Here is a 57671-nt window from a genome sequence, read left to right on the forward strand (position 1 = left end):
CGTGGCGTCGCACTCCGGGCGCGCCGTCCCGGCGTTGCGGTGACCGACTCTTCCTCCCCCATCGAGCCTGCACGCGACCTCTTCACAGATGCCGGAATTCCGACCGGCGCCCGCACGGCGACCACGTATCGTCAAAGCCACACCCGCACCGAGGAAGGGAGCACCGTGTCCGCGGACACCCTCACGATCATCGTCAGCGCGATCGGCGTCGTGCTCACCCTCGGCGCGAGTCTGTTCGCGGCAGGGGCGTGGATGATCCGTCGCATCGACGAGCGTCTCGGCGCCGTCGACCACCGGCTCTCCACAGGCATCGGCTCCGTCGAAGAGAAGCTCGGCGCACGCATCGGCTCCGTCGAAGAGAAGCTCGGCGCACGCATCGACTCCGTCGAAGAGAAGCTCGGCGCACGCATCGACTCCGTCGAAGAGAAGCTCGGCGCACGCATCGACACCGTTGAAGAGAAGCTCGGCGCCCGCATCGATGCGGTGGCGGCGGACGTCACGGACCTGAAGATCGCCGTCGCCCGGCTCGAAGGGCCCCCGCGACACCTGCTCGTGTCAGGGAGCTGACACTCACGTCAGCGCAGGACGAGGGCGGCGGCGCCGATCAGCGGCCCCTCGTCGCCCAGGCCCGAGCGGACGACGAGGGTGCGACGGGAGTACTCGTGCACGGCGCTGGCGGTGAGAGCCTGCTGGACGAGGTCGATGTAGTCCGCCGACACCCGCGAGAAGCCGCCGCCGATGGCGACGACGTCGAGGTCGACGAGGGTGGCGGCATCGGCCAGTGCCTCCCCGACGGCGCGGGCCGAGCGCTCGATCGCCGCGCGGGCGACGGCGACACCGGCCTCGGCGTCCCGGGCCAGGTCCTCCCCGGTCGCGCCGGACCAGCCCTGCTCCCGCGCCCAGGCGGCACTGGCAGGTCCGGAGGCGATCTCCTCGAGAGTGAGCCCGCCCTCGCGGCGCACCTGCCCGAGGTGCCCGGCGTTGCCGCTCGCCCCGGGCACATACGCACCGCCCACGACGAAACCGCCGCCGACGCCGGTGGACACGACGATCGACAACGAGGCTCCCGCCTGCTGCGTCGCCCCCAGCCACGACTCCGCGAGCGCGAGCGCGCCGCCGTCGTGACCCAGGACCGCCGGGACGTCCCGTCCGAGTGCGGCCGAGGCCGCACGGGCGACCGCGTCGACGAGGCCGAACCCCCGCGCGAGGGGCATGTTCACCGGCAGGATCTCACCGCGGGTCCGATCCACGGGACCCGCGCTGCCGATCCCGGCGCCGACGAGCTCCGCGTCGGCAGGGAGGGCGGCGAGCGCATGCCGCACGATCGCGTCGACCGCCGCCGTCAGCGACGCCGACGTCGCCTCCCGACCGGTGGGCTGCCGGCTGCGGCTGCCGGGGACGAGCGTGCCGTCGTCGGCGACGAGGGCGGCCTCCATCTTCGTGCCGCCCACGTCGACGGCCAGCGCATAGCGGCTCACTGCGGGTCGAGTCCGAGATCGTCGAGGTCGAAGGCCGCGCGCCACTCCAGGCCCTCGGCCTCGATGGCGGCCTGCGCGCCGGTCTTGCGGTCGACGATCACCGCGACCGCGACGACCTCCGCACCTTCCTTGCGCAGCGCCTCGACCGCCTTGAGCGCGGACTGCCCGGTGGTCGAGGTGTCCTCCAGCACGACCACGCGCTTGCCCTTCACGTCGGCGCCCTCGATCTGGCGACCGCGTCCGTGGTCCTTCGGCTCCTTCCGCACGACGAACGCGTCGAGCGGACGGTCAGTGCCGACCGAGGCATGCAGGACGGCGTTCGCGATCGGGTCGGCGCCGAGCGTCAGACCGCCGACGGCGACGACGTCGAGATCGGCGATCAGGTCGAGCATGATGCGGCCGATGGCCGGGGCGGCGCGGTGGTCGAGGGTGAGCTTGCGCATGTCGACGTAGTACGTCGCCTTCTTGCCGCTGGAGAGGGTGAAATCGCCGTGGAACACCGCCTCGTCCGTGATGAGGGCGAGGAGGGTCTGGCGGTCTGCGTCGAGTGCGGTCACGGCATCCAGTGTAGGAGGCACACCCTAGGCTGGACGCATGCGCTTGGCCACCTGGAACGTCAACTCCATCCGCACCCGCGTCACCCGCACCGTCGAGTTCGCCGTCCGTGAAGACATCGACGTGCTCGCGATGCAGGAGGTGAAGTGCAAGCCGGAGCAGTTCCCATATGCGCCCTTCGAGGAGGCCGGCTACCACGTCGAGGTGCACGGCCTGAATCAGTGGAACGGCGTCGCCATCGCCAGCCGGCTGCCGATCACCGACGTCCGCACCGCCTTCGACGGCATGCCCGGGTTCGCGAAGGGCCACGAGGGCCCCGACGCCCCGCAGGAGGCGCGTGCCCTGGGCGTCATGGTCGACGGCGTGCGCGTCTGGAGCCTGTACGTGCCCAACGGCCGCTCGCTCGACGACCCGCACTACGTCTACAAGCTGCACTGGCTCGAGCAGCTCAAGCAGTCCACGGCGGACGAGCTGTCGGCGAATCCCGACCTTCCGCTCGCCCTCGTCGGCGACTTCAACATCATCCCGTTCGACCACGACAACGGCGATCCCGACATCGTGGTCGGCCGCTCCACCCACGTCTCCCCCGCCGAGCGCGACGCGTTCTTCGCGCTGACCGACGCGGGCGTGACCGACGTCGTGCGCCCGCTGCTCCCCGAGGGTTACACCTACTGGGACTACCAGCGGTTGAAGTTCCCGCGCAACGAGGGCATCCGGATCGACTTCATCCTCGGCTCGAAGACGTTCGCCGATGCCGTCACCGGGGCGTCGATCCACCGCAACGAGCGCAAGGGCGAGCAGCCCAGCGACCACGTGCCCGTGGTGGTCGATCTGGACTTCGGCGGCGACGACGCCGACGACGACCTGCCGATGATCTTCTCCTGACCCTTCGACAGGCTCAGGGACCTACCCCGTGCGGCTGATCGCGACCGACCTCGACGGCACCCTGATCGACAGCTCGTCCGCGGTGTCGCCGCGCACCCGTGCCGCGCTCGATGCCGCGCGGGACGCGGGCGTCGCGGTGGTGCCCGTCACTGCCCGCCAGCCGATCGGCCTGCGCGTGATCGCCGCCGACGCCGGCTTCGACGGGTGGGCGCTGTGCGGCAACGGCGCGTACGCGACACATCTCACCGAGGGCCGCATGCTGTTCGCCGAGGAGCTGCCGCCCGCGACGCTGCGCACTCTCGCCGACGCGCTGCGCGCCAGCGTCCCCGGCCTCCTCTTCGCGAGCGTGCGGGAGGGCGGCGAGACATTCGTCGCACAGCACGGCTATGCGGCGATCGCGCAGCTGTCCGACCACAAACGCGACCCCGCGACGATGGGCGGCGTGCCGCTGGACGAGGTGCTCGCGGCGCCGACGCTCAAGCTCGTGATCCGGCACCCCGAGCTCGCGCCCGCCGCACTCTTCGAGACCCTGCGATCCCTCGAGCTCACTGGCTTCGAGGCCACGCTGTCCGGCGCCCCGTTCGTCGAGGTCATGGCGCAGGGCGTCACGAAGGCCACGGGACTCGCGCGCCTCTGCACGCACCTCGGCATCGATCGCTCCGACGTCGTGGCGTTCGGAGACGCCCTCAACGACGTCGAGATGCTCCGCTGGGCCGGTCACGGCGTGGCCATGGCACACGCGGAACCCGTCGTGCAGGAGGCCGCGCACGAGACCACCGCGACCAACGACGACGACGGCGTGGCCCGCGTGATCGAGCGCCTGCTCGGCCCCTGAACCGGGCCGCCGCGGTCAGGCGGCCCCACTCGGACGGGCGTCGGCACGCGGCGGTCGGAGACCGAGGAGAGCCAGGGCGCCCGCTCCCGCCGTGAGCGCCGCGATGACGCCGATCCCGACCGCCGGTACCGTCGCCGTCGCCACAGCCCCCGCGACGAGCGGACCGCCCGCGTCGCCCAGCTCCCGGCCCAGCTCCGCGCTCCCCATCGTGCGCCCCATGCGCTCCGCGGGCGTCGATGCCGCGAGGTGCGAGAACGCCACCGGCGTGGCCAGCCCCACCCCGGCACCGACCAGCACACCCGTGAGGCACAACACGACCGGGGTCACCCAGAGGGCCGAGAGGCCTATGCCCACGCCGATGAGAAGCAGCCCGCCGACCGCCCCGAGGCGGACCGAGAGCCGGCCACGGTCGTGCGCCGCCCCGACCAGCGGCTGCACGATGCTCGACACGACCGCCAGTACCGTGACGATCGCCATGCTGCCCACGGTGCCGAGTCCGGCCTCCCGGCCGAGCAGGGGGAGGAAGCCGACGGCCACGGCGAGCGCGCCGGTCGTCGCCGCCAGCACCAGCGTCGGGACGAGGAATCCCGGGGCGAGGAGCTCCCAGCCGAGGTCCACGAGGGTCACCCGTTTCCGGGGCAGCACGGGCACGACCGGGACGGCGACCAGCACCCATCCCGCCGCGGCCAGCCCGAGCACGGCCAGGGCCCAGAACAGCGCCGGGATGCCGCCCGCCACCACGAGCAGCGCACCGAGCAGGGGGCCGAGCGCATATCCGAGACTCTTCCAGGAGCCGTAGCGGCCGAAGTACCGGCCACGCGACGCCTCGTCCGTCAACCGCGCCACCGCAGCGGAGGAGGCCGGCGAGAACGCCGAGGCCGCCGCCCCCTGGCCGAAGCGTGCGATCACGAGGCCGATCATTCCCGGGGCCATCGCTCCGACCACCGAGAACGCGGCGAAGGCCAGCAGCCCCCCGAGGATCACGGGACGCACCCCGACCCGGTCGCTGAGCGCCCCGAAGAGCGGCTTGAGCAGCACCTCCGCAAGGTCGTACAGCGCGAGCGTGAAGCCGAACGCCAGCAGCGTCCAGCCGATGTCCTCGGTCTCGGCGCCCAGGGCGGCTGCGATGCCGTGCGCGCCGAACGCGGTGGTGAAGCCGGCGAGGTAGAGCGGTGCCAGGCGCGGGCGCGTCGAGGAGGTCACACCTGATCCTGGCAGACGTACCGCTCGTCTCCGTCGCGCGGGGGATGCCGCGCGACGACCCCCGCCCTACGGTGGAGGGATGGCCTTCACCCGGACGCCGACCCTGCGAGACCAGCGCGGCGACCTCCTCCTCGCGCTCGTCCTCTTCGTCGGCGCGATCCTCAGCGCGGCGCTCTCCTCCATCGCCCAGGTCTACGGCGACGAACAGGCTCCGCTATGGACCGCCCTCGTCTACGCCGTCGTGGTGGCGGCGCCGCTCGGTTTCCGCCGGCGCTGGCCCGGCACCGTGGCCGTCGTGGTGTCGCTGGCCTACTTCACCGCGGTGACGATCCGAGTACCGGAGATCTACGTCGGCAACATCGCGATGTTCATCGCGCTCTACACGGTCGGCGCCTGGATGAACGACCGCCGGAAGGCCCTGATCGTCCGTGTCGCGATCATCGTCGGCATGTTCGTGTGGCTCCTCATCACCATGTACCGCGACGCCATCAGCGAGGCGGACAAGGCGGACGTCGTCGCCGGTGCCATGTCGCCCTATGTGGCCTTCATGCTCATCCAGATCCTCCTCAACGTCCTGTACTTCGGCGGCGCCTACTACTTCGGCGAGCGCTCCTGGGCGGCGGCGGAGCAGCGCACCGTGCTGGAGGAGCGCACCCGAGAGCTGGAGCGCGAGCGCGAGGTCACCGCAGCGCAGGCGGTGGCCCTCGACCGGGTGCGGATCGCCCGAGAGCTGCACGACGTCGTCGCCCACCATGTATCGGTGATGGGCGTGCAGGCGGGTGCCGCGCGCCTCGTGCTCGAGAGCGATCCGGCGCAGTCGGCGCGCATCCTCTCCGGGATCGAGTCCTCCGCGCGGGACGCGATCCAGGAGCTGCGCCAGCTGCTGGAGACGCTGCGCACTCCCGGCGGCGACACGACCGAGCCGGCATCGACCGTCTCCCTCGACGACATCGCCGCCCTCGCGGAGGCATCGACCGAGGCCGGCCTCCCCACCGCGTACGCCGTGATCGGCGATCCGGTGCCGGTGCCCTCGCTCGTCGCCGTGAACCTCTACCGCATCGCGCAGGAGTCGCTGACCAACGCCCGTCGGCACGCCGGGCCCGGGGCGACTGCGGACGTGCGCGTGCGCTACGACGAGGACGGCGTAGAGGTCGAGGTCGTGAACACCGGTCGTGCCATCGCCCAGCTGCGTCCCGGCCTCGGCCAGCTCGGGATGCGGGAGCGCGCGGCGGCCTCCGGCGGCACGTTCGAGATCGCTCCGCGCGCGCCCGGCGGGGTGCGGGTGCGAGCGCGGGTGCCGCTTGCCGCACCCGTGACGGAGGCCGCACGGTGACCGCGCCGATCCGGGTGCTCCTCGTCGACGACCACGCCCTCCTCCGCGCCGGCTTCCGCACGATCCTCGACACCCAGCCCGACATCACCGTCGTCGGCGAGGCCTCGACCGGGGCGGAGGCCATCGCGCAGGCCGCCGACCTGCGCCCTGACGTGATCACGATGGACGTGCAGATGCCGGACATGGACGGGATCGAGGCGACGCGCTGCCTCGTGGCCGACCCCTCGGTGAGTGCCGCGATCGCGATCGTGACGACGTTCGATCGCGACGACTACCTCTATCAGGCGCTCGAAGCCGGCGCGAGCGGATTCCTCCTCAAGAACGCGGGTGCCGAGGATCTCATCTCCGCGGTGCGCGCTCTCGCGGCCGGGGACGGCATGCCGGCACCCGAGGTGACGCGCCGCGTCCTCACCCGCTTCGCCGGAGCGACTCCGGAGACCGGCGCCGCTCCCGCCCGCGCGGTGACGAAGACGTCCACGACCCCCGTCCTCGCGGAACCGCTGACCGAACGGGAGGCCGAGGTGCTGACCCTGCTCGCCGATGCCCGCAGCAACGCCGAGATCGCCCGCGCCCTGTTCATCGGGGAGGCCACCGTGAAGACCCACGTCTCCCGCATCCTGCAGAAGCTCGGCGCCAGGGACCGCGTGCAGGCCGTCGTGCTCGCGCATCGGATGGGGCTGGCCTGACCGGCGGCGCTCCGCTCCCCCGCGATACTCTCGGAGCCATGCCCGCCGCCGCCCCCGTGTCCCGTCCGATCGTCGCCGGGATCGTCACGGCGCTCGTGGGGTTCACGAGCTCGTTCGCGGTGGTGCTCACGGGTCTCGATGCCGTCGGCGCGTCGGCGGCGCAGGCGGCCAGCGGACTCCTCGCCGTGAGCCTCGCGATGGGGCTCGCCTGCATCGTGCTGGCCTGGCGCTACCGGATGCCGATCACGGCCGCGTGGTCCACTCCCGGTGCCGCCCTGCTCGTGGCGACCGGCAGCGTCGAGGGCGGCTGGCCGGCCGCGGTCGGGGCCTTCCTCGTGACCGCGGCCGTCATCCTCCTCACGGCGCTCTGGCCCGCGCTCGGAGCCCTGATCGCGCGGATCCCTCCGTCGATCGCGCAGGCCATGCTGGCGGGGGTGCTGCTGCCGCTCTGCCTCGCGCCGATCACGGGGGTCGTCGCGAACCCCTGGGGCGTGGTCCCGGTGGTGCTGACCTGGCTGGTCTTCGCCCGACTGGCTCCCCGGTGGGCCGTGCCGCTGGCGTTCGTCGCCGCGGCCGCGGTCGTCGCCGTGTCGCTGGTCTCCGCGGGGACCCGGGTCGACCCGGCCGTCCTCCTGCCACGGTTCGAGCTGACGATGCCGGCCTTCACGGTCGGGGCCCTGGTCGGCATCGCCCTGCCGCTGTTCATCGTGACCATGGCGTCGCAGAACGTGCCGGGTATCGCGATCATGCGCAGCTTCGGTTACGAGGTCCCGTGGCGTCCGGCGATGCTCGTGACCGGTCTGGGCACGGCCCTCGGCGCTCCGGCCGGCGGGCACGCGATCAACCTCGCCGCCATCAGTGCGGCCCTCGCCGCGTCCCCCGACGCCGATCCCGACCCCGACCGGCGCTGGCTCGCCGGGGTCTCCACGGGGGCGTCCTATCTCGTGCTGGGGGCGTTCTCCGCCGCCTTCGCGACCCTCGTCGTGCTCGCCCCGACGGCGGTCATCCCGGCGGTCGCGGGACTCGCGCTGTTCGGCGCCTTCGGCGCGGCCGTCCAGCAGGCGATCGACGACCCCGGCGAGCGCCTCCCCGCGGTCGTCACGTTCCTCGTCGCCGCCTCCGGCATCGCCGTGCTCGGGGTGAGCGCGGCATTCTGGGCACTGGTCGCCGGCCTGCTCGTGCGCACGGTGCTGCACGCCGGCCGTCCGCCCCGCGGCTGATCCGTGGCAGTCCCCCCTGCGGGGGATGCCCCGCCCCGCCCGTGCTCAATAGCGTGAAGGTCATGCGGATCACCTTCGGACGGAGCACCACGACATGACCACCGGACTGCTGGAACTCTCCGGCATCACCAAGAGCTACGGCAGCCGCCGGGTGCTGGACGACGTGTCGTTCACGGTCGCGCCGGGCCGGCTCACCGGCTTCGTCGGCGGCAACGGCGCCGGCAAGACCACGACCATGCGCATCATCCTCGGGCTGCTCTCCTCGGACGGCGGACGAGTCGACCTCGACGGGGCGCCCCTCACCACCGCCGACCGCCGTCGCTTCGGCTACATGCCCGAGGAGCGCGGCCTGTACCCGAAGATGAAGGTCCTGGAGCAGATCGTCTACCTCGCGCGCCTCCACGGGTTCAGCAAGCCGGACGCGACGGAGCGGGCGACCGCGCTGCTCACGGAGCTCGGACTCGGCGAGCGCCTCGACGACACGATCGAGTCGCTGTCGCTGGGCAACCAGCAGCGGGCGCAGATCGCCGCGTCGCTCGTGCACGACCCCGAGGTGCTGATCCTCGACGAGCCCTTCTCCGGCCTGGACCCCCTCGCGGTGGACGTCGTCGCCGGCGTGCTGCAGGCCAGCGCAGCCCGCGGCGCCTCGATCCTCTTCTCCTCCCACCAGCTCGACGTGGTCGAGCGCCTCTGCGACGACCTCGTCATCCTCGCCGGGGGCACCATCCGTGCCGCCGGGTCCCGGGACGGGCTCCGCGCCGAGCACGCCCGCGACCGGTACGAGCTCATCTCCGCGGGCGACGCCGGGTGGCTGCGCACCGAACCCGGGGTCACGGTCATCGACTTCGAGGGCGGCTACGCGCTCTTCGATGCGGACGGCCCCGACACCGCCCAGCGCGTGCTGCAGTCGGCGGTCGCGCGCGGCGACGTCGCGAGCTTCGCGCCCAAGCACCCCTCCCTCGCCCAGATCTTCAAGGAGGTCATCCAGTGAACGCCTCGACCCCCGCGCGGAACGGGATCTGGCTGGTCGCCGAGCGGGAGATCGGCTCCAAGCTCCGCAGCAAGGCGTTCCTGATCTCGACCGGCATCCTGCTCGTCCTCGCCCTCGCCGGCGTGCTGTTCGGCGGCTTCGCGAGTCAGAACACCGACGCCATGCCCGTCGCGGTGACCGCGGAGACCACAGGCGCCGTGTCCGCGCTGCCCGACGTCGAGGTGACCGAGGTCGCCTCCCGCGCCGAGGCCGAGGAGCTGGTCCGCGACGGCGACGTCGACGCGGCGGTGCTCCCGGGCGACAACCCCGCCGGATACACGATCGTCGCCCTGGAGGATGCGCCCTCATCGCTCGTGTCCGCGCTGTCGCTCTCGCCCGAGGTCGTGATCCTCGAACCTGTCACCACCAACCCGCTGCTGCGCTACTTCATCGCGATCGCCTTCGGGCTCGTCTTCATGATGGCCGCAGCGACCTTCGGCGGCACCATCGCGCAGAGCGTGGTCGAGGAGAAGCAGACCAGGGTCGTGGAGGTGCTGCTGTCGGCGATCCCGGCACGCACGCTGCTCGCCGGCAAGGTGATCGGCAACACGGTGCTCGCGATGGGACAGATCCTCGCCCTCGCGGCCGTCGCCACGATCGGCCTCATCGTGACGGGTCAGCGGGAGGTGCTGACCACCCTCGGCGCCCCCATCATCTGGTTCGCGGTGTTCTTCCTGTTCGGGTTCATCCTGCTCGCGGCGATGTTCGCGGCGGCGGCCTCCATGGTGTCCCGCCAGGAGGACATCGGCTCGACGACGACCCCCATCACGATGCTCATCATGGCGCCGTACGTGCTGGTGATCGTGTTCAACGACAACCCGCTGGTGCTGACGATCATGTCGTACGTGCCGTTCTCGGCTCCGGTCGGCATGCCCATGCGCTTGTTCGTCGGCGAGGCGCAGTGGTGGGAGCCGCTCCTGAGCCTCGCGATCCTCCTGGCGAGCTGCGTCGCGGCGATCGTCGTCGGCGCGAAGATCTACGAGAACTCCCTGCTCCGGATGGGCTCGCGCGTGAAGCTCGCCGAGGCTCTGCGCGGCTGATCCCGAGACCCCGCTTTCGCGCCGAGACCCCCTGCTGCACGCGCGTGCAGCAGGGGGTCTCGGCGTGTACCCGGGGTCTCGGCGTCAGAGGAGGCCGTCGGAGAGGGTGGTGGGGTTGCCGAAGCGGTGGTTGGTGATCGACACGGCCTGCTCGTGCAGGAACGGGAGCATCTCGACCCGGCCCGCTCCGGTCACGGCGTGCGACCATACCGCGACGTCGGGGCTGCCGTCGAGGGCCGTGTGCAGCGCGGCGGCATCGCCACCGACGAGCCGCACCCGCTGCCACGACCGGGCGCCCTTCGCGTAGCGCTTGGTCCACGCGGCATCCGACTCGGTCTTCACGGCCACGCCCTGGGCCTTGAGCGCCTTCTCCACGCGGGACGGCAGCGACGCCGCCGACACGGTGAACGGACTGCCGCTGCGCAGTGCCGCGGCGAGCACACGGACTCCCTCGGCCAGCGGCGCGTCCTCGGCGATCCGCACGTCGACCGCAACCGGACGGTACCGGAACACGTTGCGCTCGACGCCGAGTCCGGACTTGTCGCTCACGGCGCCGAACTCGTCGATCCACGCCCGCTCATCGGCGGCCGCGGCGCGGTGCAGCCACTCGATGCCCACGGGGTCGAGCTCGGGCGCAGCCGCCTCCAGCAGTCCGGTCACGGCCGGGGTCACCGCTGCCCCCGATGCTGCGGCGGGCAGCTCGCCCGCACGCCACTCACCGAGACCGAAGAGGTAGTTCGGGCCGCCGGCCTTGGCTCCGGCGCCCACGGCCGAGCGCTTCCAGCCGCCGAACGGCTGGCGCTGCACGATGGCGCCGGTGATGCCCCGGTTCACGTACAGGTTGCCGGCCTCGACGCGGTCCAGCCAGGTCGCGACCTCGGCGGAGTCCAGCGAGTGCAGCCCCGCGGTGAGGCCGTAGTCGACGGCGTTCTGCAGCCGGATGGCCTCGTCGAGGTCCTTCGCGTGCATGATGCCGAGCACGGGTCCGAAGAACTCGGTCAGGTGGAAGTACGAGCCCTCGCGCACGCCGGTCTTCACCCCCGGGGTCCACTGCTTCCCCTCGTCGTCGAGCTTCCGGGGCTCCACGAGCCAGCGCTCGCCCTTGTCGAGGGTGGTGAGCGCGGTGAGGAGCTTGCCGTTCGCGGGCTCGATGATCGGCCCCATCTGCGTGGCGGGGTCATCGGGCAGCCCGACGCGCATCGAGGTGACCGCGTCCACGAGCTGCCGCTCGAAGCGCTTCGAGTCGGCCACCGACCCGACGAGGATCGCCAGCGACGCGGCCGAGCACTTCTGCCCGGCGTGGCCGAACGCGCTGCGGGCGACGTCGGCGGCCGCGAGGTCGAGGTCGGCCGACGGCGTCACGATGATGGCGTTCTTGCCGCTCGTCTCGGCGAGCAGCGGCAGGTCGGCACGGAAGGAGCGGAAGAGCTGCGCGGTCTCGTAGGCCCCGGTGAGGATGACCCGGTCGACCTGGGGGCTCGCGACCAGTCGGGTGCCGAGGTCGCGGGAGGCGAGGTCGACGAGGGCGAGCAGATCGCGCGGGACGCCCGCGGCCCACAGTGCCTCGACCATCACGGCACCGCACCGCTGGGTGAGCTTCGCGGGCTTGATGATCACACCGGATCCGGAGGCGAGGCCGGCGAGCACACCGCCGGCGGGGATCGCCACGGGGAAGTTCCACGGCGGCGTGACCACGGTCACCTTCGACGGCACGAACTCGGCGCCGGGGATGGCCTCGAGATCCTTCGCCCGCTCGGCGTAGTAGTGCGCGAAGTCAATCGCCTCGCTGACCTCGGGGTCGGCTTCCGCGATGGTCTTGCCGGCCTCGTGCGCCATGATCTCCAGCAGCTCGCCGCGGCGGGCGGCGAGCTCGTCGCCCGCGCGGTGCAGGACGGCGGCGCGCTCGGCGGCGGGGAGCGCCGCCCACCTCTCGGCGGCGGACGTGGCGGCGGCGAACACGGCGTCCAGCTCGGCGTCGGTCTCGATGCGGGCGGCCGCGATCGCGTCCCGGCCGAGCGTCGACGACACCGAGCGCTGCAGGATCTCCCGGCCCCAGGCACGGTTCGCGGCGAGCGCCGGATCGGTGTCGGGCTCGTTCGCGAAGCCGTCCGTGGTGCCGTCAGGGCGCGGGGCCGTGCGGTCCTGCGTGCGGTTCGGGGCGGGTACCGACGGGTCGGCGACGAGCGCGGCGAGAGAGCGCTCGAAGCGCTCCCGCTCGCGGGTGAGCAGAGTCGGGTTCGACGCCAGCTCGAACACGGCGGACATGAAGTTCTCGGGGCTCGCGTTCTCCTCGAGGCGCCGCACGAGGTACGCGATCGCGACATCGAACTCCGCCGGGTTCACGACCGGCGTGTAGAGCAGGAGGCGGCCGACGTCCTTGCGGACGGCCTCGGCCTGCCCGGTCGCCATGCCGAGCAACATCTCGTACTCCACGGCCTCTGTCACACCGCGGGCCTTCGCGAGCAGCCAGGTGTAGGCGATGTCGAAGAGGTTGTGACCGGCGACGCCGATGCGCACGGCGTCGAGCCGCTCGGGCGTCATCGCCCAGTCGAGCACGCGCTTGTAGTTCGTGTCGGAGTCCTGCTTGGTGCCGTAGGTCGCGAGCGGCCAGCCGTGCACCTTCGCGTCGACCTCCTCCATCGCGAGGTTCGCGCCCTTGACCACGCGCACCTTGATCGGCGCTCCGCCCTTGGCGCGGCGTGCGGCGGCCCACTCCTGGAGACGCTGCATGGCGCTGAGCGCATCGGGCAGGTAGGCCTGCAGCACGATGCCGGCCTCGAGGTCTTCCAGGCCGGGCTGGTCGAGGATGCTCGTGAAGGCCGCGATCGTGAGGTCGAGATCGCGGTACTCCTCCATGTCGAGGTTGATGAACTTCTGGGTCCCGGTGCGGGCGCCCTTGGCCTCGGCCTTCGCCGCGAGCCGGTACAGCGGGGTGAGCTTCTCGACGACGTCGGCGACGGCCTCGTCGAACGACCACATGGAGAGCTGGCTGACGACGCTCGAGACCTTGATCGAGACGTAGTCGACGTCCGGACGGGCGAGGAAGTCGTACGTGCCCTGCAGTCGTCGGCCCGCCTCGCGCTCGCCGAGCACGGCCTCGCCGAGGAGGTTCAGGTTCAGACGGTTGCCGGTCTTGCGGAGCTTGGCGATCGCGGGGCCGAGCTTGGACGGCGTGGCGTCGAGCACGAGGTGGCCCACCATGGCCCGCAGCACGCGCCGCGAGATCGGGACGACGACGTTCGGGAGTTTCGGCGCCCAGAACCCACCGGCCTTGATGGCGGCACGGAGGTAGCCGGGCAGCAGCGTGGGCGTGATGTCGGACAGCTCGGCGAGCTTGCGGCCGGCGACCCGCAGATCCTCCGGACGCATGACGCCGTCGACGAAGCCGACCGTGAAGGCGAGGCCGTTCGGATCCTTGAGCACTTCGGACAGGCGCTGCGCGGCCGGCTCGACCGGGTGGGTCTCGCTCTCGGCGAGCCAGCGCTGCACGAGCGCGGCGACCTCTTCGGTGCGGGGGGTGGTGTCGTCGATGACGGTCATGAAGCGGGGTACCTTCCTCGGCCTCGCACACCCGGGTGTCGTGTGCGGCTGGATCATTGTCCAGCCGGTCGGTAGGCTCCGTCTATCAACCGATTCGAGTGGATTCTGTTCACTCTTCCCGAACGATCGGAACCGCCGTGCTCGACGTCCATCGCCTGCGTCTGCTCGTGGAGCTGTCGCGTCGCGGGACCCTCTCCGCCGTGGCGGATGCGCTGTCCTACAGCAAGGCCTCCGTGTCCCAGCAGCTCGCCGCGCTGGAGCGTGATGTCGGGGTGCCACTGCTGCGTCGGGTCGGTCGCGGCGTGCAGTTCACGCCGCAGGGGAACGTCCTGGTGGCCGAGGCCATCGGCATCCTCGATCAGCTCGAGCACGCCCAGGTCGCCGTCGCCGAGTCGCTCACCGAGGTGACCGGCACCGTGCGCCTCGCGGTCTTCCAGTCCACCGCGCACTCCCTGCTGCCCCGCGCGCTCGCAGCCCTCGGCGCGCGCCACCCCGCCCTGCGCGTCGAGGTGACCGAGCGCGACCCCGAGTCCGGGCTGGTGGGCGTCTCCAGCCGCGACTACGACCTCATCCTCGCGGAGCAGTATCCGGGCCATACGCGTCCCATCCACGCCGACCTCGACCGCGTGGTGCTCGCCCACGACGCCATCGCGCTCGCCCGGCGTCCGGGAGCGTCGGAGTCCGCCGATCCCGTCGCGGCCCTGTGGGCGACCCGCGCCGAGCCGTGGGTGCTCGAACCCGCCGGGACCGCCTCCCGCGCGTGGGCCGAGCAGCTCTGCCGCACCGCCGGGTTCGAGCCCGACGTGCGCTTCGAGCTCGCCGACCTCACCGCGCACGTCCGGCTCATCCACGCGGGACTCGCGGTCGGGCTGCTCCCCGAGCTCGTGTGGGCGGGCGACACCCCGACGGTCGACCTCGCACCGCTGCCGCAGGAGCCGCGCCGGGAGATCTTCTCCTCCGCGCGTCGGGTCTCCGCGGACGCCCCGTCGATCCGCGCCGTCCGCGCCGCGCTCGCCGACGCCGCCTCCCGCAACCTCCTGGACTGACCCGAACCGACCTCCGGGAATATGCATGCACATGCATCGGTTCATCCCCCGTGTACCCGGACGACGGCGTCCGATCCCCTCCGTCCGAAAGGCACTTCCGTGAGCACTCCCGTCATCGACCGCACCGCCCCGACCGAGCACCCCGTCCTCGACGTCCTCGCCGGCCGCTGGAGCCCCCGCGCCTACGACGCGCAGCACCCGATCGACGAGGCCAAGCTCGCCACCGCTCTCGAGGCCGCCCGCTGGAGCCCCTCCGCCAACAACATCCAGCCCTGGCGCTTCATCGTCGCCCGCCGCGGCACCGCCCTGCACGCCCAGATCGTCGACGCGCTCATGGGCTTCAACCAGGCCTGGGCCGGCAACGCGGCCGTCCTCGTCGTCGCGATCGCCGAGACCGCGACCGCCGACGGCACGCCGATCAGCCACGCGTTCTACGACCTCGGCCAGGCCGTGGCGCACTTCTCCGTGCAGGCCCACCACGACGGCCTCGTCGTGCACCAGATGAGCGGCTTCGACCCCGAGGTCGTCCGCGAGTTCGCCGACCTGGAGCCCCGCTTCACCCCCGCCACCGTCATCGCCGTCGGCGAGTTCGGCGACATCGAGGCTCTGCCGGAGGTGCTGCAGGAGCGCGAGGTCGCCCCGCGCGTGCGCCGTCCGATCGCGGAGACGGTCGTCCTCAGCGCCTGAGCAGCGACACACGAAAGGCCCGGTAGGCGTCACGCCTACCGGGCCTTTCGTCGTCTGCCGATCCCGATCAGTCGTCGAGCAGCTCGGCCTCGATCACGTCGTCGTCCTCGACCTCCGGCTCGGGAGTCGTCGCGGTGAGCACGAGGCCCGTGCCGTCGGCCGCCACGTCCACCCGGACGGTGTCGCCGTCGTGCACGCCACCCGAGAGGAGGGCGGTCGCCAGCTTGTTCTGCACCTCGGTCTGGATGAGGCGACGCAGCGGGCGGGCGCCGAACACCGGGTCATACCCGCGCTCGGCCAGCCACGACCGCGCCCCGGGAGTGACCGCGAGCGTGAGCCGACGGTCGCGCAGCCGGTCGTGCAGCTGATCGACCGACAGCTCCACGATCTGCGCGAGGTCGTCTTCGGTGAGGGCCTGGAACATCACGATGTCGTCGAGACGGTTGAGGAACTCCGGCCGGAACGCCTGGCGAACGAGCGCCATCACCTGCTCCCGCTTCTCCTCCACGGAGAGCACGGGGTCGATGAGGATCGGCGAGCCCAGGTTGGAGGTCAGGATGAGGATCACGTTCGAGAAGTCGACCGTGCGCCCCTGTCCGTCGGTCAGCCGCCCGTCATCGAGCACCTGCAGCAGCACGTCGAACACCTCGGGGTGCGCCTTCTCGACCTCGTCGAGCAGGATCACGCTGTACGGACGCCGGCGCACGGCCTCGGTGAGCTGACCGCCCTGCTCGTAGCCGACGTACCCGGGAGGGGCGCCGACGAGCCGCGAGACGGAGTGCTTCTCGCCGTACTCCGACATGTCGATGCGCACCATGGCGTGCTCATCGTCGAAGAGGAACTGCGCGAGCGCCTTGGCCAGCTCGGTCTTCCCGACACCGGTCGGGCCGAGGAACAGGAACGAGCCGGTGGGGCGACCGGGATCGCTGATCCCCGCGCGCGAGCGGCGCACCGCGTCGGACACCGCCTTGACGGCGTCCTTCTGGCCGATGAGGCGCTTGCCGAGCTCGTTCTCCAGGTGCAGGAGCTTCTCGCTCTCGCCCTGCAGCAGCCGCCCGACCGGGATGCCGGTCCAGGCCGCGATCACGGCCGCGATGTCCTCCTCGGTGACCTGCTCGTTCACCATGCGCGGTTCGCTCGAGGCGGTGGCCTCGGCCTGCTCGGCTTCGGCGATGTCGCGCTCCAGGCGCTTGATCGTCTCGTACTCGAGCTTCGACGCCTTCGTGTAGTCGGCGTTGCGCATGGCGAGGTCGCGCTGGGTGATCGCGTCGTCGAGCTGCTTCTTCAGCTCCCCGACCCGGTTCAGGCCCTGCCGCTCCCGCGCCCATCGGGCCTCGAGTCCGGCGAGCTCCTTCTCGAGCTCGACGAGGTGCTCGCGGAGGGTTCCGAGGCGCTCCTTGGACGCGGCGTCCTTCTCCCGCTTGAGCGCGAGCTCCTCCAGCTTCAGCCGGTCGACCTGACGCTTGAGCTGGTCGATCTCGACGGGAGAGGAGTCGATCTCCATCTTCAGACGCGACATCGACTCGTCGATCAGGTCGATGGCCTTGTCCGGCAGCTGCCGCGCGGGCAGGTAGCGGTTGGAGAGCGAGGCCGCGGCCACGAGCGCGCTGTCGGAGATGGTCACCCCGTGGTGCGCCTCGTAACGCCCCTTGAGCCCGCGGAGGATCGCGATCGTGTCCTCGACCGTCGGCTCGCCGACGTACACCTGCTGGAAGCGCCGCTCGAGGGCGGCGTCCTTCTCGATGAACTCGCGGTACTCGTTGAGGGTGGTGGCGCCGATGAGCCGCAGCTCGCCGCGGGCCAGCATCGGCTTGAGCATGTTCGAAGCCGCGACCGACCCCTCGCCCCCGCCCGCGCCCATGAGCACGTGCAGCTCGTCGATGAACGTGATGATCCGGCCGTCCGACTCGGTGATCTCCTTGAGCACCTGCTTCAGGCGCTCCTCGAACTGGCCGCGGTACATGGCGCCCGCGACGAGCGCGGAGATGTCGAGCGAGACGAGTTCCTTGTCCTTGAGGGACTCGGCGACGTCGCCTGCGACGATGCGCTGCGCGAGGCCTTCGACCACCGCGGTCTTGCCGACGCCGGGCTCACCGATCAGCACCGGGTTGTTCTTGGTGCGGCGGGTGAGCACCTGGCTGACGCGCCGGATCTCACTGTCCCGTCCGATGACGGGGTCGAGCTTGCCCTCGCGGGCACGGTCGGTCAGGTTGATGCCGAACTGCTCGAGGGCGGACTGCTGTTCCTGGTTCGGGGATCCGGTCTGCGGGGTGGTCATGCGCTCCTCCTGGAGATGCTCCTTCTGAAAGTTGAGTTTGATTGACTCAAGTTTAGCATTCGGCGGTGCGCGGCTCCACCACCTCTCACCTCTCGCGGGCGACCTCGTCCCAGACGGCCGCCGCCACCTCGCGCTTGGTCCCGGCCGCGGTCCGTGCCAGGGCTCCTCCGCGACCGAGGATGTGCACGGCGTTCTCGCCACGTTCGAAACCCTGCTCCCAGCCGACCTCGTTCACCACCAGGAGGTCGACCCCCTTGCGCTCCTGCTTGCCGCGGGCGCGCGCGAGCAGCTCGGCCTCGTCCTCCGGGGTCTCCGCCGCGAACGCGACGATGAGCTGCCCTTCCCGCCGGGTGTCGACGAGCGCGGCGACGATGTCCTCGTTCTCGACGAGTTCGATCGTGCCGACGCCGCCGCGGTCCTTGGTGAGCTTCCGGGCGGAGACCTCGACCGGGCGGTAGTCGGCCACCGCCGCCGCCATCAGCACGACGTCGGCCGTCGCCGCCTCCTCCTTCATCGCCGCGGACAGCTCGGCGGCCGTGCCGACCCGGACGGTCCCGATGTGCGGGTGGCGGGCCTCCGCGAGCACGTCACCGGCGACGTTCGCCGCGACGAGCGTCACCTCCGCGCCGCGCGCCGCCGCCTCCGCCGCGAGCGCGACTCCCTGGCGCCCGCTGCTCCGGTTGCCGAGGAAGCGCACCGGATCGATGGGCTCCCGCGTGCCGCCCACCGAGACGACGACCCGCACGCCCGCGAGGTCGCCCGGGGCCAGCAGCGCCTGCGCTGCGGCAAGGATCTCCTCCGGCTCGATCATGCGACCGGGGCCGCTGTCGCCGCCGGCCAGTTCGCCGTCGGCAGGGCCGACCACGTGCACGCCGCGGTCCCGGAGCGTCGCCATGTTCGCCTGCGTGGCGGGGTTCCGCCACATCTCCGCGTGCATCGCGGGGGCGACGAGCACCGGCGCCTCGGTCGCGAGCAGCGTCGTGCCGAGGAGGTCGTCGGCGAGGCCCGCGGCCATCTTCGCGAGGGAGTTCGCCGTGGCCGGGGCGATCACGACGAGGTCCGCCCCCTGCCCCAGTGCGACGTGCCGGACGCGGGCGACGTCCTCATGCACGCTCGTCGTCACCGGGTGCCGGCTCAGTGCCTCCCAGGTCGGCAGGCCCACGAAGCGCAGCGCATCCTCCGTGGGCACGACGGTCACGTCATGACCGGCCTTGGTGAGCAGGCGCACGAGGTGCACCGTCTTGTACGCGGCGATGCCGCCCGTGACTCCCACGACGATGTTCACGCCTCGATTCTGCCCCAGGGTGCGGACGCCCGGGCCGTCGCGGGCGGATCCGTCCCCGCCCGCCCCGGCCGACCTAGACTCGGAGGCGTGTGCACGGTGGTGATCGATGTCGAGACTCCGGGATCCGCGCGGCTGCTGGCCGTCCGCGACGAGGACCCGACCCGGGAGTGGGACGCCCTGGGCGCGTGGTGGCCCGAGGAGTATCCGGGGGTGATCGGCATCCGCGACCGCCGCGCCGGTGGGGCCTGGCTCGCCGTGAACCCCGCCGAACGACGCCTCGCCGTGCTCCTCAACCGCGCCGATGTGCAGGACCTCTCCGCGACCGCGGCCGTCTCCCGCGGCACCCTTCCGCTCGCCGCGGTCACCGGGCGTTCTCCGCAGGGAGCCCCGCCGATGCACGGCTTCAATCTGCTCGAAGTCGGTCCGGAGGGCGCGCGAGTGCTCTCGTGGGACGGTGCCGAGCTGCGGGAGACCCCGATCGAGCCCGGAACCCACATGATCGCCCACGACGACCTCGACGACGAGGAGACCCCGCGCATCGCCGCGTGGCTCCCGGAGTTCCGGGCGCTCGGGCCCGCCGCGGCGAGCGCCGACTGGACGGCCGAGTGGACCGCTCTCCTCGGATCCTCGGCGACCCTGCCCCCGGAAGACGACCGCGCCATCATCCGGGACAACCGCCCGCACGGGTACCCGACGCAGTCCCTCCTCTACGCGGTCGCCACGGTCACGCCCGCCGGGGTCGACGTCCGCGACGTCACCCTCCCCTCTCCCGCCCACTGGCACTGACCCGCTCCGCCCCACCCCCTCCGCCCCCCCTCTCGCGCCGCGGGATGAAAACAGCACCCCCGCCGTCCGCGGCCCCTTTCTAATCCCGCCCGCCCCGCCGCTTCCCGCCCAGGATCGAAAACGCACCACACCGCCCATCCCGCGGGACCTTTCTGATACCGCACCGATGCGGGCGAGCCCGCCCTCGGTTGGACGAGATCCGCTGCGGAGCTTGGGGGGCGATGCCCGCCGGGCGGGGCTGGACCAGAATGCCGGGGCCTGTCGCGGGACCGTTCGGCCTGATGCGGGACGGCAAACGCTCCGGATCCGGCCAGGTGCCGCGCGTCCTTGATCCCGCACGACAGCGGGGGACGGTCGCGAGGCCGACGGGCAGAAGCGGGACGGAAAACGCCCCGGACGCGGGGCGCTCGCGCACGTTTTCGATCCCGCACAACTGCGGGGGCGGGTAGGGGGACGGTGGCGGGACAGAAAGTGGGCCGGATGCGTGGAAACGGGGCACGAAATTGATCCCGCACGGCCGAGGGAAGGGCGAGGTCAGGCGGCGGGGAGGGCGTCGGCGCAGGAGAAGCGGGCGCGGTAGGCGGTGGGAGTCACACCCAGCACGCGGGCGAAGTTCTGCCGGAGGACGGCCGCGGAACCGAAGCCGCAGTCCGTCGCGATGTGTTCGAGCGGAAGATCGGTGCGCTCGAGGAGACGCTGGGCCTGGATGATCCGCTGCCGGCCGAGCCACGCGGCAGGGGTCGCCCCGTACTCGGCCTTGAAGCGGCGCGCGAAGGTCCGCGGCGACATCAGCGCCCGGGCCGCGAGCTGGTCGACCGTCAGGTCTTCGCGGAGGTTCTCCACCGCCCAGTCGGCCACCACGGCGAGCGAATCCGTGGGCGCGACCGGGATGGGGCGATCGATGAACTGCGCCTGACCACCGTCCCGTTGCGGCGGCACCACCATCCGACGCGCGATCCGGTTGGTGATCTCCGCCCCGAGCTCCTGTCGCAGCAGGTGCAGGCAGGCGTCGATGCCGGCAGCGGTGCCCGCACTCGTGATGATGCGGCCGTCCTGGACGAAGAGCACGTCCGGATCGATGTCGACGGCGGGGTACATGTCGGCCATCGTGTGGGCGTACATCCAGTGCGTCGTCGCCCGCCGTCCGTCCAGGACCCCGGCCGCGGCGAGGATGAACGAGCCGCTGCAGACGCTCATGACCCACGCTCCGCGCGCCACGGCCTCGCGGGCCAGGTCGACGAGGAGCGGGTCGATGTCGCCCCAGACCTCGCGCGGCACCGGGCAGAACACGACGAGGTCGGCCTCCGCGGCGAAGGACAGATCGTGCTCCACGTTGATGGAGAAGCCGATCTTGGAGCGCACGACCCCGGGCTGCGGGGCGACGATGCGGAAGTCGAAGTTCGGCACCCCGTCGGCCGACCGGTCGAGGCCGAACGCCTCGCAGGCGACCCCGAACTCGAACGGCGCGAAGCCATCCTGCACCACGCACGCGACGGTCTTCATCACATCTCCCGGAATGGCAGTTTTCCTACGCACAGTGCCCGGTCCGCCACTCGTGGCAGCATCACACCGAGCGTAGCTTTTCTGCCATGCTACTCCTCATCCTCCTCCTCGCCCTCGCCATCTGGGCGCTCGTCGCCACGTTCGTCGAACTGCGTCGGGACGGCTACCGTCGCACCCCCACCGACTGGAGCCGCGTCGCCGGACAGGACGCCCTGTCGCAGGCCGACCCCGGACACGTCTATCGCTGACCTCCCGACCGTCCGCGAGGAGGGCTACGCTCGGGGGCATGAGCGACCCGCAGCAGCCCGGACACCCCTCGCGCGACGGCGCCGGCGACCCGGCTGCCCCGCCCCCTCCGTCGCTCCCGGCTGAGCCGCAGTACCCCGGCGCCCAGGCCCCCGCCCCGGGGGCACCGTACGCACCCGCTCCCGGCGGCGGCCACGTGTTCCCGACCGCGCCCCTGCAGGCCTTCCCCACGGCGAGCCCGCAGCCGTCACCGACCGCACCCGGATTCGTCCCCGGATCCGCCGGCATCCCGCCCTACGGCACCCCGGCCCCGCGCGCATCCGGCGACGGCCTCGGCCGCGCCGCGTTCACCGTCGCGCTCGTGACCCTGGTGATCGATCTGTTCCTGATCCTGGCGCGGCCCTTCGTCTACATGTCGGACCGGACCTACAGCATGATCGGCCTGATCGAGGGGGCGTCGGGCATCCTCACCTTCCTCGGCTACGGGGCGGCGCTCGTGCTCGGCCTCATCGCGGCACGCCGACCCGGGCCGCGGCTGCTCGCCGGGATCGCCGTCGGCACCTCCGGAGCCGGCCTGCTGACGATGGTGCTGAGCTGGCTCTCGTCGAACTTCTACGGGTTCCTCTGACCGCTCAGGATCGCGGGAGGACCCGCTCGTAGACCTCGATCATGGCGGCCGTCCGCGACGACTGCCGGAAGGCGTCCGCCACGGCGGGCACCGGCTGGGGCGCGGTCCCGTCCGCGATGTCCGCGGCCGCCTGCCGCAGCGTTGCGGCGAGGGCCTCGATCCGTTGCGCCTCGACGGTTCGCCCGCGGGCGGCCGGGTCCGTCGTCGGCACCGCCCAGAGCCCGCCCTGGAGCTCCGCGGCGATGTCGGGGTCGCACACGACGGAGGGCGTGCCGAGGGTCGCCGCCTCGAACGGCGTCATGCCCTGGGTCTCGAACCCGATGGACGTCTGCACGAGCGCATCGGCGGCGGCGATCCGCTCGAGCGTCTGCGCATACGAGAGTCGGCCGGCGAACCGTACGTCCGCACGCCCCGCGACGATGCGTTCGGCCGCGGCGCGCTGTCCGCCGCCGCCGATCACCTCGAGCTCGGCGTCGATGCCCGCGTCGACCCAGGCCTGGAGGAACGGGAGCAGGCGCTTCTCCGGACTCATCCGTCCGAGCCAGACGAAGCGCGGGCGCCCCGGCGTCCGTTCGGCGGGTGCCGCTGCGAGGGTCTGCGCACGGACGTCATCGTCGATGCCGTTCCACACGACATCGACCGTCCGCGCCACGCCGTTCTGCTCCAGGCGTCGCGCGAAGTGCCCGGACGGGGCCGTGACGGCGGCGGCGCCCGCCGCGAGACCTCGGAGGTACGACCACCCGTCGCTGCCACCGACCGGCACACCGATGCCGCGGAGGGCGGTGCGGCGCCACAGGTTGAGCACGGCGAGCACGGGGCGGTGCAACGGGGTGACCGCGGCCAGACCGACATCGACGCGGTTGTGCATCGTGTGCACGACCGGGATCCCGTGGCGGGCGGCGAAGCGGTGCCCGATGAAGGCGCCCCAGAAGTCGGCCTGCACGTGGACGAGATCGACGGGCGGACGGTGCGCCATCGCCCGGTCGAGGACCCGGTCGGTCGCCCGCCCCGGCCAGGTCATCGCGTACTCCCGGTCGAGGGTGATCGGCAGCGACGGGAGGTCGACGTTCCCCTCGGATGGTGCGGCGTCGTCACGCCGTGCGTGCATACGGGGCGCGACGACCGTCACGGTGTGCCCCGTACGCTCCAGGAACGTCCGCTGCAGCCGCATCGACACCTGCGCCCCGCCGAGGGAGTCGAGGTGCTGATCGGCGAAGAAGACGACGTGCATCCGCGTCACTCGGGCAGCGGCTCGTCGCGGTACAGCGCCTCGAAGGTGTCGAGCGTGCGGTTGATGTCGTGGATGGCCACGCCGTCGAGCGACGCCTTCTGCATCCGCTCGTACTCGCCGGGGGAGGCGGTCAGCACGGCGGTGAGCTTCGCGGCGAGGTCGTCGACGTCTCCCGGCGTGAAGAGGTGCCCGTTCTCGCCGTCGTGCACGAGGTGCGGCAGGGCGACGGCGTCTGCGGCGACGATCGGCAGCGCCGATGCCATGGCCTCCATCGTCGCGATGGACTGCAGCTCGGCGATCGACGCGATGACGAAGAGGCTCGCGCGGGACAGCAGCGCCCGCAGCTCCTCGTCGGTGGTCCGGCCGTGGAAGGTGACCCGGTCCGACAACCCGAGCTGTGCCGTCAGGTGCTCGAGCTGCTTGCGCTGGTCTCCGCCTCCGACGATGTCGAACGTCGTGTTCAGTGCCGGGTCGAGCTTCGTCATGGCCTTGAGGATGACCTCGACCTGCTTCTCCGCCGTCAGCCGGCCCACGAACACGAGCCGGTTCTCCTCGCGCGGGGCGATGACCGGGGTGTACTGGGAGCGGTCGATGCCGCAGCTCACCGGGATGACGCCGCGCACCTCGACCGTCTTCTCCAGGAAGTCGGCGGCCCGACGCGTGGGCGTGGTGATCGCCCGCGTCAGGTCGAAGGTGCGCTTCGCGTCGGCCCAGGCGAACTTGAGCACCAGGTCGTCGACGAACTTCGGCATGGTCGTGTGGTCGAGGATGTTCTCGGCCATGACGTGGTTCGTCGCGATGACCGGGATGCCGCGCTGCTTCGCCATGCGGGCGAGTCCACGCCCGATCACGATGTGGGACTGGATGTGCACGACGTCGGGCTGCACGGCGTCGAGCACCTTCCGGGCGTAGTGCTTGGAGCGCCACGGCCACACGAAGCGCAGCCAGTCGTGCGGGGCCCAGCGCACGGAGGGCAGGCGGTGGAGCGTCATCGGCTCCCCCTCGATGACCTCGGTGCGAGGCGCGGTGCGACGGTAGGCCTGGTTGGGGGCGACGACGTGCACCTCGTGCCCGCGCTGCACGAGTCCGGCGGCGAGACGCTCGGCGAACCGGGCGGCGCCGTTGATGTCGGGGGCGAACGTGTCACACCCGAGGAGGATCTTCAGCGGACGGGGCTGTACGGCGGTGGCGTCGCGCGACGCATCGATCGGATCGTCGGAGGAGGTCACAGAGATGCCTAACGGGGTGGCGGCCAAGGAGAAGCCCTGGTCGGGCGGTGGCAACTCTACCCGAGGGCCCTGTCCCCGACGCCGAGCCATACCGGCACCCTTCAGCCTCGGCCGATACCGTGAAGCCATGCGACTGCACGCCGACGCCGACCCCCAGCTGTGGATACCCGTGACGGACTCGCTCGGGTGGAGGGGACGCCGGCATCGCAAGGCCGCGATCCGGATGCTGCTCGGCCAGGTGAACGCCGCGGTCGGCGCGACGGAACGCCCCGGTTCGCGGTTCGGAGCCTGGGCCATGAGCCAGGCCGCGCCGATGCTCATGAAGAAGGCCGACGGCCGGGTCCTCGCGTGGACGTGGAAGGCGGAGCCCGACCTCGTCGTGGCGATGGCGACCGTGCAGGCGCTGACCCCCGACATCCGGATCGCCCGCGCGTCGATGCCGATGGAGTACGACGACACGACCTCTTTCCCGACCCGGCTCGGCGTCGGCGAGAAGCTCGTGGTCCCGACTCCGCCTTCCCCTTCGGCGCCACCCTTCGCGACCTACACGTGGGACACCGGTACACACCTGGTGACCCTGACGGCCGTCTGCAGCGACCGCGAACGCTTCGGCACGCTCATCGGCGCGCTCGACGAGCTGGCCCGCAGCCTCCGTATCGCCGACGACCTCACCGGCGGCGAGTCGCCCGACGTCCTCCGCCTCCCGCCCGCCTGAGAGCGGATGCGGATGCCGATGAACACTGTCGCGCGGTCCCCGCGCATCGTCGACGGCTCACGATCGGTCCACCCGAACGGCCGCTCCCCGTCTGCGGCGCTCGGGCTCGTCGGCATCTTTCCTCTGCTGCCCCTGCTGCTGGCGATCATGGATACCCGTCCAGGCTTCCGCCTCATCCTGATCGCACTCGCTCTCTACGCCGCGATGCTCGCGGTCGCGCTCTGGTTCTGGGTGCGGTCCTTGCGCGAACGCCTGATCCGAATCGAGGCAAGCGGCCCGCTGCGATTCACGCCGTCCACGGGCGTCCGCATCTGCTCGTGGCTCGTTCCCGTGACGGGCCTGCTTCCCGCAGCGGCGGCCTTCCTCGTTCACGCCCTGGGCCTTCCGACGATGGGCGGTCGGCTTCTCGAATGGGGCCCGTACGTGCTCGCCGTCGTCTCGCTCGTCGGCCTCGGTCGGGAAGTCCTCGCGCAAGGCCACCCGCTGGGTCTCGTACTCGACGAGAGGGGCCTGCACGGAGTCCGCAGATCCGCCCGGGTCGAAGCCTCCTGGGAGGAGATCGGCACCACCACGCCTGTCGGCCCACACGGGCCGAAGCTGGCGATCTCGATCGCCGGACGCGCCCCCGTGATCCTCGATGCGCATCACCTGGGGTCTGACCCGGCAGCCGTGGCCTCCGTCGTCTCCTTCTTCCGCGACGCCCCCGATCAGCGACCTGCGCTGGTCGACGGCGTCGCGGCGATGCGCACCGTCGAGGACGCGCACCGATCCCGCCCGGCGGGATGAGAAACGCGCCTCCCGAAGGGCGGGGAGGCGCGTTTCTGATCCGGCGCGGCGCGCCCGGCGCGAGGAGGCCGGGGGCTCAGCGGACGATGCGGAGGGTGCGGACCTCGAAGGGGCGGAGGTGGAGCCCGCCGCCGAGGCGGGGCGCCTCGATCTCGTCCTCGATCAGGCTCACCTCGCGCACCTCGCGGTGCTCGAAGCCGACGGAGAGCTCGCCGACCGCCCGACGCCCGAGCGCCTCATACACACGAACGATGACATCGCCGGAGCCGTCGTCGGCGAGCTTCACGGCCGAGACGACGATCCCGTCGCCCGACACCTCCACCAGCGGCTCGACCTCGCGCTCCCCGCGGATCACCGTGGGCATGCTGTTGAGGCGGATGCCCTCGGCGGTCGCGATCGCGGCGTCGGCACCGATCACGAAGCCGACCTCGATCTCATGGAGCCCGTGGTCCGTGTCCGGGTCGGGGAAGCGCGGCGCCCGCAGAAGGGAGAGCCGCACGGTCGTGGTGACCCCGTCCTCGCCGACCTCGCGCGTCGTGTCGTACCCGTAGATCGAGTCGTTCACGAGGGCCGCACCGAAGTCCTGCTCGCGCACCAGCACGAAGCGGTGCATCGAGGTCTCGAACTTCGCCGCCTCCCAGCTCGTGTTCGTGTGGGTGACGCGCGCCTGGTAGCCGAACTGCGTCTCGGCTTCAGTGTGCGACGCCTGGATGTCGAGCGGGAAGGCGAGCTTGAGCAGCTTCTCGGTCTCGTGCCAGTCGACCTCGTTGCGCAGCAGCACCGTGCGCGAGTCGGGCGCGAGGAGGATCGTCTGCGTGATGGTCGACTCCGAGAACGGACGCACGACGACGATCTGCGCGACACCGTTCACGAGCGACGCTTCGATCGACGAGACCGCGGTGAGGTCATCGACGCTGTTGCGGTAGTAGCGGTCGATGTCCCACGCGTCCCACATGTTCGGGAAGTCCTGGTGCAGCTGGAACAGGTTCGCGGCCTTGCCGGGCGCGACCGTCTCCCGCCCTGTGGCCTTGTCGACGGCCGAGACGATCAGCCCCTCGGCCGAGACCAGCACGGACACGAGTTCGTTCTCCACGCGCCATCCCGGGTGGGTCGCTGAGCCTGCCGAAGCGTCCTCGACGAGCGAGACCGGCCCTTCGACGGGTTCAGGGACCCACGAGGCGCCCAGTGCGCGCCCCCGACCCACCGAGGTCGGCTCGAACCGCAGCTCGCGGTCGCCCTCCCCGGCGAGCGACCGGCGCGCGGCGTCGGCGATGTCGCGCGCATCCGACAGCACGTCGGACAGCACGGCGACGGCCTCCCGGTGCACCCACGCGATCGAGGTGCCGGGCAGGATGTCGTGGAACTCGTGCAGCAGCACGGCTTGCCAGAGCCGGTCGAGCTCGGCCTGCGGGTACGCGGCGCCGGTGCGCACGGCGTCGGTCGCGGCCCACAACTCGGCCTCCACGAGCGCGTGCTCGGCCCAGCGATGCAGAGCCTTCGTGGCGTGCTGGCTCGTGAGCGTGCCGCGGTGCAGTTCGAGGTAGAGCTCGCCGACCCACACGGCGGGGTTCGGCAGCTCGGCCTTGGCGGCGTCGAAGAACACGTCCGGGTGCTCCCACACCACCTGCGCGCTGCCCTCGAGGTCGCGCAGCCGCTCGGCCTTGCCCGTCATCTCGCGCGTCGTGCCGCCGCCGCCGTCACCCCAGCCGACCGGGGCGATCGACCGCGAGCTGAGGCGGTTCTCCTTGAACTGCCGCGAGGCCTTCGCGACCTCTATGCCGCTCAGCTGCGAGTTGTAGGTGTCCATCGACGGGAAGTGCGTGAATACCTGCGAGCCGTCGATGCCCTCCCAGAGGAAGGAGTGGTGCGGGAAGACGTTCTGCTGGTTCCAGGAGATCTTCTGCGTGAAGAACCACTCGAACCCGGCACGGCGCATGAGCTGCGGCAGGGCCGGCGAGTAGCCGAAGCTGTCCGGCAGCCACACGCCCTTCGACCGGAGGCCGAACTCCCGCTCGAAGAACCGCTGCCCGTGCGAGAACTGCCGCACGAGCGACTCCCCCGTCGGCATCACGGTGTCGGACTCCACCCACATGCCGCCGAGGGGCAGGAAGCGTCCGGCGGCGACGGCGGCCTTGACCCGCTCCCACACCTCGGGACGGTGCTCCTTGATCCAGGCGTACTGCTGCGCGCTCGACATGCCGTACTGGAACTCGGGCTGCTCCTCGATGAGCGTGGTCATGGACGAGGTCGTGCGCGCGACCTTGCGGATCGTCTCGCGCACCGGCCACAGCCAGGCGGAGTCGATGTGCGCGTGGCCGACGGCCGAGATCCGGTGCGCACTCGCTTCGGCCGGAGCGGCGAGCACGTCCGCGAGCCGTGCCCGCGCGTCGCCGGCGGTCTCCACGATGTGCTGCAGGTCGAGCACGTCGAGCGCGTCGTCCAGGGCCTGCAGGATGCGCATGCGGCGCGGCGACGTGGCAGGGAGCTCCGCCTGCAGCTCGAACAGCACCTCGAGGTCGAGCGACAGGTCGAACACCTCGGGCTCGAACACCGCGAGGTCGAGGCGCCGCAGCCGGTACAGCGGCTCCTTCGAGGAGGTGAGGACGTCGCCCTCCTGGGTCGGCAGGAAGGGGTGGTAGTCGAGGAGCACAGGGTTGGACGCGCCCTCCAGGTAGAGCTCGACGGGCTCATCGCCCGCCGCCGTCTCCACGATCGGCACCCACTGGTTCCGCGGGTTGATGCTCTTGATCGGCGTGCCGTCCGGCCGGTAGGCGAGGGCCTCGCACTGGAACCCCGTCATGTTCACGTCGAAGCCCAGGTCGATCAGCGCCTCGACCCGGCGCCCGGCCCACTCCGCGGGCACCCGACCGGTGAGCTTGAACCACGTGGTCCCCCAGGCCGGGCCCCACAGCTCGCCGACCGCGGCCGGGGCGAAGGAGAGCGCCAGGCCGTCCGCCGGGGCGATGGGCTCTCCGGGGAGCTGATGCGCCTCGACCGTGAGGGGAACCGCGGCCGAGTGGATCGCGGGGCGGATGCGCTCGTCGAGGACCCGCTTGACGCGGCCGACGGTGAGCGAGGTGTCGTCATGCATGATGGGGTTCTCCGGGCTCGACGGTGAGGGATGGGGTTCGATGCGCGTCGCTACTAAAACGATCTAGCACGGGAGTCTACGGCACGTTCTCCGCTGCTTTCGAGAGGCTAAACCGATCAAGTAGGGTGATGCCTATGACCCCGGGGAAACGCGTGACCATCGCGGATATCGCGCGCATGGCCGGCGTCTCCCCCGGCGCCGTCTCGTTCGCCCTCAACGGTCGCCCCGGCGTGAGCGAGGAGACGCGGCAGCGCATCCTCTCGATCATCGAGGAGCATCACTGGCAGCCGAGCTCCGCCGCGCGTGCCCTCGTCGGCGCCCGTGCCAACGCGGTCGGATTCGCCCTCGCCCGCCCGGCGCGCTCCCTCGGCTCCGAGGCCTTCTTCACCGACCTCATCGCCGGCATCGAGTCCCGCCTCTCCGAGAGCAAGGTCGGTCTGCAGCTCCGCCTCGTCGCCGACATCGACGAGGAGATGGAGGTGCATCGGCAGTGGCGCTCGTCGAATCAGGTCGACGGCATCATCCTCATCGACCCGCGCGACGACGACCCGCGCGGCGCGCGCATCACGGCCCTGGACGCCCGCGCCGTCATGATCGGCTCGAAGCCCTCCCCGGACGGCGCGGTGCCCAGCGTGTGGATCGGCGACGACACCGTCGCGGAGACCCTGTTCTCCTACCTCGCCGCCCTCGGTCACACGCGCATCGCCTACGTCGCCGGTCCGGCCGAACTGGAGCACACCCGCCTGCGCGCCGAGGTGCTGGAGCGGATGGCGGCGGACGGCATCGCCGGCGAGGTCATCACGACGGACTTCTCCCCCGCCCGCGCCTCCGCCGTGACGCGCGCGCTGCTCTCCGGCCGGCAGCGCCCGACCGCGATCGTCTACGACAACGACGTGATGGCCGTCGCCGGCCTCCGCGTGGCGCAGGAGATGGGCCGGGCGGTTCCCCGCGACGTCTCCCTCGCGTCGTTCGACGACTCCGTCATCGCAGGACTCATCAATCCGTCGATCACCGCGATGACCCGCGACACGTTCGAGCTCGGCGAGCAGGCGGCCACGCTCCTGCTGCAGCAGATCGAGGCCGGCACCACGCTGCCGAGCGTCCAGGGCCCGACCCCGGTGCTCACCGCCCGCGAGAGCACGGCACCTCCGCCCCGCTGAGACCCCGCCTCCCCGCCGACACCCCGGGCTCTCGACGCACGCACCCCGGGGTCTCGACGACAACCCGGGGTCTCGGCGACTCAGACGGGGAGAATCAGACGACGGTGTTGACGGAGGCGTAGCGCGTCACGTCGGACGCGGACGGGGCGGGGTGGATGAGGCGGCGGATGCCGCGTGCCTCCAGCGCCGCGGGGTCCTGTGCGGTGCGGGAGGTCACCAGCGCGGGGTCGTCGCCGGCGGCGCACGCGTCGACCCAGGCCTGGAAGACCGCGCCGCCGGGGCTCAGCGCCGCCCGGCTCACCGGCACCTCCTGCTCGTCGACGTCCACGACGATCGCTGTCGGACGAGCCGGAGCCGCGGTGCGGGCACGCAGCTCGGGGATGAGCTCCGCGAACCGGCGGCCGAGGGGCTTCGCCGCACCCTCCTGGTCGATCAGCCCGAGGGAGTACTCCAGCTCCGGGAAGTCGGCGAGCTCCCGGCTCACGTCGTGCGAGCACCACCAGGTCACGCCCCAGAGGTTCTCGGTGCGGAGAGCCGAGCGCACGGTGGCCTCGAGGAATCCGGGCATCTCGCTCTCGTCGAGGCAGTTCGAGGGGGCACCCACCTCCTGCAGCCAGATGGGCCGGGCGGGATCCGTCGCGAAGGCGCGGGAGAGCTCGATGAGGTACTCGGCATGACGGTCCGCCGCGACGGAGCGCCCACCGTAGCGCTGCGCCGTGCCGTTGAAGATCCAGGAGTGGATGGTCGTCATCGCGCCGAGGCGGGAGGCATGCGCCGGCGTGAACCCGTGATCGTCCATGTACCAGACCGCGTCGTACTCGCTGTGCACATGCGGCAACCCCGGAGCGCCCCGGTCCGCTGCGGCGAGCAGCGCCTCGATCCAGGCGCCCGCCTCATCCGTCGTGACCGGCCACGGCGAGGGGTGGGTGTGCGCGGAGAACTGGTTCGTCTCGTTGCCGAGCGTGAGCCCGAGGAAGTTCGGGGCGTCCCGCAGCGCGCCGGCCAGCCGCTCCACGAGCTGCGCCTGGCCGTCCAGGGCGCTCGGATCGGTGAACATGTTCCGGTCGTGCCAGGTGTACAGCCAGGACGGGACGAAGTCGAAGCTCGACAGATGCCCCTGGATGACATCGACGCTCGCGTCCAGCCCGAACTCGGCGGCGATGTCGACCATGGCGCGCACGTCGTCGATCGCCTTCGCCCGGATCAGGGTGCGGTTCGGCTGCAGGACGGTCCAGAGCGGGAATACGCGCACGTGGTCGAGGCCGAGCGTGGCGAGGGCCGCGAAGTCGCGGCGCACGTCGTCCGGGGTGAAGTCGAGCCAGGAGTGCATCCAGTCCGTCGACGGCGTGTAGTTCGCCCCGAAGCGGAGTGGGGCGTCGAGAGCGCCGCGCTGCGTCATGTGTGCACCTTTCGGACCGTGCCCTCCCGCGAGGACATGTCGCACCACTATAACGCTTGAGCATCAGCCTCGATAGGGATGTCTTGACACCGACCGCATCCGATGGTTTCATCTGCTAAAGCGCTGTAGTCCCTCCGTCGGACCGCGCCGATTCGCCCGCCTCGAGGAAGAAGCACGATGAAAGTTCCCGCACGCATTGTCGCTCTGGCAACCTTCACGATCGGCGCCCTGGCGCTCGTGAGCTGCACCGGAGGCGGCGCCGCCTCGGACGGCGCCGGCCCCATCGACACCTCCGGCGAGCTCAGCGGAACCATCCAGTTCCAGACCTGGTCGCTGAAGAACGAGAAGTTCACCCCGTACTTCGAAGACCTCATCGCCGCGTTCGAGGAGGAGCACCCGGACGTGACCGTCGAGTGGCTCGACCAGCCCGGCGACGGCTACCAGGAGAAGATTCTGAGCCAGGCGAACGCCGACACGCTGCCCGACGTGCTCAACCTGCCGCCGGACATCGCCTACCCCCTCGTCGCGGCGGGGAAGCTCGTCGACCTCGACACCGCGGATCCGGACCTGAAGGCGACGTACAACGCCGGCGCCTGGGACGCGTACAGCCAGTACCCCGGCGTCGAGGGCACCTATGGCCTGCCCTGGTACCTCTCCAGCGACGCGTCCTGGTGGAACCTCGCCCAGCTCGCCCCGTACGGCGTCACCGAGGAGAACCTCCCGACGACGGTCGACGAACTGCTCACGCTCGCGAAGGACGTCGCCACGGAGTCCGGCGGCAAGGTCCAGCTCCTCTCCTCGATCCCGGCGCTCGACACCTTCACCGCCGCCGGCATGGAGGTCATCAACGACGAGGGCGAGTTCGACTTCAACACCGATGAGGCCGCCGCGATCATCGAGCAGTACGCCGACGCCTACGCGGCGGGCGCGATGCCCGCCGAGGCACTGACCGGCGACTACGGCGGGAACGCGGAGGCGTACATCCAGGAGAAGGTCGCCTTCACGACCGGCGGCACCGGCTTCACGACCGATCTGCAGAAGGACGCCCCGGCACTGCTGGAGAACACCGTCGCCACCCCGCGCCTCGGTGTCGCCCCGCTCTACGTGCAGGGCCTCAACGTCTCCGCCGACTCCGACAACAAGGAAGCCGCACTCGCGTTCGCCGAGTTCGCGACGGACGAGGAGAACCAGGTCGCGTTCTCCTCCCTCGCGGTCGGCACCGCCCCCGGCACGGCCGACGGCGGCGACCAGGTGGTCGAGAACATCGCCTCCTCCGTCACGGACGAGAAGCAGCTCGCCGCGATCGACACCGTGTTCGGCGCGATGAAGGACGCCAAGGCGCTGCCGTTCCAGTGGACCTCGGACATGGCCACCTACATGACCCAGCAGATCGCCCTGGCCGTGAACGGCGAGGCCGACGCCAAGACGCAGCTCGACAAGATCGTCGAGTACGCCAACGCGAACCGCGTGGACCAGTGAGCATGCGCGCGGACACCGGCACCCGGCAGCGGAGGTCGACGATGAGATCCCACAAGTGGTTCACCCCGTGGCTGCTCCTCGCCCCCGCCGTGATCTGGGTGCTGGTGTTCGCGCTCTGGCCGTTCCTGAACACCGTCGTGCTCAGCTTCACGGACGCCCGCCCCCTGCGGACCCCGGAGTTCGTCGGCGGCGCGAACTACGAGCGCATGTTCGGCGACGAGATGTTCTGGAACGCGCTGACCACCTGCCTCATCTACGTGGTCGTGTGCGTGCCGCTGCTCACGATCCTCCCGCTGCTCCTCGCCCTCCTCGTGCAGAAGAAGCTCCCCGGCATCTCGTTCTTCCGCACCACGTTCTACTTCCCCGTCATCGCCTCGGTCGTCGTGGTCGCCCTCATCTGGACCTGGCTGTTCGACAGCCGCGGCATCATCAACCAGACCCTGGAGTTCCTCGGCCTCATCGACCAGCCGATGGCCTTCCTCGTCGACCGCTGGCTGCTGCTCGGCTGCGCGATCCTGCTGACCGTGTGGAAGGGACTCGGGTACTACATGGTGGTGTACCTCGCCGCCCTGGGGAACGTGGGCAAGGAGCTGCACGAGGCCGCGATGCTCGACGGGGCGAGCTCCTTCCGCCGCTTCCTCTCCGTCACGATCCCGTCGGTGCGCGGGGCGATGCTCCTCATCGCCGTCCTCATCGCGGTGTCCGCCATGCGCGTGTTCGCCGAGCTCGACGTGCTCTCCAAGAGCACGGGCGGCCCGGGCGGCTACGACATGTCGCTCGTGATGCTCATCCGGCAGGTGGGCTCGGGCCTGAACGGCAACATCGGCTACGCGTCCGCGATCAGCGTGGCGCTGTTCCTCCTCACGCTCGTGCCGCTCGCGGCGATCGCGTTCATGAACCGCGAGAAGAAGGCGAAGGTCTCCGCATGACGACTCTGACGACGCCCCCGGTGGAGAGCACTCCGCCCGCGGAGGAGGCACCGCTGCCCGGCCGCGAGCGCATCTTCCGCCGCCGCGGCTCCGGCGACTTCAGCAAGCCCACGCTCGGCGGACTCATCGGCCGGTACGCGCTGCTGCTGTTCGTCCTGTTCCTCGTCATCGGCCCCTTCGTCTGGCAGCTCTCCACCTCGTTCAAGGGACCGCAGGAGAACATCTACTCCTTCCCGCCCGAGCTCATCCCCCGCGATCCGACGCTGCAGAACTACACGAGGGTCGCCGACATCGTCCCCGTCTACCTCTACGCCTGGCACTCGCTGCTCGTCTCGCTCGGCACCGTGCTCAGCAACGTGATCCTGGCCACGTTCGCCGGCTACGCCCTGGGCTGCATGCGCTTCCGCGGGAAGTGGATCGTCATGGGCATCCTGCTGTCCACGCTGCTGTTCCCCGGCGAGGTCACGGTCACCAGCAACTTCCTCACCATCCGCGCGCTCGGGCTCGCCGACACCCTGTGGGGCGTGTTCCTGCCCGGAGCGATCAGCGCCATGAACGTGCTGCTCGTCGCCACCGCGTGCCGCATGATCCCGAAGGACGTGCTGGACGCGGCCACCGTCGACGGTGCGACCACGTGGCAGCGCATCCGGCACATCGTGTGGCCGAACATCCGCGGCATGGTCTCGGTCGTGGCGATCTTCGCCTTCATCGGCGCGTGGGACGACTACCTCTGGCCGCTCATCGTGCTCTCCGACCCGGCGAAGTACACCCTGACCGTCGGCATGGCCTACCTCAACAGCAGCTTCTCGGTCGATCCGCGACTCATCGCCGCCGGCACCATGATCGCGCTCGTGCCCATCGTCATCATGTTCTCGTTCACGCAGCGCTTCTTCTTCAAGGGCGTGCAGGAGGGTGCGTTGAAGGGGTGAACGCGCCGCAGCTCCGCCCGGCCTCCGGTCCCGCGGATCCTCCGTCGTCGCGCCCGCACGCCGGAGTGCTCCCCGGAGTCGTCTTCGCGTACACGTTCGACCCCTCCCACGGCGCGCAGCGGATCGATGTCCCCGGCCTCGACGGCATCGCCCTCACCCCGGACACCGTGCTGCACTGGGCGTTCTACGCCGACGGCCCCGCCGCGACCCTCGCCCCCTGGGCCGCGCTCGCGGTCGCCGTCGACGTGCGGAGCGCCGACGGCAGCCGGCTGAGCGACATCGCCGCCGTCCGCGACCGCTACGACTTCCCGCTCACGGCCGAGGGGCAGTTCGCCGCCCGGTGGAGCATGCCCGAGCAGTGGAACGCCGACAGCGTCGCCCTCGCGCCCCTCGCCGTCGGGAGGGGCACGGGCACGGTCGAGCTCGTCTTCGGTACCGCCGATCTCGCGACCGCGCCGGATGTGCCCGCCGAGGTCAGCGGCTTCGTCCAGGTCCGCGTCGAGGAGCGCCCTGGCCCCGGCGATCTCCCGCCCGTCGAGCGGGTCGACACCCGGCGCGGCTCCCACTCCGGCCCCCGCTTCTCCCGCGGGAACACGATCCCGGCGGTCGCCGTGCCGCACGGCTTCACCTTCGTCACGCCCGCGACCGACGCGGCGGATCCGCGCTGGCCCTATCGCCCGTTCGTGCATGACGATCCCCCGGGGCGGCGTCTCGAAGCCCTGCAGTTCTCGCACCAGCCCAGCCCGTGGATCGGCGACCGCTCGGTGCTCCAGCTCATGCCGTTCCGGGGCACGCCGACGTCGGACAGGGCGGCCCGGCGTCGCTGGATCGTCCCCGAGAGCGAGCGGGCCCGCCCGCACGAGTACGCCGCGAACCTCGGCGACGGGCTGCAGGTCGAGATGACCGCGACCTCGCATGCCGCCGCGTTCCGCGTGCGGTGCGACGACCCGCACGCCGCCGTGGGGTTCGTGATCGACCAGCTCACGGACGACGGCCGACTCACCTTCACCGACGCCGGCTTCGAGGGCTGGATCCCCGAGGGGCCCGAGGACTGGGGGAACGCGCCGCGCTGCTACTTCGCCGGGACCGTGCGCAGCACGTCGGACGTCGCTTGCGGCGCCCTGGACGACGACGGACGCGCCCAGGTCGCGGGCTTCGTCCGCGCCGGGGGTGCCATCGAGGTGCGGGTCGGGGTCTCGTTCCTCTCCGTCGCGCAGGCTCGGCACAGCCTCGCCCTCGAGGCCCCTCCCACCGTTCCCTACGACGAGCTCCGCGCCCGCGCGGCCACCGCGTGGAACCGCCTGCTCGGACGCGTGACGATCCCTCCGCTCCCCGAGGCCGAACGTCCGTTCCGCGGCCTGGCCGACGAGGAGCAGCGCGCCCGGATCGCCGCCGCACTCCACCGGATGCACCTGTATCCGAACACGGCGGCGGAGAACGCGGGCACCGCGGACACGCCGGAATGGCGGTTCGCCGACGTGTTCGCGCCCCGGACCGCCTTCGGAGAGACCACCACGGGAGCGCCGGTCGCGGAGGGCGAGCTCGTCGTCAACAACGGCTACTGGGACACGTACCGCACCGAGTGGCCCGCGCTCGCGCTCCTCGACCCCGCGCTGGCCGGGCGCCTGCTGGACGGGCAGCTCGCCCAGTATCGCCGCGGCGGCTGGATGGCCCGCTGGAGCGCCCCCGGGTACGTCGACAGCATGGTCGGCACCTCGAGCGACCAGATCTACGCCGACGCCGCGCGGTGGGACGTGCCCTTCGACCGGGAGACGGCGTTCGAGAGCGGGTGGCGCCACGCGTGCGAGCCGGGACCCGATCCGCGACGGGGTCGCAAGGGCATCGGCCGCGGGCGCTTCCTCGGCTTCATCCCGTCCGATGTGCCGGAGGGGATGAGCTGGAGCATCGAGAACGCCGTGAGCGACGCCGCCCTCGGGCGGTTCGCCGCCCGGCTCGCGGCATCAGCGACGGACCAGGCCGCGCGCTATCGGGCCTTCGCGCGGTACTTCGCGAATCGCTCCCGCGCGGCGCGCGTGCTCTTCGACCCGGCGTCCGGATTCTTCCGCGGTCGCGCGGCGGACGGCTCGTTCGCGCCGGATTTCGATCCTCGGGTCTGGGGTGGCGACAACGTCGAGACGAACGCCTGGGGCATGTCGATCGGCACGGTGCACGACGGGCCGGGACTCGCGGCGCTGCACGGCGGGCGGACCGGACTCGGCCGGCACCTCGACGCCCTCTTCGCGGAGCCGGAGACCGCCGACGAGCGCTTCGGCGGTGCGTACGGCACGGTCATCCACGAGCAGCGCGAAGCCCGCGCCCAGCGGTCGGGCATGTGCGCCCTGTCGAATCAACCGGCCCACCACATCCCCTTCATGTACGCCTTCAGCGACCGGCCGTGGCACAGCGCGGGCCTCGTGCACGGCCTCGCGCGCCGCCTCTTCGCCGGTGCGCACATCGGCCAGGGATTCCCCGGCGACGAGGATAACGGAGAGATGAGCGCCTGGTGGCTCTGGGCCGCGCTCGGCCTGTATCCCCTGGAGCTCGCGGCGGGGTCTCTGCGCATCGGGTCGCCGCTCTCGGACGACATCCGGGTCGCGCGCGGAGACGGCTCGTCGCTGCGCATCCGCTCGCGACGGAGCTCCCCCGAAGCCCACGTGCTGGAGGACGCCCGGCTGGACGGACGCCCTCTGCCCACCGCCGACCTGCCAATAGACGCGCTCCAGGGAGATGCGGTGCTCGAGCTCGTGTTCGGCACGGACCCGGCGCGCGCGCTGGAGAGCGGGGAGGACGCGCTCGACGCGGAGCCGTGGCACCGCGACCTCACGGGCGGAGAGGGAGAGGCCGTCGCCTCCGCGGATGTCCGCGAGGCGCGGCACCTGTTCGACGATGGCGACCCGCGGGGTGACGAGGGCGTCCGGCTGTCGGAAGGCTCGTGGGTGGGCTGGCGATTCCCCTCGCCCCGCGGCCTCACCGACATCACCCTCACGAGCCGCGAGCCCGTCGCGGCCGGTGTGCTGCGCGGGGAGGTGGAGGGGGCCGACGGTCGCTGGCGCCCGCTCACCACGACGCACCTCGAAGACCTGGCGCCCGATCGCACGACGCCGTTCGCTCTGGAGACGCGGGTCGTGACCTCGGCCGTCCGCATGCGCGCGGAGGCCGAGGTCACGCTCCGTCAGATCGAGCTCTTCGATCTGGACTGACTCACTGCGCCGCTGCGCGGTAGACGGTCGCCTCGCCCTTCAGCGCCTCGGTGATGCCGGAGAGGTAGGCCGACTGGTTCGTCGCGGTGAGGTTGTATGCGACATAGACGCCGTACCCGTCGGCCACCGTGCGCTGAGCGAAGTCGGCGGCCGTCGTGGCACTCGTGTTCGCGAGGTCGATGGCCGCGGCCCCGAGCCGACCACGGTCGTCCAGGCCCGGCACGGTGGGAGCGTCGTAGGTCGGGTAGTACGGGTTCCAGGCGTGATCGAGCACGCTGCCGGCGTCGAAGAGACCGAAGTCCGTGGTCGTGTAGGACGGGCCGATCGCATACAGCGTGATGAGCTTGTCCGGCCCGAGCCGGTCGCGCAACGCAGAGGCCAGCCAGCCGAAGGACTGCGGGTTCGGCTGCGGGGTGCCGTTCGCCCCGTAGTTGCTCCACTCGTCGTCGAAGTCGATGCCGTCGAGGCCGTAGGCGGTCACGGTGTCGGCGAGCTGCGCGGCGAAGGCGTCGGCATCCGCGTACGACGTGAAGTTCGCGAAGCCGGCCCCCTGGTGGTTTCCGAGCACCGACAGCAGCACCTTGGTGCCCTGGGCCTGCAGCGGACGGATCTGGTTCTGCGCATCCTGCAGCGTCTCGGTGACCCGGTCGTTGAGGTGGAGGACCGCCTGCTCCCCGTCGTAGTTGATGTTCGCGGCGAAGATCATGGCCAGATCGACCGCGGGACGGCCCGACTCGGCGAGCGTGTAGTCCGCGACGTTCGCTAAATCGTTCGAGTTCACCTCGACGTAGACGGCGAGCTTCGGGTCGGCAGCGGCGGCATCGGCGACCGCCGCGGTCGAGGCGGCGAGGGCGGCGGCTCCGGCGGCGGCGAACGCCGCTGCTGCCGCGATACCTCTTCTCAGGCGGGACGATCGTGCGGGTGAGGAACTCATGACGGGATCTTCTCCTTCGGCGTCGTTGTCGAGATCGGGTCGCGACGTCGCGACTCGCGGCCTGACTATATCGCTTAAGCACAGGTGTCGGAAGGGGATGCTGGCGGTGCGCACCGATTCCGACGATGCTGGACGCATGCGCGCCCTCCGACTCCTCTGGCGGTATCCGGTCATCACGCTCACGGTCCTGGTCTTCGCCGTGGTCGGGGCGCTCCACGCCGCAGGCGAAGAGACCATCGGCCGATGGGTCGCGACGATCTTCGTGGCTGCGGTGGTCGTGTGGACGCTCATCGGCATGGTCCGCGACGTGCTCCGCGGCCACGTCGGACTCGACATCCTCGCGGTCGTCGCCATGGTGGCGACACTCGCGGTGGGCGAGTACATCGCGGCGCTCATCATCGTCCTCATGCTCTCCGGGGGCGAGGCGCTGGAGGACTTCGCGGGCCGCCGGGCCAAGCGCGACCTCTCCGCTCTGCTGGATCGCTCGCCGCGCAGCGCCCATGTGCTGACACACCCCGAGGATGCGGACTCGGACGCGGCGAGGGAGGTGCCGGTCGACGATGTGGCCGTGGGCGACGTGCTTCTCGTCCGCCCGGCGGAGATCATCCCCGTGGACGGTGAACTGCTCACGGACAGCGCGTCGTTCGACGAATCCTCGCTCACGGGCGAGAGCCTGCCCGTGACGCGCGGCGCGGGCGACGAGGTGCTGTCTGGCGCGATCAACGGCAGCCGGGCCATCCGCCTCCGTGCCCTCCGCACCGGCGCCGACAGCCAGTACCAGCAGATCGTCGCCCTGGTCGCCCAGGCCGAGTCCTCCCACGCGCCCATCGTGCGCCTCGCCGACCGGTTCGCGATCCCGTTCACCGCCGTCGCGCTCGTGCTCGCGGGGACGGCCTGGGCGCTCTCCGGCGACGCCACGCGGTTCGCCGAAGTGCTCGTGCTGGCGACGCCCTGTCCCCTGCTGATCGCCGCTCCCGTCGCCTTCCTCGGCGGACTCTCCCGGGCGGCGAAGTCGGGCGTCATCATGAAGAGCGGTGCGGTGATCGAGCAGATCGCGCGCGTGCGCTCCGCGGCGTTCGACAAGACCGGGACGCTCACCCAGGGGAGGCCGGAGCTCGTCGACGTGCGTCCGGCACAGGGCTTCGATGCGGATGAGATCCTGAGACTCGCCGCCTCGGCCGAGCAGTACTCCTCGCACGTGCTCGCCGACGGCATCCGCCGCGCCGCCGCCGCCCGAGGCCTGGCGCTGCACGGGGCGACGGAGGCGAGCGAGACCGCGACGAACGGGGTGTCCGCGACGATCGGCGGCCGCGCGGTTGTCGTCGGCAAGCCGGCGTATGTGGCGTCCCTCGCCCCGGACACCGTACGGGCGGAGCTCGCGCCGGGACAGGCCGCCGCCTATGTCGCCGTGGACGGACGGTTCGCGGGGGTCCTGGTCCTCGCCGATGCCGCCCGCCCGGAGGCACCGGCCGTGATCTCGTGGCTGCGGACGCACGAGGTCGACCGGCTCGCGATGCTGACCGGGGATGTGGAGACCACCGCGGCGTCGATCGGACGGCAGGTCGGGATCGACGAGATCCACGCCGAACTCCTGCCGCCCGAGAAGGTGCGTCTGGCCGCCGAGATGCAACCACGGCCTGTGCTGATGGTCGGCGACGGTGTGAACGACGCGCCGGTGCTGGCAGCGGCCGACATCGGCATCGCGATGGGCGCGAAGGGAGCGACGGCCGCCGGGGACGCCGCCGACGTCGTCATCCTCGTGGATTCGCTCGCCAAGGTCGTCGACGCCGTCGCGATCGGACGGCACACCCTCCGCGTCGCCCTCACCGCGATCTGGATCGGGATCGGGCTGAGCGTGGGGCTGATGGTCGTCGCGATGACCGGCGCCATCCCCGCGGTCGTCGGCGCGCTGGTCCAGGAGCTCGTCGACCTCGCGACGATCCTCTACGCCCTGCGCGCGCTGAGCGGCCCGCCGAGCGATCTCCGCCCCTCCGCCGTGCCGCTGCGGAATACCGTGACGGCCTGAGACCCCGGACTCAGACTGGAGGCATGACCGTGGACGACCCGCAAGTATGGACACTGATCGGCGTCTTCGCCGCCGTGATGCTCGGCGGCATGACGCTCATGACGTCGCAGCTCAGTCGCGTGATCCGTGCGGAGGTGGACCGCATCGACGGCACCCTCTCCGCACGGATCGATCGCATCGACGGCACCCTCTCCGCACGGATCGACGGCCTCGACGCCCGGCTCGGACGCATCGAGACGAAGGTCGACGATCTCGACAGGGAGCTCACGGACCTCGCGACGCGGTTCTGGCGCTCGCAGTGACCGGCCCGCGGCCTCAGATCGCCACGTCGCCGACGAGGTTGACCTTGATGCCCATGCCGTCGAACATCGCGGCCTTCGCGATCAGCGCCCTGTCCGCGGTCTCGGCGTCGGGCGCGTAGACGAGCTGCGCGTGGTTCGCCTTGTGCCGCGCCATGAACTGGTCGCGCGAGATGCCGTGCAGCACCACATGGGCGATCGGCCACTCCGGGTTCGTGGCGTCCTTCCGGCGCTGCGTCTCCTCCGCCGGCAGCTCGACGACCGACGCCCGGAAGATGTCCGCCTGCAGGACGCCCTCGGCGATGAACACCCGGGAGAGCACGACCTCGCCGGGCTTCGAGACGCCGTTGATCGTGGCGCCGCCCGCGGGGAAGAACACGTGACCCTGGCGCCACCCCTCCGCGTTCTGCCAGCCGCCGAGGTGAGAGGCCGGCACCGAGCCGGAGATCTCGTACACCCACACGAACTGCCCGTCGTAGTCCTCGCCCCAACGGACGTCGTGGAGAGTGTTGTCGGGGACGAGCCCCATCGCCCGCCAGACGCGGTCGGTCACGAGCGCATCGACGGCGACGCCCTCGTCGGCCTCGTTGAAATGCGGGAACGCGCGCCCCTCGTGCAGCACGCGGGAGCCGTCGCGCGAGGTCACCGGCGGGCGCTCGGTGGAGTTCAGGATGCCCTCCGCCAGGTCCGACGCCGGAACGAGATCCTTCAAGCCCTGCTGGTACTGGATGCCGACCGCGTCGAGGCCGAAGTCGTCGGCGATGCGGAGGGCGGCGATGTACATCTTCAGCTGCCACTGCACCTGCTCGCGGGTGAGCTCGGTCGCGGCGTCCTCGCCGTAGCGGAAGGTCATGCCGCGCTCGATCAGCCAGTCGTAGGCGGCGTCGGCCTCCTCCTCAGTGACGTTCAGCATCTCCGCGTAGAGAGCCGACTGCGACAGGCGCTCCTTGTAGATGCCGGTCTGGTTGAGGAGCTCGTCGTCGAAGATGGCGTTGTACATGCCCATGCAGCCCTCGTCGAAGACGCCGATGATGGCCTTCTCGGCGCGCAGCTCCGCGGCGAGCGCCTCGCCGAGCTGCTTCTCCGGGCTGTCCGGCAGTGCGGGGAGCGGACGCACGTGGGAGGCATCGTGGGTGATGGCGCCGGTCTCCGTCCACTCCCGGATGCCGTCGCGGAACCAGTCGTCGGTGAAGTCGACCGACCAGATCGTCGCGTACGGCTTGTCCATCTTCGTCAGGCCCGCGTTGAGGCCGAGGAGGCCGACGAGGCCGGGCCAGTCACCCGCGAAGTTCGCCACCGTGAGGATCGGGCCCTCGTGCGTGCGGAGGCCCGCGAGCACGTGGTGCGAGTACTGCCAGACGGCCTCGGCGACGATGAGCGGCGCGTCGACGGGGATGTTCTTGAACACCTCGAGACCCATGCGCTGGCTGGAGATGAAGCCGTGACCGGTCTCCGGGTCGACCTCATTGGCGCGGACGACCGTCCAGCCGAGGTCGTTCAGCACGCCGGTGACCCCGGCCTCGAGCTCGACCTGGGTGGGCCAGCCGCCCGTGTTGGCCGACTCGCGCAGGTCGCCGGAGGCGATCAGGTACGCGGTCTTCGGCGCAGCGGTGGGACGGGATGCCGGGGTGGGCAGGGTATAGGCGGTCATGAGTTCTCCGGGGTCGAGGGGGTGGGGGATCCGTCGCGCTGGGCGGCGGCGAGTTCATGGACGACGTCCTTCGAGCCGTCGTACAGGCGCACGTAGCGGTCGAAGAGGGCGTCCGCGAAAGGACGCAGCGCCTCGTCCGGGCGGACGGTGTCGGCGATGGGGTTCCAGTCGGTGATCGCGGGCGCGGCCCCGTCGGCGGCCGTGGCGGTCGCCGCGAGGAAGGCGGCCCCGTAGCTCGCGCCGATCGTCGTCTGCGGCACCTCCTGCACGAGCCCGGTGATGTCCGAGACGATCTGCAGCCACAGCCGTCCCTGCGTGCCGCCGCCGACCGCCACGATGCGGCGAATGTCGGCGCCGGCGGCTCGCATGGTCTCGACGTTGTGGCGCACGCCCAGCGCGGTGGCCTCGAGGGCCGCGCGATAGAGGTCTCCTCGGGTGTGCCGGAGGGTGAGCCCGGCGATGACGCCGCGGGCGTCGGGATCCTGGATCGGGGTGCGCTCACCGGCGAAGTACGGCAGCATCAGCAGGCCGTTCGCGCCGGGACCCGACTCCTCCGCCTCGGCGAGCAGCGCCGGGTAGTCGGCGCCGGAGAGGTCCTTCAGCCACGCGGTGAGCGCTCCGGATGTGGACAACCCGCCGGCGAGGTTGCGCGTGCCCGCGAAGGCGCCGGCCGTCGTCCACATCGAGGGCGTGCGGAGCGTCTGCTCCCCGGTCGCGACGAGGAACATCGTCGTGCCGTACATCAGCATGAGGTCGCCGACCTCATGGGCGCCGACGCTCACCGCCTCGGTCCAGGCGTCGATCGTGCCGGTGATGACCGGAGTCCCCTCGGGCAGGCCGGTCAGGTCCGCTGCAGCGGCGGTCACGGTGCCCGCGATCTCCCCGGCCCAGCGCAGCGGGGGCTGCTCGATCGTCCCGGCGAACCGCTGCCACCAGGGGTCGTGCCACTGCTCGCGCTCGATGTCGTACAGCGGCGAGACCTGGCTGGCCGACTGGTGGTCGAGGACGTAGGCGCCGGTGAGCTTGCGGGCCAGCCAGGAGGCGGGCATGTAGAGCCGCCGCGCGCGCTGCCAGGACTCCGGCTCTTCGTCGGCGACCCAGGCGAGCTTCGGCCCACCGGCCTGCGAGGTGAGCGTCGAGCCACCCACGCGGGTGATCTCCTCGACGCCGAGCTCCGCCGTCATGCGCTCGATCTGCGCCGTGGAACGGGTGTCCACACCGTAGAGGATCGCGGGGCGCACGGGCTCGTCGTCCTCGTCGGTGAGCAGGACGCACGGGCCCATGCCGCTCACGCCGACGCCCACGACCTCCGCGTCGGGGACCGCGGCGAGAAGGTCGGTGGCCAGCTCGACGAACTCGTCCCACCAGATCCGGCCGTCCATCTCGACCCATCCGGACTGCGGACGGGAGACATCGTGCGCGCGGGTCGCCGTCGCGAGGATCGTGCCGGCGGGGTCCACGAGGACGCCCTTGCTGCTGGACGTGCCGATGTCCACCCCGAGGGTGCAGCGCATGGTCTCTCCTTTGATCCCGACGGGCCGTGCAGGCCTGGACCCAGGCTACGCGAAATCGATTTCAAGGCGCAAGGAGCCGACCGCTTCTGCACCACGAGGACCGATATCGAGAGTCTCCACAGTCTTCGCCTCCGGCCGGAAAAACGCCGGTTCAGCACCGGAATACCGTGACATCCTGACCCCTCCGATCGAGACTCGAGGCATGCCCTTGAATGACCCACAGGTATGGACGCTGATCGGCATCTTCGTGACGACGATGCTCGGCGGCATGACCCTCATGACGACGCAGTTCGGCCGCGTGCTCCGTGCGGAGATCGGCGGGCTGCGTGGGGAGATGACCGGCGAGATCGGCACCCTCCGCACCGAGATGACCACCGAGATCTCCGGCCTCCGCACCGACATGACCACCGAGATCGGCACCCTCCGCACCGAGATGACCACCGAGATCGGCACCCTTCGCACCGAGATGACCACCGAGACCACACGACTACGCAGTGAGATCGGCACCCTCCGCACCGACATGACCACCGAGATCGGCACCCTCCGCACCGACACGACAACCGAGACCGCGGGCCTCCGCACCGACATGACGAACGAGGTCAGCGGACTCCACGGGGCGTTGGCGGCGCTGCACGCAGTGATGATGCGCGAGGTCGGCGGGCTGCGCGCGGCGATGGGTGCGCTGCACGGGGCGATGATCGGGCTGCGTGGCGAGATGATCGGCCTCCGTGGCGAGATGACCGCGCGGCTCGACGGCCTCGATCACCGCCTCGATCGATTGGAGGTGAAGGTCGACGATCTCGACAAGGAGATGACGAACCTCGCGGCGCGATTCTGGCGCTCGCAGTAGCGACGCCCCGTTCAGGCGCGCGCGGCCGCGCGCTGCACCTCGCCGGAGAGGACGATCGTCCGGGCCGGTTGCTCGTCGCCCTTGATACGATCCAGCAGCATCCGCGCCGCCGTCACACCCATGAGGCGCGCGGGGAGCCTCACGACGGTGACGGCGGACGGCGACAGCGTCGTGAAGGGCAGCGACCCGATCACCGCGACGCCGAGCTGCGGCGGGGTGAGTCCGTGCTCCGTGAGGACCTGGATCGCGCCGACACCGATGAGGTTGTTCCCGGCGACCACCGCGTCCGGCGGCTCCGGCAGCGCGAGGAGCTCCTCCATGGCCGCGCGCCCGCCGTCGACGCGGAACGTGGCGAAGCGCTGGAGCGAGGAGAGGTCATGATCGGAATCCATCGCCGAGAGCGCTTCCCGCCAGCCCTCCGCACGCTCCGCCGCGGTGTCGATGTGCGCGGGGCCACCGATGTACGCGATGCGCCGATACCCGGCGTCGAGCAGGCTCTGCGTCGCTGCGGCGCCCGCCTCCCGGTTGGCCATGACCACACCGTCGATGTCGGCGTCCGTGCGACGGTCCACCGCGACGACCGGCCGTCCCGTCGCCCGCACCGGCCCCAGATCCGAGTGCTCGTCCGCCGTCGCGATGATGACGCCCGACATGTTCTCGGCGATCGCGATCCGGAGGTACGTCGCCTCCTTCTCGGCCTGGGCGTCGGAGTTGCACAGCACGACGGAATACCCCGCTTCGGACGCCGCATCCTCCACGCCGCGCGCCATCTCGGTGAAGTACGGGTTCTCGATGTCCGGGATCACCAGGGCGATGACTTCGGAGCTCTGGGTCCGCAGCGTACGCGCCGTCCGGTTCGGGGTGAAGCGCAGTTCCTCGGCCGCCGCCCGCACCGCCGCCGCCTTCTCCTCCGACACGCTCGTGCCGTTGAAGACGCGCGAGACCGTGGCCGGGGAGACGCCGGCCCGCCGCGCGACGTCGTAGATCGTGGCCATGGGCACCCACTGTAACCGGTTTCAGCCTCAGCCCTCCGCGAGGAATCGATCGAGAGTCGCTCCGAGAGCATCGAGCCGGGTCCGAGCCGCCTCCGAGAGCGGTCGGAACGGACGACGGCAGTCCCCCAGCGCTCCTGCACCTCCCGCGCTGCGACCGGAGAGGTATTTCGCCGCGGGGAAGACGTCGACCGCGACGAGCTCGGCGATGACATGGTTGATCCGGCTCTGCACCCGCTGCGCTCGGACCAGGTCGCCGGCGTCGAGGAGGCGCCGCGCCGCCTGGAAGAGCTCGACCTGGAGCCCCACGGTCGTGCCGATCGTCCCGCGGGCACCGGCGGCGAGCGCGGGCACGAACACCTCGTCGAACCCGTTGATGTAGGCCTTGTCGGGGAACGCCGCCTTCATGCGCTCGAGGGCGTACATGTTGTGCGCGGTCTGCTTGAGACCGATCACGCGATCATCGCCCAAGAGCTCTCCGGCCGTCTCCAGCGTGAACTCGGTCCCCGTGAACTGCGGGATGTTGTAGACGATCAGCGGGAGGTCCACGGCGTCCAGCACCGCGCGGTAGTGGTCGAGGACGGCCTCGATGCCGAAGGAGTAGTAGATCGGCGGGATCATCGAGAGGGCGGAGGCGCCGGCGCGCTGCGCCCGCCGTCCGAGCTCGATCGCCTCCCGCGTCGACAGCGCGCCGACGTGGGCGACGACGGGGATGCGCCCCTCGGCGGCGCGCACGGCGGTCTCCACCACCGCGGTCCGTTCATCCGCTGACAGGAGGAGACCCTCCCCCGACGACCCGCAGCAGTAGATCCCCTCGACGCCGCGGGAGACGTAGTCCTCCACGAGCGTCGAGAGCAGTCCGGTGTCCACCGCCCCGTCCGCGTCGTAGGGAGTGGCGATCGCCGCCATCAGCACCCCGAGGTCCGCCGCGGTGGTCACCATGCGGTCCACCCCCGTCCACGACGAGGTTCGCTCCGGTCATGTAGCGCGAGGCATCCGAGAGTAGGAAGACCGCGGCCCCGTTGAAGTCGGTCGCCTCCGCCATGCGTCCGATCGGGATGCGCGCGGTGTAGTTCTGCTGGAACGCCGCGTCCTGCGTGTCCCGACCGACGCCGGAGGGGGTGAGGGTGTTGACCCTGATGCCCTGTCGGCCCCAGTACGTCGCGCAGTACCGGGTGAGGTTGTACAGCCCCGACTTCGCCGCCGAGTAGGCCACCGGCTTCACGAACGGCACCCCGGTCTGCTCCTCCTTGTAGGCGTAGATGTCCTGCACCGGCGACACCATCCCGTAGATCGAGCCGACGTTGATGATCGAGCCCGGCGTGCCGGCCGCGCGCATCCGGGCGCCGGCGGCCTGCGTGACGAGGAAGGTGCCGACGAGGTTCACGTCGACCACCTCCCGGAACACCTCGAGGGGGAAGTCCTCGAAGGGCCCGGAGACCTCGGGGGGCGCGCTCGGCTGGGTGTCCAGACCGGCGTTGTTGATCACGCCGTCCGGCGCCGCACCCCACGCCTCGACGATCGCGTCGAGGCCGGCCTCGACGCTGTCCTTCGAGACGATGTCCACGGAGACGCCGAGGAGGCGCGGGCTGTCGGCGATCTCGGGGAACACCTCCTGCAGGCGTGCGGCGTCGACGGTGCGCGATGCCACGGCCACCCGGGCACCGCGTCCGTGGAGCTCCCGGACGAAGGCCGATCCGATCTGGCCGAGGCCGCCGGTGACCAGGATGATGCGGTCGGTGAGGTCGAAGATGTCCGTCATGTCGTTCGTCTCCCTCAGCTCACCGCGTGCCGCGCGAGGTTCTCGCGGTCGTACTCCAGGCCGTTCCCCGGCGCTCCGGTCGGGACGAAGAACCCGTTCTGCGGCCGCTGCGGCACGATGACGCCGAGGTCGCTGAGCGTGCCCCCGTCCGTCATCTCGCCGAACAGGGCGTTGGGCACCGCGCAGAGCACGTTCGCCGTGAGCTCCATCACGAAGTGCGGCGTCATCGGGGCGTTGTACGCCCGGCCCAGGGCGGCGATGTCCATGTAGGGCGTGATGCCGCCCACGCGACCGACGTCGGCCTGGATGAAGTCGCACGCGTCGGCGAGGAGGTACTGGTTGAACTGCTGGAGCGTGTAGACGTTCTCCCCCAGCCCGATCGGGATCGGCGAGCGGGCCCGGAGGCGCGCATGCGAGGCGACGTCGTCCACGCGCAGCGGCTCCTCCACCCAGTAGAGGTTGAGGTCGCGGAACCGGGTGACCGCCCGGACCGCCTCCCCGTACGTCCATCCCTGGTTCGCATCGACCATGAGCGGATACTCGCCCACCGCCTCGCGGATCTTGGTGAGCCGGTAGACGTCCTCTTCGAGGTCCGGCTTGCCGACCTTGACCTTCCCGGCGGCGTACCCGTCGGCCTTCCATTCCTTGACCTGCTCGACGACCTCCTCGGCGGACAGGTTCAGGTTGATGCCGCTGCCGTACAGTGCGACCCGGTCGCGCACCTGGCCGAGGAGCTTCGCGAGCGGCTGCTCGTAGTGCAGCCCCAGCAGGTCCCACAGCGCCACATCGATCGCGGCGAGGGCGAGCGTAGTGGTCCCGCCGGGGCCGTTGTCGCGCAGGTGCTGCCAGGAGTGCTGCCAGACGGCCCGCGGATTGACCTCGCGGCCGATGAGCGTGGGGATGAGCTCACGCAGCGCCGCCATCATCATCTGACCGCCGACACCAGACGTGTGGCTGAAGCCGGTGCCGACCAGCCCGGTGTCGGTGGTGATGTCGGCGAGGATGATCTCGATGTGGGTCACCCGATGGATCTGGTCTCCCCACGGCCCCTTGGGGAGGGGGATGCGGGAGAGCTGGAGGTCGATCGATTCGATTTTCATGCGTGGTCCTTCCGGGACGACGAGGAGGGGACGGGAGCTTCAGCCCTTGACGGCGCCGGCGGCGAGACCGGCGACGAGGCGCTTCTGCACGAGGAGGAAGCCGACGACGACGGGGAGCACCGAGAGCACGCCGCCCGCGGTGAGGAGGTCCCACCGGATCTGGTACTCGCCGATGAACAGGTGCAGCCCGACCGGCAGGGTGCGCGTCGCCGTCTGCGAGGTGAAGGTGAGGGCGTAGAGGAACTCATTCCAGGTGAGGATGAACGCGTAGGTTCCCGCCGCCACCATCCCGGGCCGCAGCAGGGGCAGCAGGAGGATGCGGACGATCTGCGCGGACGAGGCCCCGTCGATCTGGCCGGCCTCCTCGATCTCCCGGGGGATGGAGTCCGCGAACCCCTTGAGCAGCCAGGTGGCGAACGGCGTGGCGAACGCGGCGTGCACGAGCGCGAGACCGAGCGTCGTGTCCATCAGCCCCATCCCGCGCAGCTGCCCCTGCAGCGAGATCACGAGCAGCACGGCGGGGAACATCTGCGCGAGCAGCAGCCCGATCATCACGGCCCCGCGGCCGCGGAAGTCGAACCGCGACATCGCGATCGCGGCGCCGGTGGAGACGACGAGCGTGACCGGGACGGCGATCGCGGCGACGGTGAGGCTGTTCCGCAGATAGGTCAGGAACGGCGTCGTCGACAGCAGTTCGGCGTAGGACGCGGTCGTGAACTCGGAGGGGATGAGGTTCGCTCCGGCGCCGGCGAGCTCGTCCCGGGGCGTGAGCGACGTCAGCAACATGACGATGTAGGGACCGAGCACCATCGCGAGCACGCCGAGGAGGGCGATCGCGAAGCCGGTCCGTCCCGCGAGACGGCCGAAGCGGACGGGAGCGGTTGTCGTGCTCATCGCGTGGTGTCCTTCCGGGTGAGGCGCACGTAGAGCGCGATGAAGACGGCGAGGAACAGGGCCTGGATGACCGCGTACGCCGCGCCGGCGCCGAAGTCGCTGGCCTTGTAGGTCGTCAGATAGGACTCCAGCGCCAGGGTCGTCGAGGAGGTGCCCGGCCCGCCGCCGGTGAGGATGAAGATGAGGTCGACGTAGTTCGAGGTCCAGATCAGGCGCAGGAGCGTCGTGATGAGGATCGTCGGGAGGATGGCGGGCAGCACGACGTGGCGGAACACGCCGACCGGGCCGCACCCGTCGATCTGCGCCGATTCCTTGAGCTCGCCGGACACGCTCTGCAGTGCCGCGAGGATCATGATGGCGAAGAGCGGGATGCCCTGCCAGACGTCGATCATCACGAGCGTCGGCAGCGCGGTGCTGTTCTGCGAGAGGAACTCGATCGGCGCGTCGATGATCCCCGCGTTCAGCAGCCACTGGTTGAGGACGCCGTTGTTGGGGTCGAGGATCCACTTCCACATCAGCGCGACCAGGACGCTCGGCGTCGCCCACGGGATCATGATGAGCCCGCGGTACACGCCCCGCAGGGGGAAGCGGTTGTTCAGCATGAGCGCGAGCGACAGCCCGCCGATCAGCTGGAGCGCGACGGCACCGAAGGTCCAGAACGCCGTGCGGCCCAGCGTGGGGACGAACTCCGCGGTACCGATGACGCTGGCGAAGTTCTGGAACCCGACGAACTCGAGCACGCCGGTGAAGACGCTCACGTCGTTGAACGAGAACCAGATCGAGCGGACGAGCGGGTACCCGGCGAAGACCGCGACGAGCACGATCGCCGGCGCGAGCAGGACGAGGGGGGCGACCGAGCCGCGGCGCGCACGTCGCCGGAGCCGGGTCACCGGCCGGCGCGGGGCCGGCCGGCCGGTGACGACCGCTTCCGTGAGGGTGGAGCTTGCCATGTCGGTCCTCAGCGCAGCACGTCGGACATCTTCGTCAGCACGTCCTGGCTGCTGATCTCGCCCTGGAACGCCTGCTGGATGAGCGGGTTCCACTCCTTCGCGGCGAGCTCGGCCACCCCCTCCAGCGCCGGCCAGGTCTTGGCGGTGGGGATCGCGTCGACGGCGACCGCGAGCTGCGGGTCGGACGAGTACGCCTCGGTGTCGATGACCGACTCGAGCACCGGCAGCTGACCCTGCGGCGAGGCGGAGATCTTCTCCATCTGCGCCTCCTCGCTCAGCCAGGAGATCCACTCCCAGGCGGCGTCCTTCTTGTCGGAGCCCTCGAGGATGACGTTGCCGCTCATGCTGCCGAGCGTCGCGCCGGGCTCGCCGTCGGCCGTGGGGATCGGGACGACGCCGAGCTTGTCGCCGAAGACCCCTTGCAGCTCCTTCAGGGAACCCGGGTGGTGGATCATCATGCCGGTGAGGCCCTCGACGAAGTTCGTCTTGACGTCGGCGAAGGCGGCCGTGATCGATCCGGGGGGCGCCGCCTGCAGGTCGGTGACGATGCGGAGGTAGTCCTCGTTCACCGTGACGCCCTTCGCGTCGTCCAGAACGACCTCGCCGGAGTCGTCGACGACCGACGCCCCGCCGGCGTACATCCACGCGAGCCACTGGTCCTGTCCGCCCGCACCGCCGCGGACGTCGATGCCGTACCGGCCGTCACCGGTGAGGGCGGCCGCCGCGTCGAGGAGGTCCTGCTGGGTGCGCGGCGCCTCGAGCCCGAGCTCCTCGAAGTAGTCCGTGCGGTAGTAGAGGTAGAGCGTCGTGTACTGGTGGGGCAGCATGTACACCGCGTCCTCGCCGGGCAGCTGACCCGTCGCCCAGAGCGAGTCGACGACGTCGTCCGAGGCGTCCCAGCCGTCGACGTACGAGGTCAGGTCGGCGATGGCGCCCTGCGGCGCGAACTGCCCGAGCCACCAGTCCTTGCTGCGGGCGGCGTCCGGCCCGGTGCCGTTCATCGCGGAGGACACGAGCTGGTTCTGGTACTGGTCGAGCGGGATCGTCTCCAGAACGACCTTCACGTCGTCCTGTGCGCCGTTGAACTCATCCGCGAGCTCTGTCCAGGTGGGGTCGGTCGCGTCGTCCTGCCAGAGCCAGTACGTGATCTCGACGGGGCCGTCGCCCTCCCCTGACGGGGCGCTGCTGGCACAGCCGGTGGCGAGGGCGACGACGCCGAGGGCGGCCAGGGCGGGGAGGATTCGGGTGGATCTCATGATGCGTACTCCTTCGTCGATCAGATGAGGGTCGTGCGAAATCGATTTCAAGACGGGTGCGGCAGAACGCGCCGGTGCGGGGAGGGTCAGACCGGCAGCGCGGCCGTGGTGCCGAAGTCGATGTCCGGATAGCGGTTGCGGACACCGTAGAAGTGGGCGTCCAGCTCATGGACGGCCCGGCGGGTGTCGCCGGCCTCGATCGCATCGATGATGCGACCGTGCATCGCGGCGATGGCGGGATCCTCCTCGACGGGCTCCTCGCGTCGCGCGGCGGCGAAGACGACCCAGAAGGACTGCAGGAACTGATCCACGAACGCATTGCCCATCGGCGCGAGCAGCCCGCGGTGGAACTGCTGGTCGAGCTCGGCGAAGCTCTCGTTGCGCAGGGCGCGCTCCACCATCTCCTCCGAGAGCAGCCGCAGACGGGCCAGGTCGCTCGGCTGCAGGCGCGGGATCACCAGAGGCAGCAGAGACGTCTCCAGCGCGTGACGCACTTCCAGGAGTTCCCGGGTGGCGGCCTCCGGGTCGTCGACGAAGCCGATCCAGCGGGTGGCGAGATCGGCGGCGCGGAATCCTCGCCAGACCCGGCGCGCCCCTTGCCGGGACACCACGATGCCGAACGCCTCGAGGACACTGAGGGCCTCGCGGATACGCTGCCGTCCCACCTCCAGGACGGCGCCGAGCTCGGCCTCGGTGGGCAGCGGGTCGCCGATCTCCAGCCCGGAGCGCTGCAGGTGCTGAGCCAGACGGCGCGCGAGCGCGTCCGACAAGTCGGACCCGGTGATCTCGATCTTGTCTGACATGTTCCGTTCGCTCCTTCGCGACATCGGCGGAATTCCCGCTCATGAGCCTAGACAGTCCGCGTACCTGTCGTCAAGTGACCATCCGGTCGCCGCTACTTGTCAGACAAGCAAGCGAGGGGATACGCAGAGATGCCGCGACCCGAAGGCCGCGGCATCCCGTCCGTGCGTGTCCCGGATTCGCGTCAGCGGTGCGCGGCCACGACCTGCGCGACGGCCGCCCGCTGGTCGGCGGAGGGCTCGGCTATGGCCATACGGCAGTGCGTGTCCACGACGTCGAGCACGCGGTACGCCTCCTTCATGCGCGCCATGTCGCCGCCGATGAGCGCGACGACGTCGTCCACGGCGGCCTGTGCCGCGGCGATGGCGTCCGCATCGCCGGAGCGTCCGGCCTCGGCAAGGGCGCGGAAGGGCTTCGGCGTCACGGAGGAGACACCAGAGACGACGCCCTGCGCGCCCGCTTCGACGGCTGCGATGAGGTCGCGGTCGGCGCCGGTGTAGAGCTCGAAGTCGGCCGGCACCACCGCGCGGTACGCCGCGATGTCGTCGAGCGAGAGCTCGCTCACCTTGGCCCCGACCACGTTCGGCAGGGCGGCGATGCGCACGAGCAGCTCCGGCGAGACGGGGTTCCCGCTGCGCGCGGGATAGATGTAGACGTAGAGGCGCCCCTCCCCCACGGCTGCCGAGACGGCGCGGTAGTAGTCGAGGATCGCGTCGTCCGTGGCACGCAGGTAGTAGGGGGTGAGGGCCGCGAACTCCGTGGCCCCCAGCTCCTTCGCGATGCCGACCAGGCGCACGGCCTCGAAGGTGCTCGGCTGTCCGACGTGCACGATGACGCGCATCCGGTCCGCCAGCTCCTCCAGCGCGGCACCCACGAGCGCCCGGAACTCGTCCGCGTCCACGGCGGGGAACTCGCCCGTGGTGCCGAGGACGAAGGCGCCCTCGTTCCCCGAGTCGGCCACGAACCGGAAGATCGCACGCGACCCGTCGAGGTCGAGGGTCCCGTCGCGGTGGAACGCGGTCGGGACGGCGGTCAGGATGTCGTAGCGGGTCACTTCTCGGTCTCCTCGGGGGTCGTGCTCTTGCGGTTCTTGCGGTCGGCGCGTCCCCGGCGCGCACCGGCGTCGACGTTGCGGACGGTGGAGGTGAGCAGGTCGGGCTGCGCCGCGAGCTCGTCGTGCGCCTTCTCGATCTGCACGATGCTGTCGGTGTGGAGGATCGAGTCCTCCAACGAGGCCCGCTCGGCGCGGGGCGTGCGGGCGGCGCGGATCGCGGGCACGACGATCGACAGCACCGCGAGCGCGAGCAGGACGAGGGCGATCGGGCTGACGACCTCGAAGAACGGCCGCGTCGGCAGGATCGCCAGCGTGCGGGCGAGGTTCTCCTCGGCGAGCGGACCGAGCAGGAGACCGAGGACCACGGGTCCTGCCGGGACCTGCATGCGCTTGAGCAGCACGCCGACCACACCGAAGACGAGCATCGTGACGACCGTCGACAGGCTGTTCGAGGTGGCGTACGTGCCGATGATGCAGAAGATGAGGATGCCGCTCCACAGATACGGCTGCGGCACGTCGAGCAGCTTGACCATGCCCTTCATCCGCACGAGGCTCAGCGCGAGCGACAGGAGGGTCGCGACGAGCATGATCCCGACGATCGAGACGACGAGGTCGGGGCGGTTGGTGAACAGCGTGGGCCCGGGGGTGATGCCCCAGATGATCATCGACCCGATCATCACCGCCATCACGGAGTCTCCGGGGATGCCGAGTGCCATCGTGGTGGTCAGCGAGCCGCCGAGCGTGGCGCTGGAGGCGGTGTCGGACGCGGCGACGCCCTCGATCGACCCCTTGCCGAACATCTCCGGGTGCTTCGACGCCTTGCGCGCCCGCTCCCAGCCGATGAGCCCGGCGATGTCGCCGCCGGCCGCCGGGATGAGGCCGACACCGAGGCCGACCGCGCCGCCGACCGCGGTGGCCCGTCCGCTCTGCTTCAGCTCGGCGCGGTTCGGCCACCACCGCCCGAGGCTCGAGATCGGCCGGACGTGCGACTTCCGGTGCGTGAGGAGCTGGTCGAAGAGCTCGGCGATGCCGAAGAGGCCGATGATGACGGCGATGAAGTTCACGCCCTCGACGAGTTCCAGCACACCGAACGTGAAGCGCTGGTCGGCCGTGGCGGCGTACGTTCCGACACTGCCGAGCATGAGTCCGAAGAGGCCCGCGAGGATGCCCTTGAGCATCGACTTGGACGAGATGCCGATCATGATCGCGATGCCGAAGACGACGAGCGCGAACAGCTCGGGCGACTTGAAGTAGTCCCGGGCGAAGCTGGCGATCGGCACGGCGGCGACCGAGAAGAGCACGAGCGAGGCGAGGATGCCGACGGCCGACACGATCGCGGAGATCGTCAGCGCGAGACCGGCCCTGCCCTGTTTCGCCATCGGATAGCCGTCGAGGGTGGTGGCGATGGAGGCGGGAGTCCCTGGTGTGTTGATGAGGATGGACGGCACCCGGTCGCCGAAGTTCGCCGCGACGTAGATCGTCAGCAGCACCGCGAGGCCTTGCACGGGTTCGAGGGTCATGGTGAAGCCGGCCGCGAGCGCGACGGCCATGGTCGCGGTGATGCCGGGGAAGGCGCCGACCATGAAGCCGAGGACGAGGCCGACCGCCATGTACAGCAGGATCGAGATGTCGAGGAGCGAGTTCAGCCCCTCCAGGAGCGCGTTCACAGGGGGATCCTCAGGAGCATGCCGAAGACGACGTAGACGAACGCCGTGACGGCGGCGGAGTAGATGACGAGGCTCAGCCAGCGGCGGTGGCCGTAGAGGAGCATCAGTGCGGCCATGAGCAGGGCGCAGGCGATCGGGAAGACCTCGATCCGGTAGCCGAAGAGGATGACCGAGCCGAGGGACCAGAGTGCGATGAAGGCACCGGCGATCGCGATCGTCGCGACCACCCGGAGGACGCCGCCCGGCTGGATGCGCTCGAGATCCTCCCGCGTGGGTGCCGGTCGCGTGATCGCGACGGCGAGCAGGGCGATCGCGATCACGACGCCGGTCACGCCGATGACGAGCGGCCAGAAGCGGGCGTCGATCTGTCCGGGGGCGGCCTCGCGGCGCAGCGGGATCTGCGTGGCGAGGAAGAGATAGCCGGCGGTGATCGCGAGGGCGACGGCGGCGAACGCGATCTCGAGGGGTCGCGAGGCGGTCGCCCCCTCGTAGCCGCCCGGCGCGGCCGACTCGGCCGCGGTGTCGGGGCTGGTCATGGTGCTCCTTCGTCGGAGGACGCGGTGGGGCCGGCGCGTGCCGACCCCACCGGGGGTGTTCAGCCCAGGAGGTCCTGGAACAGGGCGAACTGGTCGTCGACGAACCCGGTCCACTCCGCGGAGTCGCGGTAGACCACGAGGTTGCCGGCGTCCGCCTGGAACTTCTGGTAGCTCTCGGACTCCACAGCCTCCTTGACGGCGGCCTCGAGGGCGTCGTGCACGTCGTCGGGCAGGCCGGCCGGTGCGTAGATGCCGCCCCAGCCGCCGAAGACGACCTCTTCGCCGATGGCCTCCTCGACCGTCTCGACGTCCTCCGCGTCCGGGTGACGCTCGTCGTTCATGACCGCGAGGATGCGGACGGCCTCGCCCTGCGCGAGGGCCTCGCCGAGTCCGGAGACGGCGGCGACGGTCTCACCGGACGCGGCGGCCGCGACCGCCGTGGCGCCACCGTCGTAGGGGACGGGGGTGAAGTCGGCGTCCGTGGCCTTGCCGAGACCGAGGGTGGCGGCCTCCCAGATCGAGCCGGCGCCGGAGTTCGCGACCGTGACCGCGCCGGACTTCGCCTGGGTGACGAGGTCGTCGAGGGTCTCGATGCCGCTGTTGGCACCCACCGTGATGACGCCGGGGGCGAGCATGATCTGTCCGAGCAGGTCGAAGTCGTCGGGCAGCACGTCGGCGCTCTGGGTCGTGTTGAGCATCGCGATCTCGACCGGGGCGAACCCGATGACGTAGCCGTCCGGATCCTGCGAGCCGACGTACTCCATCGCGAGCGCTCCCGCGGCGCCGGGCATGTTCTCCGGGATCACGCTGACGCCGAGGATCTTCTCGAGCTCGGTGGCGAGCGCGCGGGACGACAGGTCGGAGCCGCCACCGGGGTTGGCCTGGATGATCAACCGGATGTCGTCCTCGGGATAGGTCGAGGCGGCCCCCTCGCTCTCGTCGACCTTCGTGCAGGCCGACAGCACCAGAGCGG

At 71.0% G+C, this 57671-nt stretch carries 50 protein-coding genes (2 of these 50 running past the window's edge); 24 read left to right on the plus strand and 26 right to left on the minus strand.

The genetic code is table 11. The features are described 5' to 3' along the window. Both IZR02_RS15375 and IZR02_RS15380 read left to right on the plus strand, forming a co-directional pair. Positions 1-43: the end of an MFS transporter gene (locus IZR02_RS15375; protein ID WP_025104909.1), read on the plus strand. It extends 1100 nt beyond the left edge of the window; the window shows 43 of its 1143 coding nt (coding positions 1101-1143); its start codon lies off the left edge, out of view; it ends in the stop codon at positions 41-43. A gap of 122 nt (positions 44-165) precedes the next feature. Further along, positions 166-567, plus strand: coding sequence for a hypothetical protein (locus tag IZR02_RS15380; RefSeq protein ID WP_025104910.1), 402 nt, complete (start codon positions 166-168; stop codon positions 565-567). 8 nt (positions 568-575) lie between these two features. Here the strand turns inward: IZR02_RS15380 and IZR02_RS15385 are convergent, their stop codons facing one another. Together IZR02_RS15385 and pyrE are read right to left on the minus strand one after the other, a co-directional pair. Then, complete coding sequence (locus tag IZR02_RS15385; protein ID WP_025104911.1) at positions 576-1478, minus strand: ROK family protein; 903 nt, start codon at positions 1476-1478, stop codon at positions 576-578. Then, positions 1475-2035, minus strand: a complete 561-nt coding sequence (gene pyrE / locus IZR02_RS15390; protein WP_025104912.1) for an orotate phosphoribosyltransferase — start codon at positions 2033-2035, stop codon at positions 1475-1477. Before pyrE ends, IZR02_RS15385 begins: the two co-directional genes overlap by 4 nt. Before the next feature lie 37 nt (positions 2036-2072). Here pyrE and IZR02_RS15395 point away from each other — a divergent pair, with 37 nt between their 5' ends. Next, a complete protein-coding gene (locus tag IZR02_RS15395) occupies positions 2073-2918 on the plus strand; it encodes an exodeoxyribonuclease III (RefSeq protein ID WP_025104913.1) in 846 nt (281 codons plus the stop codon). Between the two features lie 28 nt (positions 2919-2946). Next, positions 2947-3753 (plus strand): HAD family hydrolase, encoded by an 807-nt coding sequence (locus tag IZR02_RS15400; RefSeq protein WP_025104914.1) that lies wholly within the window; start codon positions 2947-2949, stop codon positions 3751-3753. Between the two features lie 15 nt (positions 3754-3768). On the opposite strand, the gene IZR02_RS15405 is transcribed toward IZR02_RS15400, so the two are convergent. Further along, the gene (locus IZR02_RS15405; protein ID WP_025104915.1) at positions 3769-4956 is read right to left on the minus strand and encodes an MFS transporter; all 1188 of its coding nucleotides are present in this window, start codon (positions 4954-4956) and stop codon (positions 3769-3771) included. A 79-nt stretch (positions 4957-5035) separates the two neighbouring features. Here IZR02_RS15405 and IZR02_RS15410 point away from each other — a divergent pair, with 79 nt between their 5' ends. The 5 genes from IZR02_RS15410 to IZR02_RS15430 all read left to right on the plus strand — a co-directional run bounded on the left by IZR02_RS15410 (position 5036) and on the right by IZR02_RS15430 (position 10265). Further along, entirely contained in the window at positions 5036-6289 is a 1254-nt protein-coding gene (locus IZR02_RS15410; protein WP_025104916.1) for a sensor histidine kinase, read from the plus strand. Beyond that, entirely contained in the window at positions 6286-6975 is a 690-nt protein-coding gene (locus IZR02_RS15415) for a response regulator (RefSeq protein ID WP_025104917.1), read from the plus strand. The genes IZR02_RS15410 and IZR02_RS15415 overlap by 4 nt, the downstream gene beginning before the upstream one ends. A 38-nt stretch (positions 6976-7013) precedes the next feature. Then, a complete protein-coding gene (locus tag IZR02_RS15420; RefSeq protein ID WP_025104918.1) occupies positions 7014-8195 on the plus strand; it encodes a benzoate/H(+) symporter BenE family transporter in 1182 nt (393 codons plus the stop codon). 106 nt (positions 8196-8301) lie between these two features. Further along, a complete protein-coding gene (locus IZR02_RS15425; protein WP_025104919.1) occupies positions 8302-9186 on the plus strand; it encodes an ABC transporter ATP-binding protein in 885 nt (294 codons plus the stop codon). After that, the gene (locus IZR02_RS15430) at positions 9183-10265 is read left to right on the plus strand and encodes an ABC transporter permease (RefSeq protein WP_025104920.1); all 1083 of its coding nucleotides are present in this window, start codon (positions 9183-9185) and stop codon (positions 10263-10265) included. Before IZR02_RS15425 ends, IZR02_RS15430 begins: the two co-directional genes overlap by 4 nt. Positions 10266-10349: 84 nt before the next feature. Here the strand turns inward: IZR02_RS15430 and IZR02_RS15435 are convergent, their stop codons facing one another. Further along, positions 10350-13805 carry a bifunctional proline dehydrogenase/L-glutamate gamma-semialdehyde dehydrogenase gene (locus IZR02_RS15435; RefSeq protein WP_025104921.1) on the minus strand — a complete coding sequence of 1152 codons (3456 nt, stop codon included), beginning with the start codon at positions 13803-13805 and terminating at the stop codon, positions 10350-10352. A gap of 137 nt (positions 13806-13942) precedes the next feature. Here IZR02_RS15435 and IZR02_RS15440 point away from each other — a divergent pair, with 137 nt between their 5' ends. Next, on the plus strand, positions 13943-14851 hold the full coding sequence (locus IZR02_RS15440) for a LysR substrate-binding domain-containing protein (RefSeq protein ID WP_025104922.1): 909 nt from the start codon (positions 13943-13945) through the stop codon (positions 14849-14851). A 99-nt stretch (positions 14852-14950) separates the two neighbouring features. Continuing rightward, positions 14951-15538: a nitroreductase family protein gene (locus IZR02_RS15445; protein ID WP_025104923.1), complete on the plus strand. Its 588-nt coding sequence runs from the start codon at positions 14951-14953 to the stop codon at positions 15536-15538. A gap of 67 nt (positions 15539-15605) precedes the next feature. On the opposite strand, the gene IZR02_RS15450 is transcribed toward IZR02_RS15445, so the two are convergent. Together IZR02_RS15450 and coaBC are read right to left on the minus strand one after the other, a co-directional pair. Further along, entirely contained in the window at positions 15606-17816 is a 2211-nt protein-coding gene (locus IZR02_RS15450) for an ATP-dependent Clp protease ATP-binding subunit (protein ID WP_081811630.1), read from the minus strand. 85 nt (positions 17817-17901) lie between these two features. Beyond that, entirely contained in the window at positions 17902-19101 is a 1200-nt protein-coding gene (coaBC, locus tag IZR02_RS15455) for a bifunctional phosphopantothenoylcysteine decarboxylase/phosphopantothenate--cysteine ligase CoaBC (RefSeq protein WP_062765580.1), read from the minus strand. An 87-nt stretch (positions 19102-19188) separates the two neighbouring features. On the opposite strand from coaBC, the gene IZR02_RS15460 reads away from it, so the two are divergent. Next, a complete protein-coding gene (locus tag IZR02_RS15460; RefSeq protein ID WP_062765583.1) occupies positions 19189-19887 on the plus strand; it encodes an NRDE family protein in 699 nt (232 codons plus the stop codon). Between the two features lie 534 nt (positions 19888-20421). On the opposite strand, the gene IZR02_RS15465 is transcribed toward IZR02_RS15460, so the two are convergent. Next, positions 20422-21390: a GlxA family transcriptional regulator gene (locus tag IZR02_RS15465; protein ID WP_025102626.1), complete on the minus strand. Its 969-nt coding sequence runs from the start codon at positions 21388-21390 to the stop codon at positions 20422-20424. An 86-nt stretch (positions 21391-21476) separates the two neighbouring features. Here IZR02_RS15465 and IZR02_RS15470 point away from each other — a divergent pair, with 86 nt between their 5' ends. Together IZR02_RS15470 and IZR02_RS15475 are read left to right on the plus strand one after the other, a co-directional pair. Further along, positions 21477-21638 carry a hypothetical protein gene (locus IZR02_RS15470; protein ID WP_164498183.1) on the plus strand — a complete coding sequence of 54 codons (162 nt, stop codon included), beginning with the start codon at positions 21477-21479 and terminating at the stop codon, positions 21636-21638. 38 nt (positions 21639-21676) lie between these two features. Next, entirely contained in the window at positions 21677-22264 is a 588-nt protein-coding gene (locus IZR02_RS15475; RefSeq protein ID WP_025102627.1) for a hypothetical protein, read from the plus strand. A gap of 4 nt (positions 22265-22268) precedes the next feature. Here the strand turns inward: IZR02_RS15475 and IZR02_RS15480 are convergent, their stop codons facing one another. Both IZR02_RS15480 and IZR02_RS15485 read right to left on the minus strand, forming a co-directional pair. Further along, entirely contained in the window at positions 22269-23495 is a 1227-nt protein-coding gene (locus IZR02_RS15480; protein WP_025102628.1) for a glycosyltransferase, read from the minus strand. A 5-nt stretch (positions 23496-23500) separates the two neighbouring features. Next, positions 23501-24730: a glycosyltransferase gene (locus tag IZR02_RS15485; protein ID WP_025102629.1), complete on the minus strand. Its 1230-nt coding sequence runs from the start codon at positions 24728-24730 to the stop codon at positions 23501-23503. A gap of 121 nt (positions 24731-24851) precedes the next feature. Between IZR02_RS15485 and IZR02_RS15490 the strand changes: the two genes are divergently transcribed. Then, entirely contained in the window at positions 24852-25439 is a 588-nt protein-coding gene (locus IZR02_RS15490; protein WP_025102630.1) for a hypothetical protein, read from the plus strand. A gap of 18 nt (positions 25440-25457) precedes the next feature. Continuing rightward, on the plus strand, positions 25458-26225 hold the full coding sequence (locus tag IZR02_RS15495; protein ID WP_162817529.1) for a hypothetical protein: 768 nt from the start codon (positions 25458-25460) through the stop codon (positions 26223-26225). A 76-nt stretch (positions 26226-26301) separates the two neighbouring features. Here IZR02_RS15495 and IZR02_RS15500 read toward each other — a convergent pair whose 3' ends face one another. Further along, on the minus strand, positions 26302-29316 hold the full coding sequence (locus IZR02_RS15500; protein WP_025102632.1) for an alpha-mannosidase: 3015 nt from the start codon (positions 29314-29316) through the stop codon (positions 26302-26304). Positions 29317-29450: 134 nt separating this feature from the next. On the opposite strand from IZR02_RS15500, the gene IZR02_RS15505 reads away from it, so the two are divergent. After that, positions 29451-30476, plus strand: coding sequence for a LacI family DNA-binding transcriptional regulator (locus IZR02_RS15505; protein ID WP_025102633.1), 1026 nt, complete (start codon positions 29451-29453; stop codon positions 30474-30476). A gap of 94 nt (positions 30477-30570) precedes the next feature. Here the strand turns inward: IZR02_RS15505 and IZR02_RS15510 are convergent, their stop codons facing one another. Next, entirely contained in the window at positions 30571-31875 is a 1305-nt protein-coding gene (locus tag IZR02_RS15510) for a glycoside hydrolase 5 family protein (protein ID WP_025102634.1), read from the minus strand. Positions 31876-32052: 177 nt separating this feature from the next. Between IZR02_RS15510 and IZR02_RS15515 the strand changes: the two genes are divergently transcribed. The 4 genes from IZR02_RS15515 to IZR02_RS15530 are packed head-to-tail and all read left to right on the plus strand — an operon-like array spanning position 32053 to position 38412. After that, positions 32053-33354, plus strand: a complete 1302-nt coding sequence (locus IZR02_RS15515; protein WP_025102635.1) for an ABC transporter substrate-binding protein — start codon at positions 32053-32055, stop codon at positions 33352-33354. Between the two features lie 41 nt (positions 33355-33395). After that, positions 33396-34283 carry a carbohydrate ABC transporter permease gene (locus IZR02_RS15520; protein WP_025102636.1) on the plus strand — a complete coding sequence of 296 codons (888 nt, stop codon included), beginning with the start codon at positions 33396-33398 and terminating at the stop codon, positions 34281-34283. Continuing rightward, a complete protein-coding gene (locus IZR02_RS15525; protein ID WP_025102637.1) occupies positions 34280-35212 on the plus strand; it encodes a carbohydrate ABC transporter permease in 933 nt (310 codons plus the stop codon). The genes IZR02_RS15520 and IZR02_RS15525 overlap by 4 nt, the downstream gene beginning before the upstream one ends. Then, positions 35209-38412 carry a glycoside hydrolase domain-containing protein gene (locus tag IZR02_RS15530; RefSeq protein WP_025102638.1) on the plus strand — a complete coding sequence of 1068 codons (3204 nt, stop codon included), beginning with the start codon at positions 35209-35211 and terminating at the stop codon, positions 38410-38412. Before IZR02_RS15525 ends, IZR02_RS15530 begins: the two co-directional genes overlap by 4 nt. Position 38413: 1 nt before the next feature. Here the strand turns inward: IZR02_RS15530 and IZR02_RS15535 are convergent, their stop codons facing one another. Then, a complete protein-coding gene (locus IZR02_RS15535) occupies positions 38414-39346 on the minus strand; it encodes an endo-beta-N-acetylglucosaminidase H (protein ID WP_025102639.1) in 933 nt (310 codons plus the stop codon). 136 nt (positions 39347-39482) lie between these two features. Between IZR02_RS15535 and IZR02_RS15540 the strand changes: the two genes are divergently transcribed. Together IZR02_RS15540 and IZR02_RS15545 are read left to right on the plus strand one after the other, a co-directional pair. Then, complete coding sequence (locus IZR02_RS15540) at positions 39483-41372, plus strand: heavy metal translocating P-type ATPase (RefSeq protein ID WP_025102640.1); 1890 nt, start codon at positions 39483-39485, stop codon at positions 41370-41372. A 23-nt stretch (positions 41373-41395) separates the two neighbouring features. Beyond that, positions 41396-41674 carry a hypothetical protein gene (locus tag IZR02_RS15545; protein WP_025102641.1) on the plus strand — a complete coding sequence of 93 codons (279 nt, stop codon included), beginning with the start codon at positions 41396-41398 and terminating at the stop codon, positions 41672-41674. A gap of 13 nt (positions 41675-41687) precedes the next feature. On the opposite strand, the gene IZR02_RS15550 is transcribed toward IZR02_RS15545, so the two are convergent. Further along, positions 41688-43322, minus strand: a complete 1635-nt coding sequence (locus IZR02_RS15550) for a fucose isomerase (RefSeq protein ID WP_025102642.1) — start codon at positions 43320-43322, stop codon at positions 41688-41690. Next, on the minus strand, positions 43319-44836 hold the full coding sequence (locus IZR02_RS15555; RefSeq protein ID WP_025102643.1) for an FGGY-family carbohydrate kinase: 1518 nt from the start codon (positions 44834-44836) through the stop codon (positions 43319-43321). The genes IZR02_RS15550 and IZR02_RS15555 overlap by 4 nt, the downstream gene beginning before the upstream one ends. A 202-nt stretch (positions 44837-45038) precedes the next feature. Here IZR02_RS15555 and IZR02_RS15560 point away from each other — a divergent pair, with 202 nt between their 5' ends. Next, positions 45039-45686 (plus strand): DUF1640 domain-containing protein, encoded by a 648-nt coding sequence (locus tag IZR02_RS15560; RefSeq protein ID WP_025102644.1) that lies wholly within the window; start codon positions 45039-45041, stop codon positions 45684-45686. Between the two features lie 11 nt (positions 45687-45697). Here IZR02_RS15560 and IZR02_RS15565 read toward each other — a convergent pair whose 3' ends face one another. The 12 genes from IZR02_RS15565 to IZR02_RS15620 all read right to left on the minus strand — a co-directional run. Continuing rightward, positions 45698-46681, minus strand: coding sequence for a LacI family DNA-binding transcriptional regulator (locus tag IZR02_RS15565; RefSeq protein WP_025102645.1), 984 nt, complete (start codon positions 46679-46681; stop codon positions 45698-45700). A 27-nt stretch (positions 46682-46708) separates the two neighbouring features. Further along, a complete protein-coding gene (locus IZR02_RS15570) occupies positions 46709-47548 on the minus strand; it encodes a dihydrodipicolinate synthase family protein (protein ID WP_217316606.1) in 840 nt (279 codons plus the stop codon). Beyond that, positions 47439-48440, minus strand: coding sequence for an SDR family oxidoreductase (locus tag IZR02_RS15575; RefSeq protein ID WP_217316528.1), 1002 nt, complete (start codon positions 48438-48440; stop codon positions 47439-47441). Before IZR02_RS15575 ends, IZR02_RS15570 begins: the two co-directional genes overlap by 110 nt. A gap of 14 nt (positions 48441-48454) precedes the next feature. Continuing rightward, a complete protein-coding gene (locus IZR02_RS15580) occupies positions 48455-49540 on the minus strand; it encodes a mandelate racemase/muconate lactonizing enzyme family protein (protein ID WP_025102648.1) in 1086 nt (361 codons plus the stop codon). Positions 49541-49579: 39 nt separating this feature from the next. Further along, on the minus strand, positions 49580-50434 hold the full coding sequence (locus IZR02_RS15585; RefSeq protein ID WP_025102649.1) for a carbohydrate ABC transporter permease: 855 nt from the start codon (positions 50432-50434) through the stop codon (positions 49580-49582). Continuing rightward, positions 50431-51384: a carbohydrate ABC transporter permease gene (locus tag IZR02_RS15590; protein WP_025102650.1), complete on the minus strand. Its 954-nt coding sequence runs from the start codon at positions 51382-51384 to the stop codon at positions 50431-50433. The genes IZR02_RS15585 and IZR02_RS15590 overlap by 4 nt, the downstream gene beginning before the upstream one ends. A gap of 8 nt (positions 51385-51392) precedes the next feature. Further along, positions 51393-52640, minus strand: coding sequence for an ABC transporter substrate-binding protein (locus IZR02_RS15595; RefSeq protein ID WP_025102651.1), 1248 nt, complete (start codon positions 52638-52640; stop codon positions 51393-51395). 86 nt (positions 52641-52726) lie between these two features. Next, the gene (locus tag IZR02_RS15600; protein ID WP_025102652.1) at positions 52727-53443 is read right to left on the minus strand and encodes a FadR/GntR family transcriptional regulator; all 717 of its coding nucleotides are present in this window, start codon (positions 53441-53443) and stop codon (positions 52727-52729) included. A 182-nt stretch (positions 53444-53625) separates the two neighbouring features. After that, positions 53626-54495, minus strand: coding sequence for a dihydrodipicolinate synthase family protein (locus tag IZR02_RS15605; protein ID WP_025102653.1), 870 nt, complete (start codon positions 54493-54495; stop codon positions 53626-53628). Continuing rightward, positions 54492-56162: a tripartite tricarboxylate transporter permease gene (locus IZR02_RS15610; protein ID WP_062765595.1), complete on the minus strand. Its 1671-nt coding sequence runs from the start codon at positions 56160-56162 to the stop codon at positions 54492-54494. Before IZR02_RS15610 ends, IZR02_RS15605 begins: the two co-directional genes overlap by 4 nt. After that, on the minus strand, positions 56159-56698 hold the full coding sequence (locus tag IZR02_RS15615; protein WP_025102656.1) for a tripartite tricarboxylate transporter TctB family protein: 540 nt from the start codon (positions 56696-56698) through the stop codon (positions 56159-56161). The genes IZR02_RS15610 and IZR02_RS15615 overlap by 4 nt, the downstream gene beginning before the upstream one ends. 59 nt (positions 56699-56757) lie before the next feature. After that, positions 56758-57671, minus strand: partial view of a tripartite tricarboxylate transporter substrate binding protein gene (locus tag IZR02_RS15620; RefSeq protein WP_231729519.1) — the 3' portion only. 46 nt of this gene lie beyond the right edge of the window; the window shows 914 of its 960 coding nt (coding positions 47-960); the start codon falls outside the window, past its right edge — the gene reads right to left on this strand; the stop codon is at positions 56758-56760.

The organism is Microbacterium paraoxydans, from assembly GCF_019056515.1.
Classification (GTDB): Bacteria; Actinomycetota; Actinomycetes; order Actinomycetales; family Microbacteriaceae; genus Microbacterium.

Coding starts and splice junctions, on each gene's coding strand:
- IZR02_RS15395 (WP_025104913.1), top strand. CDS start 2,073: ATGCGCTTGGCCACCTGGAACGTCAACTCCATCCGCACCCGCGTCACC.
- IZR02_RS15410 (WP_025104916.1), top strand. CDS start 5,036: ATGGCCTTCACCCGGACGCCGACCCTGCGAGACCAGCGCGGCGACCTC.
- IZR02_RS15420 (WP_025104918.1), top strand. CDS start 7,014: ATGCCCGCCGCCGCCCCCGTGTCCCGTCCGATCGTCGCCGGGATCGTC.
- IZR02_RS15435 (WP_025104921.1), bottom strand. CDS start 13,805: ATGACCGTCATCGACGACACCACCCCCCGCACCGAAGAGGTCGCCGCG.
- IZR02_RS15450 (WP_081811630.1), bottom strand. CDS start 17,816: ATGACCACCCCGCAGACCGGATCCCCGAACCAGGAACAGCAGTCCGCC.
- IZR02_RS15465 (WP_025102626.1), bottom strand. CDS start 21,390: ATGAAGACCGTCGCGTGCGTGGTGCAGGATGGCTTCGCGCCGTTCGAG.
- IZR02_RS15470 (WP_164498183.1), top strand. CDS start 21,477: ATGCTACTCCTCATCCTCCTCCTCGCCCTCGCCATCTGGGCGCTCGTC.
- IZR02_RS15475 (WP_025102627.1), top strand. CDS start 21,677: ATGAGCGACCCGCAGCAGCCCGGACACCCCTCGCGCGACGGCGCCGGC.
- IZR02_RS15480 (WP_025102628.1), bottom strand. CDS start 23,495: ATGCACGTCGTCTTCTTCGCCGATCAGCACCTCGACTCCCTCGGCGGG.
- IZR02_RS15490 (WP_025102630.1), top strand. CDS start 24,852: ATGCGACTGCACGCCGACGCCGACCCCCAGCTGTGGATACCCGTGACG.
- IZR02_RS15495 (WP_162817529.1), top strand. CDS start 25,458: ATGAACACTGTCGCGCGGTCCCCGCGCATCGTCGACGGCTCACGATCG.
- IZR02_RS15500 (WP_025102632.1), bottom strand. CDS start 29,316: ATGCATGACGACACCTCGCTCACCGTCGGCCGCGTCAAGCGGGTCCTC.
- IZR02_RS15505 (WP_025102633.1), top strand. CDS start 29,451: ATGACCCCGGGGAAACGCGTGACCATCGCGGATATCGCGCGCATGGCC.
- IZR02_RS15510 (WP_025102634.1), bottom strand. CDS start 31,875: ATGACGCAGCGCGGCGCTCTCGACGCCCCACTCCGCTTCGGGGCGAAC.
- IZR02_RS15515 (WP_025102635.1), top strand. CDS start 32,053: ATGAAAGTTCCCGCACGCATTGTCGCTCTGGCAACCTTCACGATCGGC.
- IZR02_RS15520 (WP_025102636.1), top strand. CDS start 33,396: ATGAGATCCCACAAGTGGTTCACCCCGTGGCTGCTCCTCGCCCCCGCC.
- IZR02_RS15525 (WP_025102637.1), top strand. CDS start 34,280: ATGACGACTCTGACGACGCCCCCGGTGGAGAGCACTCCGCCCGCGGAG.
- IZR02_RS15535 (WP_025102639.1), bottom strand. CDS start 39,346: ATGAGTTCCTCACCCGCACGATCGTCCCGCCTGAGAAGAGGTATCGCG.
- IZR02_RS15540 (WP_025102640.1), top strand. CDS start 39,483: ATGCGCGCCCTCCGACTCCTCTGGCGGTATCCGGTCATCACGCTCACG.
- IZR02_RS15545 (WP_025102641.1), top strand. CDS start 41,396: ATGACCGTGGACGACCCGCAAGTATGGACACTGATCGGCGTCTTCGCC.
- IZR02_RS15550 (WP_025102642.1), bottom strand. CDS start 43,322: ATGACCGCCTATACCCTGCCCACCCCGGCATCCCGTCCCACCGCTGCG.
- IZR02_RS15555 (WP_025102643.1), bottom strand. CDS start 44,836: ATGCGCTGCACCCTCGGGGTGGACATCGGCACGTCCAGCAGCAAGGGC.
- IZR02_RS15560 (WP_025102644.1), top strand. CDS start 45,039: ATGCCCTTGAATGACCCACAGGTATGGACGCTGATCGGCATCTTCGTG.
- IZR02_RS15565 (WP_025102645.1), bottom strand. CDS start 46,681: ATGGCCACGATCTACGACGTCGCGCGGCGGGCCGGCGTCTCCCCGGCC.
- IZR02_RS15575 (WP_217316528.1), bottom strand. CDS start 48,440: ATGACGGACATCTTCGACCTCACCGACCGCATCATCCTGGTCACCGGC.
- IZR02_RS15580 (WP_025102648.1), bottom strand. CDS start 49,540: ATGAAAATCGAATCGATCGACCTCCAGCTCTCCCGCATCCCCCTCCCC.
- IZR02_RS15585 (WP_025102649.1), bottom strand. CDS start 50,434: ATGAGCACGACAACCGCTCCCGTCCGCTTCGGCCGTCTCGCGGGACGG.
- IZR02_RS15590 (WP_025102650.1), bottom strand. CDS start 51,384: ATGGCAAGCTCCACCCTCACGGAAGCGGTCGTCACCGGCCGGCCGGCC.
- IZR02_RS15595 (WP_025102651.1), bottom strand. CDS start 52,640: ATGAGATCCACCCGAATCCTCCCCGCCCTGGCCGCCCTCGGCGTCGTC.
- IZR02_RS15600 (WP_025102652.1), bottom strand. CDS start 53,443: ATGTCAGACAAGATCGAGATCACCGGGTCCGACTTGTCGGACGCGCTC.
- IZR02_RS15615 (WP_025102656.1), bottom strand. CDS start 56,698: ATGACCAGCCCCGACACCGCGGCCGAGTCGGCCGCGCCGGGCGGCTAC.